Source organism: Amycolatopsis sp. lyj-346 (assembly GCF_046548975.1).
In the GTDB taxonomy this organism is placed as follows: domain Bacteria; phylum Actinomycetota; class Actinomycetes; order Mycobacteriales; family Pseudonocardiaceae; genus Amycolatopsis.
In genome coordinates this window covers 56,716-114,386 of sequence record NZ_JAJPWT010000012.1, presented here as the reverse complement: position 1 = coordinate 114,386, position 57,671 = coordinate 56,716, and the positions used below count along the sequence as shown (strand labels likewise).

Genomic DNA, 57,671 nt, shown 5'->3' with positions numbered 1-57,671 from the left:
GACACCTCACGGGCGGGCGCGCGCCGCTGGTGCTCGATGAGTGCGTGCGGCAGCCGGGACAAGATGCAGCGTTATCGATCCGCCGACCGGTAGCTCAGCCGCAGGATCGGGTCCCCGGCCGCGTCGCCCGCGGGATCGCCGACGACGACCGAGAAACCCGGCGCGTCGATGACCAGACCGTCGGCCGATGCACGCACCCCGACCGTGAACGGGACATCGCCCTGAGGGCCGTACCGGACCGCGAAGACCGACGAGCCCGGTGGCGACGATGGCAGCGGGCCCGCCAGGACGTGGTTCGTGTCCGTCACCCGGTGCCAGCCCGCGTCCGGGTTTCCGTAGCCGCGTGGGTCGTCGGCCAGGGAGAACGCCAGCTGCTCCTGGGTCAGCCCGATGGTCTCCGGGCTGTTGAAGCTCGTCCGGCCCGCCGGGGGGTTGACCACCCGCAGTGACGCCCCCGACGTGATCGCCAGGCTGCCCGCGTGGAGCGTGCCGTCCGTGGGCAGCACCGCGCCCGGCGTTCCCAGGTCGAACGGCGCTCCGCCCGGCGAGGCCACCGTGACGATCTTGCGTTGGCCGTCCGGTGATTCCTCGACGTACGGCAGCCCGGCGAGGAACTCGCACCCGGCCGCCGGGACCACCGCGAACAGCGTCATCCGCTGCTCCTCCGCCACGAACAGCTGCTGGACGCTGAGCATCACCTGCTCCCGGGTGACCACCGCTTTGGTGACCAGCCGAGCGGCGACGTCTCCGTCACGGGCGTCGCGGACGCGTAGCGGGCCGAGCGGGCGGGTGAGCAGCGTGCGCTCCAGGACCGGGCCGATGCCGTGCTGGCCCGCCAGCACCGGCTCGATCACCACGGCCCGGCCGGCGTCGATCAGGTACGGCGTGTGGTGGCCCGTCAGCGACACCGACGCGGCGCGGTGGCGCAGCGAATACGGCGTCGCGACCGGAAAGGCCGTCGTCCGGTGCCAGCGGCTGCCGTCCTGGTACAGCCAGACCGTCGTGAACGCGAAGTGCCCGCTCGGCGCGCCGGTCCGTGCCAACGGGTAGTAGGTGACGCGGCGGTCGGCCAGGTACCGGCCGAGGTCGGTGGCCAGGTGCGCGCCGAAGTAGCGGAGGCCGAGCAGGCCTTCGGCGCCGCAGTGCTGCTCGCTGTAGCGGGGGCCGCCGTAGTCGAAGCCGCGGGCCGACAGCCGGCAGTCGAGGTGGCGGGCGATCTCCGCACCGTCGTCGAGGAACAGCCGGTCGGCCGTGACCCGGTGGGCCTGGGCCAGGAAGGACAGCGAGATCGGCAGGTAGTTCTGGTCGTGGCCGGCGCCGTGCTCGGCCGGCAGCGCGAACCCGCGGTCGGTCACCCGGGACGGGCGGATCACGTCGGTGTAGAGCCGCATGGCCGCCGTCGTGACGTGTTTGCCTTCGCGGTCGCGGGAAACCCCGTCGAGGTGGCGGCCGAGCATCAGGCCCGCGACGACCGCGCCGAGGGCCTGGTTGCCCGTCTGCTGGGGGTTGAACATGCTCGCTTCGGTCAGCCACCGCCAGTACCCGAGCGCCAGCTCGGTCACCTCGGCGTACTGGTCGCCGGTGAGCAGGCCCTCGCCGAGCTCCAGCACGTCGACCGCGTGCAGCATCGCCCACACCGTGCTCGGCCAGTCGCCGAACGGGTGTTCGCCGTCTCCGGGCATGTACCGCGCGTACGGCAGGCCGCTGTCGCGGATGCGCAGGAACGGCTCGCCGGGGTTGTCGCGCCGGAACACCCGGTGCGTCAGGAAGAAGTCCAGGCCGCGGTGCACCGCGCCGGCGAGCGCCGGGTCGCCGGTGGCCCCGCGCCGCCAGGCGAGGCAGAGCAGGGAGAGCACGCCGAGGCCGAGGTCGCCGACGTCGTCGTCGGCCGCGGGGTCCTCGAAGTTGCCGTCGGGCTGCTGCGCGCGCAGCGCGTCGGCGGCCGCGGCGGCCAGGACGGCGTCGAGGTGGGCGGGATCGTCGGGCAGGTCGTGCGAGCTCGCGTGCTGGCTCGGCAGCAGGATCGGATCCATCCGCTTCGCAGCCTCCCTGCCGTCCTGGGCACCGGACCGGTCGACGTGGTCGAGGAAAGCGCTTTCCCGATTCGCTTGCCCGTGGTGGAGCGGAAAAACGATGATGCGGCTGGGACCCGCACTTGGTTAGGTAGTAAACAAACGAACCCGCACGTTGTCAACGGGCCGGATCGTGGTGGCGCGCATTCGACAGTTTCACTTCGGCGAAAGCAGGTGCAGATGGCGAAATCGGGCATCGGTGACCGGGCCGGCGAGGTCTTCGCCGCGCTGGCCGCCGCCGGTCAGGCTACCCGGCCGCAGCTCGCGGTGGCCTGCGGGCTGTCGAAGCCGACGGTCTCCCTCGTGGTGGCCGAACTGGAGGCCGCCGGTCTCGCCGAGCGCAGCGGCAGCTCGTCGGGGGCCACCGGACGCACCGCGGCGGTCTACCGGCTGGGCCCCCGGGCCGGCTACGTGCTGGCGGTGGACCGCGGCTCGACGCAGGTGGCGCTGCGGGCGACCACCCTCGGCGGGGAGCTGCTCGACGAAGACCAGACTTCGCGGCCCGCGTCCGCCGAGGGCATGGTGAAAGCCGTGCTGCGCCGCGGGAGCACGCGAGGTCCGCTTCGCGCCGTGGTGGTCGCAGTGTCCGATGTGGTCTCCCCGCCCGGTCGCGGCGAGCCGGCGACCATGGCGCGGATCTCCGGTGCCGTGGCCGCGCTCGGCCTGCCCGGCGGCGCGCCGGTGCACACGGAGAACAACGTCAACTGCGCGGCCGTCGCCGAGCTCGCCGAAGGGGCGGGCCGCGACCACGACAGCTTCGTGTTCCTGCAGGTCGGCGTGGCGATCGGCGCGGGTGTGGTGCTCGGGCGCCGGCTCGTGCGCGGGGCGAGCGGCGCGGCGGGGGAGGTCGCCCGCCTGGCCTACCCGTGGGCGGACGACCGGCCGCCGGTGCGCGACGCACTGGAAGCCCGGCTCGGTTCGCGGGCGCTGCTGCAGCGCGCCCGCGGACGCTGGGCGGGCCGCCCGGACCCGGCGCCGCGGACGGCCGCCGCGCTGTTCGCGCTGGCGGAGAAGGGGGACGCCGTCGCGCTCGAGATCGTCGCCGAACACGCCGAAACCGTGGGAAACCTGGCCGCGTCGATCTGCGCGGTCGTCGACCCCGGCCTGGTCGTGCTGGGGGGCGGGGTCGGGCGGAACAGGCTGCTCCTGCCGGGTGTCGTGGCCACCGTCGAGCGGCTGAGCTGGCCGTGCGACGTCGTGGTCAGCGAGCTGGGCGCCCGCGCGACCGTGCTCGGCGCCGCCCACCTGGCCAGGGAGAAGGGTATTCGCGCGGTGCTGGCCGAGGGGTGAGCGCCCCGCCGTTGACAGCGGTGGAGCGCCCTGCCTAGAGTGCCGAGAAAGCGCTTCCAGCTCCCTGGGACGGAACCACTGGAACCGCGTGCGTCGGAAGAAGTGCCACGGCAGCCGCCCGTTTCGGGAGCGCTGCCGGTCCACGCTGGAGTCCCGGGAGCAGCCGATGTCAGCCGAAGCCGCAACGCACCCCGTCGAAGCCGGGATCCCGGCGGCGGCGAAGACCGCGCCTGCCCGGCGTCGCCGGAAACGGCACAAGGACAACCTGGCGGCGTACCTCTTCCTGTCGCCGTGGTTCCTCGGGATCTTCGGGTTCGTCCTGCTGCCGATGGCGTACTCGCTGTACCTGTCGCTGACGAAGTTCGACCTGCTGAGCTCGCCGCAGTGGGTGGGGTTCGACAACTACCTGGCGATGTGGCAGGACGAGAAGTTCCTCCACTCGGTCAAGGTGACGCTCACCTACGTCGTCGCGTCGGTCCCGCTCAAGCTCGCCGCCGCGCTCGTCGTCGCCGCGGTGCTGAACCGGGGCCTGCGCGCGCTGGGCTTCTACCGCTCGGTGTTCTACCTGCCGTCGCTGCTCGGCGCGAGCGTCGCGGTGTCGGTGATGTGGCGGCAGATCTTTTCGCAGCAGGGCCTGCTCAACCAGGTCCTCGGCGTCTTCGGCGTCCGCGGCGCGAACTGGATCGGCGACCCGCGGTTCGCGCTGTGGACGCTGGTCCTGCTGTCGGGCTGGCAGTTCGGCACCCCGATGCTCATCTTCCTCGCCGGGCTCAAGCAGATCCCGAAGGAGCTTTACGAAGCGGCGGAGCTGGACGGCGCCGGCCGGATCCGGATGTTCTTCCGGATCACCGTGCCGATGCTGTCCCCGGTGATCTTCTTCAACCTGGTCCTGGAGACGATCAACGCGTTCCAGACGTTCACCCCGGCGTACGTCGTCAGCGGGGGACTGGGCGGGCCGATCGATTCGACCATGCTGTACACGCTTTACCTCTACCGCAAGGGGTTCTCGAGCCTGCAGATGGGCTACGCCTCGGCGATGGCGTGGGTCCTGTTCGTGGTGATCGGCCTCTTCACCGCGCTCTACTTCGCGTCTTCACGGCGCTGGGTCACCTACGCGGACTGAAAGGACCGAAATGGCCGTCAACATCAAGGCACCGGCGAAGACCCACTGGCGCGCGCACGGGGTGCTGCTCGCCGCGGTCGTCGTGATGATCTACCCGCTGGTGTGGCTGGTCGGGGCCTCGTTCAAGCCGGAGAACCAGATCTTCAGCTCGCTCGACCCCATCCCGTGGCACTTCACCATCGAGAACTACCTCGGCGGCTGGACGGCGACGGGGACGTCGTTCACCGTGTACCTCGCGAACTCCGCGACCATCGCGCTCTGCGTGGTGATCGGCAACATCGCGTCCTGCTCGCTCGCCGCCTACGCGTTCGCCCGGCTCGATTTCGCGTTCCGCAAGATCTGGTTCGGCCTGATGCTCGGAACGCTGATGCTGCCGTTCCAGGCCACGATGATCCCGCAGTACACGATCTTCTACAAGCTGAACTGGATCAACACGTTCCTGCCGCTGGTGGTCCCGCAGCTGCTCGCGTGCGACGCGTTCTTCATCTTCCTCATGGTGCAGTTCATCCGCGGCATTCCCCGGGAACTGGACGAAGCGGCGGCCATCGACGGCGCCGGGCACACCCGCGTTTTCTTCTCGGTGATCCTCCCGCTCCTGCGACCGGCCCTGCTCACCACCGGGGTCCTGACGTTCATCTGGACGTTCAACGACTTCCTCCGCCAGCTGGTCTACCTGTCCGACAAATCCCGGTACACCGTCCCGCTGGGCCTCAACTCCTTCATCGACCGGGCGAGCGGTTCCAGCTACGGCGGAATGCTCGCGATGTCGGTGGTCACCCTCGTGCCGACCGTCGCGGTGTTCCTGATCTGCCAGAAGCGGCTGGTCGACGGCGTGGCCAACACCGGCATCAAAGGCTGAGCAGTCCCCACCGCAGAACAGAAAGTGAGACCGCCATGGCACAGCACCTGTCCAGGAGGGGGTTCCTCGGGATCGCCGGGGCGGGAGCGGCTTCCGCCGCGCTCGCCGGCTGCGGTTTCGCGCCGCCCAGCAACAGCGGATCCGGCGGCGGGAACAACGCCCTGACCTTCCGCTGGTGGGGCGGCAACGCCCGCAACGACGCCTACCAGAAGGCGGTGAAGATCTTCACCGACAAGACCGGGATCGCCGTCACCACCCAGTACTCCGGCTACGACGGGTACTTCGACAAGCTGAACACCGAGTTCGCCGGCGGCAACCCGCCCGACCTCTTCCAGATGGACACCGCCTACGTCAGCACCTACGCCGGACGCAGCGTGCTCACCGACCTGGGCACGTACATCCCCGGCACGATCGGCCTGGACACCCTGTACGCGCCGGTGCGCACGGCGGGCGCGGTCAAGGGCAGGACCTACGGCGTCCCGTCCGGCTCGGGCAACGCCCCGGTGCTCTACGACAAGACGCTCTTCGACCAGCTCAAGATCACCGCCCCGACCAGCGACTGGACGTGGCAGGACTTCGGCACCATCGCCACCGAGGTCTCCAAGGCCTGGGGCCCGGACAAGTACGGCGCGCTGGACGCCTCGAAGGACGACTCGGGCGCGTTGCAGCCGTGGCTGCGCCAGCGCGGCAAGGACCTCTACACCCCCGACCAGACCCTCGGCTTCGGTCCCGAAGACCTGACCGAGTGGTTCACCTTCTGGGACGGCCTGCGCAAGGCCGGCGCGATCTGCCCGCCGACGCTGCTGAGCAACACCGACGCGGCCACCGGCAACCACCCGCTGATCACCGGGCAGATCGCGATGACCACCGGCTGGGGCCTCGCCCAGATGCAGCCGCTGACCCAGCACGAGCTGAAGCTGGTCGTCGTGCCGCGCGCGAACGGCAAGACGGGCCAGGCGCTGTCCGGCGGCGTGCTGCTGTGCATCCCGGTGAAGAGCAAGAACCCGGAGGGTGCGGCGAAGCTGATCAACTTCTTCCTCAACGACGACGACGCGATCAAGACGATGAAGCTGCAGCGCGGGCTGCCGCCGTCGGACAAGGCGAAGAACCTCCTCGCCCCGATGGCCAGCGCCCCGGAAAAGGCGGACATGGAGTTCGGCGAGTACGTGGCCGCGCAGGTCGCCAAGGACGCCCTGCCCACCGCGCCGACCGCGCCGCCGGGCTACGGCGACGTCAAGACCGCGCTCGACTCGGCGGCCAAGCAGATCGCGTTCGGCAAGATGTCGATCGCGGCCGGCGTGACCCAGTTCTTCAGCGACGCCAAGAACGCACTCGCCAACGCCAAGTAGGAGAACTGTGCGCATCACCGCCGTGCGGGGCACCGATCTGTTCATCGGCTCCGCGGCCGCGGCCCGCCAAGTCGTCAGAGTGACGCTGAGTGGCTTTTCGGGGGCTCCGGTGCGGGTCCGGGTCGAGGGCAAGCGGGTGTTCACGCCCGAACCCGTCACCGCCGACGTGCGCCCGGACGGCGTGACCGTCGAGGTCGGCGTCGTCTTCCAGGCGCCCGAGGGCTCGGAACACCGGGTCACCGTGGTCGCGGAGTCGGCCGGGGAGCGCGTCACGGCGGAGGCGGACCTCGTCGTCGCGGAGACCGGCTGGACGATGTGGATGGTGTCGCACTTCCACTACGACCCGGTGTGGTGGAACACCCAGGCGGGCTTCACCGACACCTGGCTCGACCTGCCGCTGGCGCAGGAAAAGCGGATGCAGTTCCAGCGGTCGGCGTTCGACCTCGTCCGCGCGCACCTCGAGGCCGCCCGCGACGACGAGGACTACCGGTTCGTCCTGGCCGAGGTCGACTACCTCAAACCGCACTGGGACGCCTTCCCCGGCGACCGCCACGACCTGCGGCGGTTCCTCCGCGACGGCCGGATCGAGCTGGTGGGCGGCAACTACAACGAGGCCAACACGAACCTCACCCACCCGGAGTCGACGATCCGCAACGCCGTCTACGGCGTCGGCTACCAGCGGGACGTCGTCGGCGGCGACCCGCGTTCGGCGTGGATGCTCGACGTGTTCGGGCACGACCCGGCCTACCCGGGGCTGATGGCCGACGCGGGTCTGGAGTCGAGCGCCTGGGCACGCGGGCCGTGGCACCACATCGGGGCGAAGCGGCACACCGGCGACATCGGCCGGATGCAGTTCCCCTCGGAGTTCGAATGGATCTCGCCGAGCGGGCGGGGACTGCTGACCGCCTACATGGCCGACCACTACGTCGCGGGGTGGGGCATCGAGCGCCAGGACACCCTCGAAGAAGCGATGGAAGAGGCCTACCGGCAGTTCAGCACGCTGCGGCAGGTGGCCGCCACGCGCAACGTGCTGCTGCCGGTCGGGCACGACCACAACATCCCGTCGCGGTTCTGCACCGAGATCCACCGGACCTGGAACGCCCGGTACGCCTGGCCGCGGTTCGTCGTCGGCCTGCCCCGCGACTTCTTCGCCGCGGTCCGCGCGGACGCGGCGGCGCGGGGCACGGCGATCAGCGTGCAGACCCGGGACATGAACCCGGTCTACACCGGCAAGGACGTCTCCTACATCGACACCAAGCAGGCCCAGCGCGCGGCGGAGGTGGCGGTGCTCGACGGGGAGCGGGCGGCCACCCTCGCCGCCCTGCTCGGGGCCCGGTATCCCCACGAAGCCCTCGACAAGGCCTGGCGGCAGCTGGTCTACGGCGCCCACCACGACGCGATCACCGGCACCGAATCCGACCAGGTCTACCTCGATCTGCTCACCGGCTGGCGCGAAGCGGCCGAACGCGGCGGCGAAGTCCTCGACGGCGCCGTCGCGGAGCTGGCCCACCACGCCGACACGACCGGGGACGGCGTGGCCGTCTTCGTGCTCAACACGCTGTCCTGGGCCCGCGATGCGGTGACGTCGGTGACCGTGCACCGGGACCCCGGGGTCGCGGGCGCGCGGGTGGTGGACCCGGAAGGCCGCCCGGTCCCCGCCGTCACCGACGCGGTCGTGCGGCACCCCGGCGGCTCGCTCGCCGAGATCACGCTGACCTTCCTCGCGACGGCGGTACCCGCACTCGGGTACCGGGTCTACCGGGTTCTCGACGCGGCCACCGTGCCGCCCGGGTGGATGCCCCGGACGGGCCCGCCGTCGATCGAAAACGACGTCTTCGCCGTCGAAGCCGACCCCGCGCGCGGGGGTGCGCTCAAGCGCGTCCACGACCGGCGCGGTGGCCGGGAACTGCTGCGGGACGGCGGTCTCGCCGCCGGGCTGGTGGTGCAGGACGAGCACGCCGAGCACCCGGTGTGGGGCGAGGGACCGTGGCACCTGCTGCCGAAGGGCCCGGGCCACGGTCCCGGCGCGGCGGACGTGATCGTCGAGACCAGCCCGCTGGGGGAGCGGCTCGTCGCGACGACGTCGCTGGACGAGCTGCGGATCACCCAGCGCACGACGTTGTGGCGGGGAGTGTCCCGGGTGGACGTCCGCACCGAGGTCGACGGGTCACTCGGGCAGGACCGGCTGCTGCGGGCCCGGTTCGACTTCGCCGTCCCGGGCGCCCTCCCGGTGGCCGAGGTGGGCTTCGGCGCGATCGGCCGGTCGTTCGGCTTCCCGGACGTGGACGCGGCCGAGCACCTGTGGACGCTGGACACGCCGGCCCACACCTGGGCCGGGCTGTCGGCGACCGCCCGCGTCGCGCTCACCCACGACGACGGCACCCGGACCGCGCACGCCATCGGCGTCGCCGAAGTGGTCGAGCCGCGCACCCCCGGGCCCGAGGTCCGGGCGCTGGTGGCGGCGCTGGCCGCGAAGGGCGTCACGGCGACCTGCACCCGCCCCGGCGGCCCGCGGTACGGCTCCCTGGACGCCGATTCGAACCTGCCCGACGTCCGGCTCGTCATCGGCGCGGACAACCCTTACGCCGCCGAAGTCCTCGCGGCCGCCGAGCCCGGCCACCGGGACGCCCTGAGCCGCCACGGCCGGGTGTTCGTCCCGGCGAACCGGACCCGGCGCGAAGCCTGGGTGCCCGACGCCGATCTCCGGGGACCGCGGGACCTGCCGGTGGTGATCGTCGACGACGTCGAGGCCGCCGTCGCCGAGCTGCGCGCCGGTGCCACCCTCGACGTGCGGGTCCCCGGCGGGCTCGACGGCACTGCCGAGCCCGCCGACGGCTACTCGGTCGCGGTCGTCAACCACGGCACGCCCGGGTTCGTCGTCGATCCGGGCGGGACGCTGCACCTGTCGCTGATGCGCTCGTGCAGCGGCTGGCCGAGCGGGGTGTGGATCGACGGCGAACGCCGGACCGCACCGGACGGCTCGAGTTTCGCCTGGCAGCACTGGACCCACACGTTCGATTTCGCGATCGTGGCCGGGGAAGGGGACTGGCGTGCCGCCGGCTTCCCGCGTGCCGCGCAGGAAGCCGCGCACCCGCTGCGGGCCCGGCCGGTGCCCGCCACCGCGGGCGCGCTGCCGTCCACGCTGAGCCTGATCGCGGTCGAACCGGCCGAAGTCGTGCTGACGGCGGCGAAACCCGCGGGCAACCCGCTCGCTTCCGGCTCGCCGGTCACCCCCTCGGACGCGATCACGCTGCGGGTGTACGAGTCGACCGGGGCCGCGGCCACGGCGTCCGTCACGCTGCACGGCGGGATCCGTTCGGCCTGGCGCACCGATCTGCTCGAAGAACGCGGCGAGCCGCTCGCGGTCGACGACGGACGCGCGCGCGTCGAACTGGGTGCCGCGGACGTGGCGACGCTGCGGCTGGAACCCGCCGCCCGCGACGGGGGAACCGGCCGGGAGGTCGTCCGCGCCGCGGAACCCGTGCAGCCGGTCCACACGCGGTACTGGCTGCACAACGAAGGACCGGCGCCGGTCGGCAACCTGCCGGTGAGCGTGCACGTGACGCCGACCCGGCTTCGGCTGAGCGACGGACGAGTCCCGTTCGACGTCACGGTCGGCTGCAGCGGCCGCCGTGCACGCGGGCGTGTCGAACTGGCGCTGCCACCGGGCTGGCAGGCCGAGGACGGCCCGGACCTGGCGTACGACCTGGCGCCGGGGGAGCACGCGAGGATGCCGGTCGCCGTGCGCGGGCCCGCGACGCCCGGCCGCTACCTGCTCGCCGCCCGGATTTCCGACGACCGCGGGCAGCTCCTCGAAGACACGGCCGAAATCCTCGTCGGGGCACCCCCGCCGCGCGACGACCTCGTCGAGGTCGCCCTCGCCACCGAAGCGATCGTCGTGAAACCGGGGGGCCACGCCGAACTGGCCGTGTCACTCGGCAACCTGGCCCAGAGCGAGATCCGGGGCGGGATCGCCGCGATCAGCCCGTTCGGCACCTGGGGCAACGGGATTTCGGGGGTTCCGGGTGGCGAAGCCCCCGGCCTGGAGCGAAGCTCCGGTTGTCACAGCGGGATTTCGGGGGTTCCGGGTGGCGGAGCCCCCGGCCTGGAGCGAGGCTCCGGTTGTCACAGCGCGGTGACGATCGGCCCGCGGCTCCAGCCGTTCCGGCTCGCCGCCGGCGAGCGGGCGACGGTGCCGATCACGGTCCGGGCCGGGCACGGCGCCCGGCCGGGCGCGCACTGGTGGGTCCTCGTCCGCGTGACGGCCCACGGACGGCTCGTGTACAGCCCCGCCGTCGAAGTCCGGATCGAGTGAATTCGTCGAATTCGCACCACTCCCGCAAAAGAACAGGTTACTGCCCGGCGAATTACTCTGGACGCTCCTTGACCCGGATCCGCCGGGAGCTGATCATTCCCGCAGCGATCCCCGCGCGCTTTCCGGCTGTAGCCACGCGGGCCTTCCCAGGAGAACCAGTTGAGCCTCGCGCCTTTGGACCGGCGGACCTTCCTGCGCTGGTCCGCGCTCGTCCCCGCCGTCGCCGCCGTGCCCACCGTGCTGGGCGTGCCCGCGTGGGCGGAGGCGACCGCGTTCGTCGACGCCTACCGCACGAACATCCCGGCGAACCGCACCCCGGAGACCAACGCGGTGATCCGGGTGCTGACCGGGATGCAGCGCCTCTGGCGCACCGGGTCCACATGGGACAGTGGGACCGTGCTCGACGCGGCCGTGCTGCGTGCGAACGTCCGGCACTGCGTCGCCGTCACCCGCGCCCGGACCGACGCCGAAGCCAAGCGCGCGTTCGTCCACGACCGCCAGCACCAGTCCTACGCCGCCATCGGCGGCCTCGGCCCCCTCGCCGACCTCTACCGCAGTGGGGCCAAGGCCGTCACGAGCATCACCTCCGCACCCGACGGCACGCCACCGGCGAAGATCGACGACGCCGTCCCCGCGGACGCACCGGCGGGTTCGGCGCTCGGCGCCGGCGCGCACGACTCGGAGCTCGGCCTGGTGGCCACGCTCGTCGACACCGTCCGCGGCACCTTCGCTTCCGGCAACCCGAGCAAGTACGCCTACCAGTACCCGCGGCCGTGGCGGCTGTCCGCCGACAGCCGGGTGGTCCCGACCGGCGAGACCGACGCGCTCGGCTACCCGGTCTACCGGTCCGACGTGGTCGTCGCACCGCAGCTGCTGCGGCAGCGCAGCACGACCCCGGCCGAAGACGGCGGCTTCCCCAGCGGCCACACCAACGCGTTCCACCTGGCCTGCCTCGCGCTGGCCTACGCCGTCCCCGAGCGGTTCCAGGAGCTGGTGGCACGGGCCTACGACCTGTCCGACACGCGGATCGTCGCCGGGATGCACTCGCCGGTGGACGTGATCGGCGGCCGCATCATGGCCACCGCGCTGACCGCCGCGACACTCGCCGACCCGGAGAACGCCACCCTCAAGGCGGGCGCGCGCGAGCAGGCGCTGAAGTACTTCACCGCGAAGACCGGCACGACGGCCGACACGCTGTTCGCGCGGGCGCACACCGGCGCCGACGAATACGGCGACCGCCGGGCCAACGCCGCGATGGTCGCGCGCCGGGCGACCTACGGCCTGCCGGACCGGGCCACGCGCGCCGCGATGCAGGTGCCGAAGGGTGCCGAGGTGCTCCTGGAGACGCGCCTGCCGTACCTCGACGCGGCGCAGCGGCGGGAAGTCCTGCGCACGACGGCGTTCCCGGCCGGGCACCCGCTGCTCGACGGCCCGGAGCTGTGGGGGCGGCTGAACCTCTTCGCCGCGGCCGACGGCTACGGCGCGTTCGACGCCGGCGTCCGCGTCACGATGGACGCCACGCGCGGCGGGTTCGACGCGAACGACAGCTGGCGCAACGACATCGGCGGCGACGGCGGGCTCGTCAAGGCGGGCACCGGGACCCTGACGCTCGCCGGGGCCAACAGCTACCGCGGCGGCACCCGCGTCGAAGCGGGCACGCTGGTCGCGGCGACACCGGGCGCGCTGGGCACCGGTGCCGTCGCCCTCGCCGGCGGCACCCTGCGCGCGTCCGGGCTCCGGGTGGGCGGCTACCACCAGACCGGCGGCACGCTGTCCGTCACCGCCGGACGGGCGCTGCTCGTGCGCGGCGAGGCCACGCTGGAGCGCGGCAGCGTCCTGGAACTGCGGCTGACCGGCCCGTGCCCGGCGCACGAGGTCGACGTGCTGTGCGCGCGGCGGCTGCGCGGCCGGTTCGCCGCCATCCGGGCCGACCGCCCGGGGTACCGGGTCGTTCCGCGTTACACGCCCACCGGTTTGTCCGTCCGAATCCTCCGGGAGTTCTCGTGAAGAAACGCCTGGCCGCGCTGGCGCTCGCCGCCGCGGTGTCCACAGTGGTCAGCCCGGCGGCCGCGCACGCCGCCGACGGCGGCAGTTTCTCGGTACTGGCCTACAACGTCGCCGGCCTGCCCGAGAGCATCTCGAGCGCGCCGACGCCGCGGGACCCGGCGACGACGGCGATCGGGCAGCGGCTCGGCCCCTACGACGTCGTGCACGTCGAGGAGGACTTCAACTACCACGCGAAGCTCTACGCCGCCGACAACCACCCGTACCGCACGCCCACCAGCGGCGGCGCGGGGATCGGCAGCGGGCTGAACACGCTGTCTTCGCTGCCGTACGACACCGACGACTTCGAGCGCGTCCGCTGGACGTCCTGCCAGCTCGACTCCGGCGACTGCCTGACCCCGAAGGGCTTCACCTTCATGCGGGTGCGGCTGGCCGAAGGCGTGTACGTCGACTTCTACAACGCGCACACCAACGCCGGGACGAACGACGGCGACCAGGCCTCGCGCGCGTCGAACCTGGCGCAGCTGACCGCGTTCATCCGGTCGCACTCGGCGGGCAACGCGGTGGTCGTCATGGGCGACACCAACACGCGCTACACCCGCGCGGCCGACACGATCTCCCAGTTCGGGGCGGACAACGGCCTGACCGACGCGTGGGTGAAGCTCGTGCGCGGCGGGGTCGCGCCGGCTCCGGGCAGCCCGGCGCTGGTGTGCAACCCGCAGGCGGTCACCAACGACTGCGAGGTCGTCGACAAGGTCCTCTACCGCAGCAGCAAGCTCGTGTCGCTCGACGCGACGTTCTACAACAACGAGCACGCGAAGTTCCTCGACGACCAGGGCCGGATGCTCTCCGACCACCACCCGATCACCGTGCGCTTCGCCTGGAAGCGCAACCCCGCGCTGCAGCTGTCCGAGCAGTACGGCGGCCCGCACGGCGCCTACTTCACCGACGTCCCCGCCGTGCCCGCGGGCGCCCGGGTGCGGACGCTCTCGCTGCGCAGCGGGTCCCGCGTCGACCAGGTCGGGGTGACCCTGGAGAACGGCACCACCCTGACGCACGGCAGCACGGGCGGGACGGCGGCGTCGCTGACGCTCGGCAGCGGCGAGTACGTCACGACCGCGACCCTGTGCCAGGGCAAGTACGACAACACGACCCGGATCTTCTCGGCCCGGTTCACCACCAACCTCGGCCGCACGCTGGCCGGTGGCAAGACCACGGCGGACTGCGTGACCCGCACGGCACCGGACGGCTGGCAGCTCGCCGGCTTCCACGGGCGCACCGGCGACGAGGTCGACAAGGTGGGCTTCGTCTACACGCAGCGGTAGTCGCCCGCGACGCCACGAGGCGCCCCGCGGTCCGGTTCCGTCACGTTGGTCAGCAGCTCTTCGGCGGCGGCCATGGTGGGCCGGGCCGCGGGGGCGGGGTGCAGCAGCCGCAGCACGGCTTCGGTGAGCGGATGGCGCGGCGGCCCGTGCTCGCCGGACCGTCCTTCCAGGGCGGCGTAGAGGGTGGCGCCGAGCGAGAACACCTCCGCCGGGAAGTCGGGGAAGCCGCCGTCGAGCACCTCGGGGGCGAGGTAGGCGCGGCCGGCGGCCGCGCCGGCCACGATCCCGGCGCGTCCTTCGGCCGAGATGACGACGTGGTCCGGATCGACGGCGGGGTGCAGGACGCCGTCGTCGTGCGCGGCGGCCAGCGCCGCGGCCAGCTGGGCACCGAACCGGGCGACGAGCCCGGGAGCGAGCGTGCCGTGCTCGTCGAGCAGCTCGCTCAGCGTCCGCGCCCCCGGGTACTCGAGCACGAGGTAGGTGGTGCTGTCCTCGTCGACGACGTCACAGATGGCGGCCCGCGGCGCGGGAATGGCCGGCGCCGGCTCGTCGAACAGCGGCTTGACGGCGACGATCCGGTCGAGCCGTTCGTCCTGGGCGTGCCAGACCACCGTGCCCGGCCCGGCCGGGCCGAGCAGGCGGTACCGGTCGCCGATCAGTGTCCCTTCGCGCGCCACGTCGCCGTCCCTCCGTCGTCCACCGTCCTGTGAGGAGATACGGCCACGACGCGGATCCGGTTCGCTCGATCGCCTTATTCCCTCCGCAGCCGGGTGGGAGCCCCAGCGCCCCAATGTGGCCTTGGGTGCGTTCAACGCACCCAAGGTGGCCTTCGGTGCGTTCAACGCACCGAAGGCCACATTGGGGCCCTTTCGTGCCGGGCCGTGCCGGGTCGGTGCCCCTACTTGAGGGGCCGGACGCTGCCGAGGGTCGGCACCACCTTGGCGATCGTCCCGTCCGCGGCGAACCGCAGCCGGTCGATGGTCACCTCCCGGTGGGTTCCGTCGCCGCCCGGGATGGCGAAGCGGTGGTAGGCGATGTACCAGTCGTCCGTGCCCGGCACCTGCACGATGCTGTGGTGGCCGGTGCCCAGGATGCCGAGCGACGGGTCCTTCTCCAGGATCACGCCCCGGTTCACCAGCCCGTCGAGCAGCGGGCTCGTCGCCGTCGCGTAGCCGACGCGGTAGTTTTCGCTGCCCGTGTCGTCGATGGACCACGTCAGGTGGTACGTGCCGGCGCGCTTGGTCATGAACAGCCCCTCGCGGAACCCGTCGAGCCCGGTGAGCTGCTTGATCTTCGCCGGGTCGAACGACGTCAGATCGGCGTTGAGCGGCACGACGTAGGCGTTGCCGTTGCCCCAGTACAGGTAGGTCTGCCCGTCGTCGTCGGTGAACACCGCCGGGTCGATCGCCTGGCCGCCGCCCGGGTTCGCCGCGAGCAGCGGCTTGCCCAGCGCGTCGGTGAACGGGCCGGTGGGGGAGTTCGCCACCGCGACCCCGATCTTGGCGTCCGCGCAGAAGTAGAAGTAGTACTTCCCGTTCTTCTCGGTGATGGCCGGCGCCCACGCCCTGCTGTCCGCCCAGGACACGTCCGGGCCGAGGTCGAGGATCTTCGGGTGCCGGGTCCAGGTGAGGAGGTCCTTGCTCGACCACGCGTCGAACGTCGTGCCCGACCAGCCGGGATAGCCGTCCGTCGTCGCGTAGAGGTAGTACGTGTCGCCGAAGCGGACGATGTTCGGGTCCGCGTTCAAGCCGGGCAAGACCGGGCTGTTCATCACGACCGCGCTGACCGTCCACGTCCGCCTGCGCCAGCCGGCGCCGACGACCGAATAGCCGACCGGGCCGGTGAAGTCCTGCCGCGAACCGTTGTGGGGGAACACCTGCGTGCCGTCGGCCACCTGCAGCACCGGCGCGAGCCGCCGCACGTCCGTGCCGGGCTTCACCGGCAGGACGATGGTGCCCTTCGCGCTGTCGATGATCGCCGGCACCTTGAGCGCATCGAGGGTGACCGAGCCGACGGCCGTCTCGTTGCCCGGCACGCCGAGCACCTCCCCGGCCGTCAGGCCGCGGTTCCACACGGTGAACCGCCGCATCTTGCCCTGGAAGTACTTGTCGGCACCGTAGGCCGACCGCCCGAGGTAGTTCGACGTCGTGATGCCCGCGCCGAGGTCGCCGGGTTTCGCCGTGACACCGTCCACACGGGCCACTTCGACGCCGTTGTCGTAGAGGCGTGCCGTCCCGTTCGCCAGCGTGTACGTCAGCGTGTGCCAGGTGCCGCGGGTCAGCGCCCGCCTGCTGTCGGCGTTCTGCTCGGTCGACCAGTTGCCGGCGGCGATCGCGGCCCGGTAGGTGTCCCCGGTCGCGAACAGGTAGCCGTCGCCGACGTTGTCGGTGCTGTTGCCCAGGTTCCACAGAAAGTACGACGGCTGCTGGCCGGGATCGACCCACACCTGCGCCGACACCGTGATCCCGCTCAGGCCGCTCATGAGGTTGTTCGGCAGGGCGACGTAACCGTCCTTGCCCCCGAAGGAAAGCCCGTCCGCCGAGCGCGTGACGCCGCCGTGCACCGAGGCGTCCCGCCCGTTCCCGGAGACGTCGGTGACGGTGTCGCCCCGGCCCGCCGCCGTGAGGTCGTAGTCGGCGACGACGCCCTTCTTGCCGGCCGTCACCGGCGGCGGGCCCTGCCGAAGCCGGGCGAGCTCGGCCTTCGTCACCGGCAGCACCGTGCCGTGGCGCGGGCTCTTCGGGAGCTGGTACTCGGCCGGGATCGTCCAGTTCGGATTCGCCAGCGAGCCGGTGACGAACGGGACGTAACCGCGTCGGGGCGTCTCGTCCATGAAGGCGTAGAACTTGGTGCCGTCGTTGGACTTGAACGCCGTCGGTCCCTCGACCCAGTCGGTGCCGAGCCCGGCGCGGATGCAGTCGTCGACGAGTTCCCAGTTGCGCGGCTTCGTCGACGGCAGGTCCACCGCGCGCAGGTTCTTCGACCGCTCGAGCACGATGTCCCGCGTGCAGGACCCGACGACCTTGCCGTCGGTGGTGAGCCGGTAGTAGTGGTCGCCGTCCTTGATGACGGTGGAGTCGATGACGCCGTCGCCGGGGTCGTTCCAGACCTGGGGCTTGCTGAACGTCCGGAAGTCGCGGGTGGTCGCGTACATCATCCGCGGGTACGTCGAGCCGGTGTGGCCGACGTCTTCGGGGGCGTAGGGGCTGGTGGCCCAGTAGACGACGTACGCGCCGATGGCCGGGTCGTAGGTCGCTTCGGGCGCCCAGGTCATGCCGGCCGTGTCGTCGGAGACCCGGACGTGCCGCTGGTTCGACCAGGTCACCAGGTCGGTCGACTCCCAGATCTCCAGGTACTGGCTGCCGTGGCGCTGGGCCTGGTCCCAGCCGCGGCCGTCGTTGATCTGCAGGTCGGTGGCGACGATGTAGAACCGGTCGCCCTCCGGGCTGCGGACGATGAACGGGTCGCGCACGCCGGTTTCGCCGTGGTTCGAGCGCAGGACGGGACGGCCGCCGTTGAGCTCGTCCCAGTGCAGCGGGTCGTTCCCGCGGCTGGCCGCGAAGTGGATCTGCTCGGTGTCCTGGGTCGCCTCCCCGGTGAAGTAGGCGAACAGGTAGCCCTCGAGCGCTTCCTTCTTCGGCAGCGGCAGGACGGTGAGGGTGAACGAGCGTTCCGCGGTCGCGGAACCCTTCGCCGCGCGGACCGTGAGGCGGGCCTTGGCGGGCCGCGATCCGGCCGCGGGCCGGGTCACCTCGCCGGTGGCGGTGACGACGCGCGGGTCCTGGCTGCGCCAGGTCAGCGTGACGTCGCGGGCCCCCTTGACCGGCAGGGTGAGGTTGCCGCGGACCGCGTCCTGGTCCGGGAGGACGAGCTCCGCGAGCGCGTGGTCGACCTTCTGCCGGTCGGTGATGTCTTGCAGCACCGTGACGGCGAAGGAGCGGCTCGCGCTCTGGCCGGCGTAGGAGAGGGCCGCCGTCAAGGTCACCTTCGCGTTGCCTGCGCCCGGCGCGGGCCGCGTCACCACGCCCGCCGCCGACACGACGGCCGGGTTGCTCGACGACCAGGCGATCGCCGAGCCGCCGGCGCCCGTCCTGGGCAGGGTGAGGTTCTCGGTGACGGCGGAGGTGTCGCCGAGGTCGAGGGCGGCCGCGTCGGCCGTCGCGCGCCCGGCGGCGGTGCGCTCGCCGAGGGCGCGGGCTTCGGCGGCGGTCACCGCGCGGTCGTAGACGCGGAAGTCGCGGACGCTGCCCTTGAGGTACTTGTCGCCGTCGTAGACCGACCGGCCCAGGTGGTTCGCGGTGGTGGTACCGCCGCCGATCGAGCCGGGCGTGATCGTGACGCCGGTCCTGCGGGCGGCTTCGATCCCGTCTTCGTACAGGACCGCGGTGCCGCCGCCGAGGGTGTAGGTGATCGTGCGCCAGCTGCCGCGCGCGAGGGTGCGCCCCGCGCTCGCGGTCTGCTCGGTGGACCAGTTGCCGTCGGCGATCGAGGCGCGGAACTCGTCGCCCGTGGTGAACAGGTAGCCGTTCCCGGCCCCGCCCGCGGTGTTGCCGAGGCCCCACAGGAAGTACGGCGTGCCCTGGTCGGCCGCGACGTTCACCTGAACCGAAACCGTGATGTCCGTGAGCTCCCGCATGAGGTCGGCGGGCAGGCGGACGTGCCCGTTCGTGCCGCCCAGCCGCAGGCCTTCGTCGCCCTGCCACGTCGTGTCGCCGCTGACGGTGGCGTCGCGGCCGTGCCCCGACGCGTCGGGCACGGTCGTGCCGGAGCCGCCGGTGAGGTCGTAGCGGACGACCAGCCCGTCGTCGAGGGTCGCCGCGTGGCCGGAGGTGGCGAGGGCGGTCGTGGACGCCGCGGCGACGGCGAGGGTGGCGAGGATCGCGGTCAGCGGTCGTGGCCGCCGGGCGAACTTCGGCGACGGCGTCGTCGCCGAAAGTCGAACGGGCATACCGGCTCTCCAGGAGGTGGGCGCCGACGGGCGCGGGAAGAGGTCGACGCGAGGGGAGTTTCCGAGGCCGCAACCGGCTGCCGGGCGCGAAGTGAGCGCCAACATAGCCCCCGATCCGCGCGCGGTCAATTGGCGGTTTTGCCTGGTGGTGTCCGACCTCCCGACGATCGGACCCTTGACACCGTGTGGCGCGGGTCACCTACACTACGACGGCTTGTTAGCGCTAACAATTTTTCTGTGCCCGGCACTCGACGATGAGGTGGGTGGACCATGATCAGCCGACGTGGACTGATGGCGGGCGTGGCGGGAGCCACGGTCGCCGGCGTGCTCGGCAGCAGAGCCGCGGCAGGCGCCCAGGCTGCCACCGGTGGTTACGTCATGGCGTACTTCACCGAATCGCCGTCCATGACGGGCGCCGACTACGGGCTGCACCTGGCGGTCAGCGCGGACGGCCTCGACTGGATGCCGCTGAACCAGAACAACCCGGTGGTGACGCCGACGGCCGGCACCGGCGGGCTGCGCGACCCCTTCGTGCTGCGCAAGCAGGACGGCCGGTTCGTCGTGCTGGCGACCGATCTCAAGGGCACCGACTGGTCCCTGCAGAACCAGTACGTCCACGTCTGGGATTCGGCCGACCTGCGCGGGTTCACCGGCTACCGCCGGATCAAGCTGCATTCGATGGCCACGCACAGCTGGGCACCGGAGGCGTTCTGGGACCCCTCGCGCAACCAGTACGCGATCATCTACTCGGCGGCGTACGGCGGCCACGACGTCATCATGGTCAACTACACCACCGATTTCGTGACGGTCGGTGCGCCGCAGGTGTTCCACGACCCCGGCCACGCGACGATCGACGGGACGATGGCCACCATCGGCGGCGTCAACTACCTGTACGTCAAGAACAACACCAACAGCACCCTGGTCGGCCAGCGCTCCGGTTCGTTGGCCCCCGGCAGCTTCACCACCTACAAGACCGGGATCTCGCCGGGGCGGGGTGTCGAGGCGCCGCAGATCGTCGAGGCGCCGTCGGGGAACCGCTGGTACCTGTGGGGCGACACCTGGAGCCCCAACGGCCGGTTCTTCTGCTGGCAGAGCACCGACGTGGCCGCCGGGAACTGGACGCTGCTGAACGACCGCGCCTACACCCAGCCGTTGAACTCCAAGCACCCCGGGATCACGCCGATCACCGCCGCCGAGAGGTCCGCGCTGGTGACCCGGTGGGGTGCCCCGGCCTGGCGGCGGCTGAAGTCCTACAACTTCCCGGACCGCTACGTCCGGCACGCGAACTCCGTGGGCCGCATCGACCCCTACCCGTTCGACCCGTACCAGGACCAGCTGTGGAAACTGGTGCCCGGCCTGGCCGACAGCGCCGGCGTGTCGTTCGAGTCGGTCGGCTACCCCGGCCGCTACCTGCGGCACTACAACTACGAGCTGCGCCTCGAGGCCGACGACGGCTCGGCGACGTTCAAGGCGGACGCGACCTTCCACCAGACGGCGGGGCTCGCCGACGCGAGCTGGTCGTCCTTCCGCTCGCACAACTTCCCGGACCGCTACCTCCGGCACTCCTCCTCCGTGCTGCGGATCGACTCCCTGGGCAGCACATCCTCCACTGTGGACAAGCAGGACGCGACTTTCCGCGTCGGCTACTGACACCGCTTGCGAAGGAGCCGTCATGCTACGACGACGTGGCGCGGTTTTGTCCTTGCTCGTGCTCGTCACCCTGGTGCTCGGCGCGCCCGGTGCGCACGCCGCGCCGGTGACGGTGACCAACGGGAGCCAGTTCACCGATCCGGCCGGCGCCCTGGTGCACGCGCACGGCGGCGGCATGCTCAAGGTGGGGGCGTACTACTACTGGTTCGGTGAGAACCGCAACGCCGACGACACCTTCCGCGCGGTTTCGGTCTACCGCTCGACCGATCTGAAGACGTGGGAGTTCCGCAACGACGTGCTGACGCAGTCGTCGGCGGCCGAGCTGGGCCGGGCGAAGATCGAACGGCCGAAGGTGATCTACAACAGCTCGACCGGGCAGTACGTGATGTGGATGCACAAGGAGAACGGCGACGACTACGCCGAAGCCCGCGCGGCCGTGGCCACCTCGGCCACGGTCGACGGCGGCTACACCTACCGCGGCAGCTTCCGCCCGCTCGGTGCCCACATGTCGCGTGACATCACGCTGTTCAAGGACGACGACGGAACCGCGTACATGGCTTCCGCGGCCCGGGAGAACGCCGACCTCAACGTCTACCGGCTCACCGCCGACTACACCGGCGTCGCCGCGCTGGTGCGGACCCTGTGGCCCGGCTCGTACCGCGAAGCGCCGGCGATGTTCAAGCGGAACGGCATCTACTTCCTGCTCACCTCGGGCGCCACGGGCTGGCAGCCGAACCAGCAGAAGTACGCGACGGCCACCAGCGTCACGGGCACGTGGAGCGGGTTGGCCAACGTCGGGGACGCCACCGGCTACGGCAGCCAGACCGCGTACGTGCTTCCCGTGCAGGGCTCGCAGGCGACCTCCTACCTCTACCTGGGTGACCGCTGGGCGGGTGCCTGGAACCGGCCGGTCAACGAGTCGCGGTACGTGTGGCTGCCGCTGAGTTTCCCCAGTGCCACCACGATGTCGATGAGCTGGTACCCGAAGGTGGGCATCGACGCGGCGACCGGCGTGGTCGCGGGGACCGGCAGCGGCAGCGCGTACGAATCGCTGGTCGCCCGCCACAGCGGCAAGTGCGCCGACATCCCGAGTTCCGCGAAGGACGACGGCACGGCGGTGAAGCAGTACTCGTGCAACAGCGGCTGGAACCAGCAGTGGAGCGTCCTGGACCTCGGCAACGGGTACGCCAACCTGATCGCCCGGCACAGCGGGAAGTGCCTCGACGTCTCGGATGCCGCCACCGCGGACGGCGCCGCGGCGGTCCAGTGGGCGTGCAACGGCGGCACGAACCAGCAGTGGCAGCTCCAGGCCGCCGACGGCGGGTACGTCCGGCTTGTGGCCCGCCACAGCGGAAAGTGCCTCGACGTCGTTTCCGCGTCGACGGCCGACGGCGCCGCGGTCAAGCAGTACCCCTGTACCGGCGTGACGAACCAGCAGTGGCTCCGGCGGGCGGCCTGAACGGCTCCTTCGGCCCTTGACGGGGTGGGATCGGGTCGCTAGCTTTTTGCGAAACTCCTTCACGTTTGGGGCCGCCATCATGCGCATGCTCGTGGCTTTGCTCACCGCCGTGGCGATGACTTCCGGCGTCGTCGCGTCCGCCGTGGCCGAGGACGTCCCGGCGCACCGGCTGACGGTGCGGGGCTCGGCTTTCGTCGACGAGTACGGCCGCGAAGTGGTCTTGCGCGGCTTCAACGTCTCGGGCGAGGTGAAGCTCGCAGAAAACGGTTTCCTGCCGTTCGCCAACGCGGCCGACGCCCGCCGCTCGGCCCGGTCGATGCGGGCACTGACCGGCGCGAACGCCGTGCGGATCCCGATCGCCTGGGCGGGGACGCAGCCGGTGCGCGGGCCGGTGAACACGCAGTACCTGGCCGCGCTGACCGAGCAGATGAAGGTGTTCCTGGACGAGGGGTTCACCGTCCTGCCCGACTTCCACCAGGACCTGTTCTCCCGCTACCTGTTCAACCGCGGCAGCTGGTACACCGGCGACGGCGCCCCGAAGTGGGTGGTCGACCTCGGCGGCTACCCCGCGGAGAGCTGCGGCATCTGCGCCCACTGGGGCCAGAACATCACCCAGAACGGCGCGGTCCAGGACGCGACGAAGGACTTCTGGCACAACGCCCGCGGCGTCCAGGACGAGTTCGTCGGCCAGGCCGTCCAGACGATGTCCTACCTGCGGACGAACCTGAGTGCGGCCCAGTTCGCCGGCATCGCCGGCATGGACCCGTACAACGAGCCCTTCGCCGGGCGGTACGACCAGGGCCAGGACAGCAAGGCGTGGGAACAGAACGTGCTCTGGCCGTTCTTCAAGCGGTTCCGCGAAGCGATGGATTCCGCCGGCTGGCAGGACAAGCCCGCGTTCGTCGAGCCGAACATGTTCTGGAACGCCAACATCTCCTTCCAGCTGCACCCCGGCGGCTTCCAGGACACCGGCGTGATGGGGCCGCGGTACGTGTTCAACACGCACTTCTACGACCAGCTCGCCCAGTCCGGCGTGTTCATGCCGGGCAAGGCCGGCGACGGCCAGTACAGCGCGAGCTTCGGCGCGGTCCGCGACCGCGCGACGGCACTGGGCACGACGGCGATCGTCACCGAGTTCGGCCACCCGCTGACCGGGTACACCTCGGACAAGGCCCCGACGGTGGACAAGGCTATGTACCAGGCGCTGGACTCGCGGCTGTCCGGCGCGAACTGGTGGCGCAAGCCGGCGGAGTCGGGCCCGGTGCTGTCGGGAACGCAGTGGCAGTGGGACATCTACAGCGGCCGGCACCACGAACTGATGAACGACAACCCGGACAAGGTCAAGACGGAAGGCGACGCCTGGAACGGCGAGGACTTCTCCTCGGCCCGCACGGCGGACGACGGGACGGTCCAGCTCCGCCAGGACGCGCGGCTGCTCGACCGCCTCTACCCGGCGGCGGTCGCGGGGCACACCCTGGCGTTCACGTACGAGGACCGTTCGCGGGACGGCAGCCAGACGCTGACGTGGAACCAGATCCCGGCCACGATGCCGGCGACGGCGGCACTGGCCGGCGCGGGCCGCTACGGCGTCCTCGTGTGGCAGGGCACCGCCGCGGGTGCGCCGACCGAGCTGCACGTCCCGGCGGGGATGACGCCGACGGTGGTCACGGACCTGGCTTCGGTCACCCGCGTGGGCGACCGCCTGCGCCTGCCCGCGACGCCGGGCCTGCACTACGCGCTGATCGCGGAACCGGCGGCGGCGCCGACCGCGGCCCAGCTCGCGGCGGTCCGGGCGGAACTCGCGGCTTGGGCGCCCACGGCCGCGAAGTGAACGTGGCGCTTTGCGACGCCAAGCGCCACTTTCCCCAGGAAAGATGCGTCTGCGGGCGAGCGGCCGGGTAGCCCGTCAACGCAGGGTCGCGATCCCGGCCAGGAAGATGTCGACGCCCGCGAGGAACTGCTCGCGGTCGTCGTGCTCGGCCAGCCGGGTCGCGGCCTGGTGCACGAACGGGTACTCGTCCGGGTCGAGTGCTGCCCACCGGGCGGCGATCGCGCCCAGGAACGCCGCGCGGTCCGCCTCGGCGGCGAGGAGCCGGGCGTTGGCGGCGTTCTGCCCGGCGACGCCGAGGACGTAGTTCACCAGCGCACCCGCGGCGTCGAACACCGCGTGCCGGGGCACGTCGAGCGCGACGAGCAGCCCGCCGATGCGCTCGTAGATCTCCAGCAGCGCGGGCCGCCACGGCTCCCGCGACAGCTGGGCGCCGACCCAGGGGTGGGCGTCGATCGCGTCGAACAGGCCCAGTGAGACCGTGCGCAGCGCTTCCCGCGGCTCCGCCTCGACGACCGCGTCGCCCATGACGCCGGCGATGACGGCGTCGGTGGCCGCGGCGAGGAGGTCGCTCTTGTTCGCCACGTGGTGGTAGATCGCGCCGTAGCCGGTCGACAGGCGGGCGGTGAGCGCGCGGAACGTCAATGCGGCCTCGCCGCCGTCGTCCAGGATCGCGGCTGCCGCCCGGACGATCACTTCCTTCGACAACCCGTCCGTGCGCCGCGGGGCCCGTTTCGCCATGTGCCGATCATCGCACGGTTGGAACGTCGATCCAAACTCGTGCTAGCGTGCGGATTGGAACGGCAATCCAATCGGAGGTCACCATGGTCGTCACGATCATCGGCGCCGGGCTCGGCGGTCTCGTCCTGGCCCGCGTCCTGCACCTGCACGGCATCCCGGTCGCGGTCCACGAGGCGGAGGCTTCCCCGGCCGCCCGCCGCCAGGGCGGGATGCTCGACATCCACCCGTGGAACGGTCAGCCGGCGCTCGAAGCGGCCGGGTTGACCGAGGGCTTCCGCGAGCTCGTCCTGCCGGGGCGCGAGTCGTCGCGCGTCGTCGACCGGCACGGCACCGTGCTGCTCGACCGGCCCGACGACGGCACCGGCGAGCGTCCCGAAGTGCAGCGCGGCGAGCTGCGGCAGCTGCTGCTCGATGCGCTGCCGCCCGGCACCGTCCACTGGGGACACAAGGTCACCGGGGTGCGGGCCATCGGCGACGGCGAACACGAGGTGCGCCTGGCCGACGGCACGGTCTTCGGCACGAATCTGCTGGTCGGCGCGGACGGTGCGTGGTCGAAGGTCCGTCCGCTGCTGTCCGGCGCCACTCCGGAATACGTCGGGGTCTCGGTCGTCGAGACCTTCCTCTTCGACGCCGACACCCGCCATCCCGCCGCCGCGAAGGCGGTCGGCGCCGGGGCGCTCTACGCGCTCGCGCCGGGCAAGGGAATCGTGGCGCACCGGGAGAGCGGCGGGACCCTGCACGCGTACGCGCAGGTGTTCAAGCCGCAGGACTGGCTGGCCGGTGCCGACGACGCGACCGTGACCGCGCGAGTGGCCGGGGAGTTCGCCGGCTGGGCGCCCGAGCTGACCACCCTGATCACCGAAAGCGACACACCGCCGGTGCTGCGCCGCCTCGGCACGCTGCCGGCCGGGCACCGCTGGGACCGCGTGCCGGGGGTGACCCTGCTCGGCGACGCGGCCCACCTGATGCCCCCGAACGGCGAAGGCGCCAACCTGGCCATGCTGGACGGCGCCGAACTCGGGCAGGCGCTCGCCGCCCGTCCTGGCGACGTCGAGGCGGCGCTGGCCGAGTTCGAACAGGCCATGTTCTCGCGGGCCGCCGCGGAGGCGGAGGACGAGGACATCTACGCGATCATGTTCGGCGACGACGCACCGCACGGCATGGTCGCCCTGCTCACCGGTGCCGGGGAGTAGCTACCCGGCACCGGCTCCGATCCCGGCGCCGATGCCGTCGAGCAGGAAGCCGAGGCCGATGCGGAAGGTTTCGTCGGCGTCGAGGTGGGCGGCGTCGCGGACGACCGTCTCCAGTGCCGGGAACCGGCCGGTGGCGAACATCCGCACCAGGTAGGGCCCGAAGGTGGCCTGCCACTGCCGCTGGTCCATCCCGGTGGCGCGCTCGGCCCGCCGCTCGGCGATCTCGCGGCGGACCGCGCCGATCACGTACGCGTCGACGGCGGTGACCACCGGCATGATCATGTCCACGTCGACACCGTCCAGCGCGGCCATCACCGCCTCGCCCCTGGCCAGCGCGTTCGGACCGAGCTGGGGCCGTCCACCGATCAGGTCGGCGAACCATTCGTGCCGGTGCACGGCCTGCCGGGTGGCCTCGGCCAGGGAGGTCAGCACCGCGCGCCAGCCGTCGCCGGACGGGTGAACTTCGGCGTGGACGGCGTCGACCATCAGGTCGAGCAGCTCGTCCTTCGTGTCGATGTAGCCGTAGAGGCGCATCGGCCCGACGTCCAGCGCGGCGGCGATCTTGCGCAGCGACACGGCTTCCAGGCCGGCTTCATCGGCCAGTTCCACCGCGGTCCGGACGATCAGCTCCCGGCTCAGCGGGGCCGGCGCCGGTCGGTTCGCCGGCTCCGGCCGCTCCCACACCAACATGGGGTGACAGTACAACGGCTGTCGCGATACACTGTATCGAGACGTACAGTGTATCGAGGGGGAAAACCATGACCATCGCCATCGTGGGAGCGGGCCTGGGCGGCCTGGCGCTCGCCCGGGTGTTGCACGTGCACGGCATCGGGAGCGTCGTGTACGAACGCGACGCCTCGCGGGATGCCCGCCGGCAGGGCGGCATGCTCGACATCCATTCCGGGCAGCCGGCGCTGTGCGAGGCCGGCCTGCTCGACCGGTTCCTGTCGATCGCCCGCGGCGAGGGGCAGGACATGCGCCTCCTGGAACCGGACGGCACCCTGCTGCACCAGGAGGACACGCCCGAAGACGCCCCGCTGCTGCGGCCCGAGATCGACCGCACGGACCTGCGCAACCTGTTCCTCGACGCACTCCCGGAGGGAACCGTCCGCTGGGGGCATGCGTTCGGCCACGCGGATGACGGCGTCCTGCACTTCGCGGACGGCCGCAGCGCTCGGTACGACCTGCTGGTCGGCGCCGACGGCGCGAACTCCCGCGTCCGCGCCCTCCTCACCGACGCCCGGCCGGCGCACGTCGGCCAGAACATCGTCGAGCTCGCCATCCCCGACATCGACCGCACCCACCCCGGCCTGGCGGCCATGGTCGGCCGCGGCAACTACTGGGTCCTCGGCGACGGGAAGTCACTGGCCGCCCAGCGCAACGGCGACGGCTGCGTCCGCATCGGCATCAGCTTCTACAACACGGGCGAGGACTGGTTCACCGAGGCGGCCATCCCCTTCGAGGACCCGGCCGCGGCCCGCGCCCGGCTGATCACCCTCCTGGACGGCTGGGACCCCCGGTTCACGGCCTTGATCGCCGCCTGCGACGACACGGTCGTACCCCGCGCGATCACGACGCTCCCACCCGGTCTGACCTGGCCGTCGAACCCCACCGTGACCCTGCTCGGCGACGCGGCCCACTTGATGCCCCCGGTGGGCGAGGGAGCCAACATGGCCTTGCTGGACGGCGCCGCCCTCGCCCTGGCGCTGGCCGCACACCCGGACGATTCCGGCGCGGCGGTGGCGGAGTACGAGCGGGAGATGTACGACCGCACCGCCGCGGCGGCCCGGATGTCCGCGGACGTGCAGGAGCTGCTGATGTCCCCGGACGCGAGCCGCAGGATGCTCGAGTTCTTCCAACCGAGTTCGTGAGGAGCCACGCACGACCAAGGGCACCGCGGAACCGCAGGCGGCAGCCGGTCTACCCTGGAAGCCGATGACCGAGAACAAGGCACCCAGGGCGTACCAGATCCGCACCTTCGGCTGCCAGATGAACGTGCACGACTCCGAGCGGCTCGCCGGGCAGCTCGAGGACGCCGGCTACGTTCCGGCCACCGCCGGGGCCAAGCCGGACCTGATCGTGTTCAACACCTGCGCCGTCCGGGAGAACGCGGACAACAAGCTGTACGGCACCCTCGGGCACCTGCGCCCCGACAAGGTCGCGAACCCCGGCCTGCAGATCGCCGTCGGCGGGTGTCTCGCGCAGAAGGACCGCGGGGAGATCGTCAAGCGGGCGCCGTGGGTCGACGTCGTGTTCGGCACCCACAACATCGGGTCGCTGCCCACGCTGCTCGAGCGTGCCCGGCACAACGCCCGTGCCGAGGTCGAGATCCTCGAATCCCTCGAGACGTTCCCCTCGACGCTGCCCGCGCGCCGCGAATCGTCCTACGCGAGCTGGGTGTCGGTTTCGGTCGGCTGCAACAACACCTGCACCTTCTGCATCGTTCCCGCCCTGCGCGGCAAGGAACGCGACCGGCGGCCCGGCGAGATCCTCGCCGAGGTCGAGGCGCTCGTCGCCGAGGGCGTGCTCGAGGTCACCCTGCTCGGCCAGAACGTCAACTCCTACGGCGTCGAGTTCGGCGACCGGCTGGCGTTCGGCAAGCTGCTGCGTGCGTGCGGGACCGTCGACGGCCTCGAGCGCGTCCGGTTCACCTCGCCGCACCCGGCGGCGTTCACCTCCGACGTCATCGACGCCATGGCCGCGACGCCGAACGTCTGCCACCAGCTGCACATGCCGCTGCAGTCCGGGTCCGACCGGGTGCTGCGCGAGATGAAGCGGTCCTACCGCTCGGCGCGTTTCCTGAACATCCTCGACGAGGTCCGCGCGGCCATGCCGGACGCGGCGATCACCACCGACATCATCGTCGGCTTCCCCGGCGAGACCGAGGAAGACTTCCAGGCGACCCTGGACGTCGTGGCGCAGGCCCGCTTCTCCAGCGCGTTCACCTTCCAGTACTCGAAGCGCCCCGGCACGCCGGCCGCGACGATGGACGGCCAGCTGCCGAAGGAGGTCGTGCAGGAGCGCTACGAACGCCTGGTCGAGCTGCAGAACGCGATCTCCTGGGACGAAAACCAGAAGATCGTGGGCCGCCGCGTCGAGCTGCTCGTCGCCGCGGGCGAGGGCCGCAAGGACGCCGAGACGCACCGGATGAGCGGCCGCGCCCGCGACGGGCGCCTGGTGCACTTCACCCCGGCCGGCACCCACGTCGACCGCGCGGTCCGCCCGGGCGACGTCGTCGAGACGATCGTCACCTACGCCGCACCGCACCACCTGGTGGCCGACGGCGACCTGCTGTCCCACCGCCGGACACGCGCCGGCGACAACGCGGAGGCCGGGCTGCGGCCGAAGACGAGCGGTGTCACGCTGGGCCTGCCGGGCTTCGGTGCCCCGGCCGCCCAGCCCGAACCGGTGAGCGGGTGTGCGCTGTGACGGAGTCCCGTGGCAACGGCGAGCTGGCCGAGCTGGCGGCCGAGATCGACGAGGCGGGCGCGCGGGCGTCCCGCACGGTGGAGCTGGGCCGCCGCGGATTCACGATCGCGGTGTTCATGTTCGTGCTGCTGGTCTGCCAGATCCTCCCGTGGGTCGGCGACCACGCGGGCTGGCAGGTCCTGGCCGGCGAGGGCGGCGGCATCCCCCAGCTGTTCGCGGCGACGTCGACGGCCGTCGGCATCCTGGCCTCGGCACTGGCCTTGGTGACGCGACGCTGGTGGCTGTCCTGGGTCTGCGCGGCGGGCGGCTGGTTCGCCTCGGTGGACGGGCTGCTGGCGATCTGGTCCCAGCAGTCGTCCCACGCCCCGGGTTCCGCGGGCGGCGGCCCCGGGCTCGGCATGGTGATCGCCTGGATCGCCATGATCTGCCTGGCGGTCCAGTGGATGCGAACGGCGTTCTCACGAACGTGAGAACCGGCGGGGACCAGCTTCAGCCGACTCGCAGGGTCAAGGTGGTCGCCGAGTAGGCGGCGGCGTAGAGGGTCGTCTCGGGGTGGAAGAGCCGCAGCGAGACGGTGGCGCTCAGGCTGAAGCTGAGCCTGAAGGAGAACCCCCCGTTCGGCCGGCAGGTGGTGTCGGCGATGTTGACCCAAGCACCGGCCTGCAGCTGCTGCACGATGACGGTCTCGACGGTCTCTCCGGTTTGTTCGGCACGGGCCCCATCGAGGACCTTCAGGGTCCCCTTGAGATCGACCTTCTCGTTGACCTTGACGTGATCTTTGGCCAGCTTCCCTTCAACCTTCACCTTCCCCTTCCCGGCTTGCACGGCAGAGCCGAGCGAAGCGGCCCCGGCAGAACCGGCAACCGCAGGGGCAAGCCCGGCGAGGGCAACGCTGATCACGAGGGCGGAGAGAATCCTGCTGGCGCTGTGGGATGTCCTGGTCATGACCAGAGTGGAGCACCGGCAGGGAAGCGAAGCGCGCGGTAACCCCCGGTCGGGGCCCTGACCGAACCCCTTCGGGTGGCCTGCCGATCTTCCGGTTGCCGAACGGCCGCCCGCCCATGGGCTCGCCCGAGCAGGGCCCGTCCGAGCAGAGCCCGCCCGAGCAGAGCACCCGGCCGCTCATGGCTGCCCGAGCAGGACCCGCCGCTCATGGCGGTCTGCGCAGGACCCGCCCGCTCATGGCGCGCCTGCGAATGGCCGCCCGCGCGCGACCCGCCCTCCCTGGGGGCTGCCCCCGCTTCCAGCGTATCGGCGGCGGCCGACAGAACCGGGCGAAAACGCAGCCGAGCGGCCGGCTTGTCCACATCACGACGGCAAGGTGGATAACCGCAAAGGCCCTCTTCACCAGCAGAAAGCCGGCGAGGAGGGCCTCCACGCAAAGTGACCTCGACGGTCTGGGCTATCTCAGCGGCTCAGCAACTGCACCGGCCTGGAACGAGTAACCCAGAACCCGCACCCGCCCGGGGACCGCACCGAACCCGAACCGCGCAGCACCGAACCGAACCCGAACCGAACCCGAACCTCACCGATCCGCAATCGCCGCCTCGGCGGCCTGCAGCCACTCACGCCACTGAGCCGCCTGCTCGTCCGCCTTCTTCGCCCGCCGCTCGTCCCCGGCGGCCCGCGCCTTCGCGGCCTGGGACTCGAACTGCTCCACCCGCTCGCGGAACTGGGCCGCGCGGGCCTGGGCCTCCGGGTCCGTGCGTCGCCAGCGGGAATCCTCGGCCGTCTTGACCGCGTCCTGGACCGCCTTCAGGCGGCCGTCCAGTTCGCGGATGCGCTCGCGGGGGACCTTGCCGATCTCGTCCCACTGCTCCTGGATGCGCCGCAGTGCGCTCTTGGCCGCCTCCAGGTTGGCCGCCGCGTCGATCTTCTCGGCCTCGATCAGCAGCTCTTCCTTGCGGGCCGCGTTCTGCGTGAACTCGGCGTCACGCTCGGAGAACACCGTCGACCGGCGGGCGAAGAACTTGTCCTGGGCCGCGCGGAACCGCTGCCACAGCGCCTCGTCGCTGTCCTTCGGCGCGCGGCCGGCCGCCTTCCACTCGGTCATCAGGTCCTTGTAGCGGCCCGCCGTCTCGCCCCAGTCCTCGGACTCGCTGATGGCCTCGGCCTCGGCGATGAGCTCTTCCTTGCGCTGCTTGGCCGACGCGCGCTGCTTGTCCAGCTCGGCGAAGTGCGACCCGCGGCGGCGGTTGAACCCCTCGCGGGCCTTCGAAAACCGCTTCCACAGCTCGTCGTCGGTCTTGCGGTCGACGCCCTTGACGGTCTTCCACTCGTCGAGGATCGCGCGCAGCCGGTCGCCCGCCGCCTTCCACTGGGTGGAGTCGGCCGCGATCTTCTCGGCCTCCTCGGCCAGTGCCTGCTTGCGGGCGATGGCCGCGGCCCTGGCCTCCTCGCGCTCCGCCTTCGCGCTGGCCAGTGCCTTCTCGGCGTGCGCGATGACGTACTCCAGCCGCGCGGCGAGCGCCGCCAGGTCGCCGACCAGGGCGGCCTCGGCCAGCCCGTCCCGGATCTGGGTGGCGCTCGACAGCGCGTGCTTCGGGTCGCCGGCCCCGGAGATCAGCCGGGTCTCCAGCAGCTCGACCTCGGTGCGCACGTCGTCGAAGCGGCGCGCGTAGTGCACCAGCCCCTCGTCCGGGCTGCCGGCCTGCCAGACGCCGACGGCGCGCTCGCCCTCGGCGGTGACGACGTAGACGGTGCCCTCGTCGTCGATCCGGCCCCAGGTCGACGGGGTGGGTTCGGCGGGCGGCACGGGCGGGGCGGCGTGCCCGGCGTGCAGCGCGTGCGGCACCGGGTGCGGGGCCGGGGTACCGGTGGAAGTGTTCTCCTGGGCCATCGCAGGCTCCTTATCGCCTGTACGCCCGCTTGCGCGGGCGCCCCGCCGTTCGAGCGGGGCCGGGTAATGCGGTCGTCACGGGCCGTGCTCGGATGCTACGGCCTCACGCGGCATTCAAGCAGCTCAGCGCGCACCGTGGTACTGGATGGGCCACCCGAAGCTGGTGATCCTACTTCCGGTGGACGCTCCGTGTCGGCCCGCAGGTATCGTCAGCCGCCGTGAACAGCCCCGTCGTCCCGCTCGCGGTGGTCGGGCCGACGGCCACCGGCAAGACCGCGCTGGCCGTGGACCTGGCCCGCGAACTCGGCGGCGAGGTCGTCAACGCCGACGCGATGCAGCTCTACCGGGGCATGGACATCGGCACCGCCAAGGCCACCGAGGCCGAGCGCCGCGGCGTCCCGCACCACCTCCTCGACGTCCTGGACGTCACGGAGACGGCGTCCGTCGCGGCCTACCAGCGGCACGCGCGGGCCGGGATCGAGCGGCTGCTGGCCGCCGGCAAGGTCCCGGTGCTGGCCGGCGGGTCCGGTCTCTACGTCCAGGCCGTGCTCGACGACCTGCGGTTCCCCGGCACCGACCCGGCCGTCCGGGCCCGGCTCGACGCGGAAGCCGAGCAGCTCGGCACCCCCGCGTTGTATACCCGGTTGGGGGAGCGCGACCCGGTGGCCGCCGCCAAGATCCTGCCGACCAACACCCGGCGGATCGTGCGCGCCCTCGAAGTCATCGAGATCACCGGCGAGCCGTTCTCCGCGAACCTGCCGAAGCCGGGGCCCGCGCGCTACGGCACCGTCGTGATCGGCGTCGACCGCGCGGCCGAAGAACTCGACGAGCGGGTCAACGAGCGCGTCCGGCGGATGTTCGAGGCGGGGCTGGTCGACGAGGTGCGCGAACTGGAAAAGCGGGGCCTGCGCGAGGGGAAGACGGCGGCGCGGGCGCTCGGCTACCAGCAGGTGCTCGCCGAGCTGGACGGCGGTGGCGACTTCGACGCGGCCGCCGCGGCAACGGCGCAGGCCACCCGGCGCTTCGTCCGCAAGCAACGCTCCTGGTTCCGGCGCGACCAGCGGATCCACTGGTTCGACGGCGCCGATCCCGGGCTGGCCGCGCGCGTCCTGGATACCCTGGGCCGGTAATCTTGCCCCCATGGGCGGAATCGAGTTCCTCAAGGGGCACGGCACGCAGAACGACTTCGTGCTGCTCCCCGATCAGGCGGGCCGCCTCGAGCTGACCGAGGCCAGGGTCGCCGCGCTGTGCGACCGCCGCCGCGGCCTCGGGGCCGACGGCGTGCTGCGCGTCGTGCGCGCCGAAGCACTCGGCGAGCCGTCCGCGGGCGAGTGGTTCATGGACTACCGCAACGCCGACGGGTCGATCGCGGAGATGTGCGGCAACGGCGTGCGCGTGTTCGCCCGCCACCTGGTCGATTCCGGCCTGGCCGCCGAGGGTGAGTTCGTCATCGGCACCCGCGCGGGCGACCGCCCGGTGGTGGTGCACCCGGACCGCTCCGTGACCGTCCACATGGGACCGGCGACGATCACCGGGACGTCGGTCACGGTGGTGGCGGGCCGCCCGTTCTCCGGCGTGGCGGTCAACGTCGGCAACCCGCACCTGGTGTCGCTGCTCGACGACGACGTGGCCGGGCTCGACCTGCGCGACCAGCCCGACTTCGACCGCGACGTGTTCCCGGACGGCGTGAACCTCGAGTTCATCAACTACCTCGGCGAAGGTGCCCTGCGGATGCGCGTGCACGAGCGCGGGGTCGGCGAGACGCGCGCGTGCGGCACCGGCACCGTGGCCGCGGTGGCGGCGGCGTTCCACCTGGCGGGCACGGACACCGGAAGCTCCACTGTGGACATCCCGGGTGGCCGGGTCGAGGTGACGGTGTCCCGCGGGGCATCGACGCTGTCGGGCCCCGCGGAGATCGTGGCGCGCGGCGAGATCGACGAAGCCTGGTGGGCCGCCGCCGGTTCCTGACCGGGCCGCCCCAAGCGCCCCAATGTGGCCTTCGGTGCGTTCAACGCACCCAAGGTGGCCTTCGGTGCGTTGAACGCACCCAAGGCCACATTGGGGCGCTAGGCCGGGGCGCCGATCTTCGCCTCGATCGCGAACTCTCCTTCGCGCGTCTCCACCGAAGTGACCGCGCCCGCGACGCGGATGTCCGCCTGGACGTCCGCGAAGCGCGTCAGCAGTTCGGCCGGGCCCGTCACGGTGAGCGTCTCCACCGCCGACCGCATCGACACCTTCGCGTCCGTCTTCGCCCGGCGCACCGCCGCGATCACCTGGCTCGCCAGCGCCAGCAGCTCCGGATCACCGTCGACGGCGGCCGGAGACGGCCACGGCGCGCGGTGCACCGACCCCTCCTGCCACCACGACCAGACCTCCTCGGTCGCGAACGGCAGGAACGGCGCGAACAGCCGCAGCACCGCCGACAACGCCGTCACCAGCGCGACCTGCGCCGAAGCGGCGGCAGCGGCGCCGAGGTCGCCGTACGCGCGGCCCTTCACCAGCTCGACGTAGTCGTCGCAGAACGTCCAGAAGAACGTCTCCGTCACCTGCAGCGCCCGGGCGTAGTCGAGGGCCTCCAACGCCGCGGTCGCCGAGGAGACGACGGCCGCGAGCGACGCCAGCAGCGCCCGGTCGAGCGGCTCGGAAGCGACCGCGTCCGGCGAAGGCACGCCCAGTCCCAGCACGAACCGGCTCGCGTTGAGCAGCTTCGTCGCCAGCCGCCGGCCGACCTTCATCTGGCCTTCGTCCACCGCCGTGTCGACGCCCGGGCGCGCGCTGGCCGCCCAGTAGCGGACCGCGTCCGAGCCGAAGCGCTCCAGGAGGTCCACCGGGGTCGTCACGTTGCCCTTGGACTTCGACATCTTCTTGCGGTCCGGGTCGAGCACCCAGCCCGCGATCGAGGCCGCCCGCCACGGCAGCACGCCGTGCTCCAGTTCCGCGCGCACCGCCGTCGAAAACAGCCAGGTGCGGATGATCTCGTGCGCCTGCGGCCGCAGGGCAAAAGGGAACACGCGCGCGAACAGGTCGTCGTCGACGCTCCACCGGCCGACGATCTGCGGCGTCAGCGACGACGTCGCCCAGGTGTCCATGACGTCGGGGTCGGCGGCGAACCCGCCCGGCACGCCGCGCTGCTCCTCGGTGAACCCCGGCGGGACGTCGCTGCTCGGATCCACCGGCAGGGTGTCCGGCAGCAGGCGGGCGTCGTAGTCCGGCTCGCCGCGGTCGTCGAGCCGGTACCACAGCGGGATCGGCACGCCGAAGAACCGCTGACGGCTGATCAGCCAGTCCCCGGCCAGGTTCTCCACCCACGACGAGTACCGGACGCGCATGTGCTTCGGCACCCAGTTCAGCTCTTCGCCGCGGGCGAGCATCTTCTCCCGGAAGGCGGCGTCGTTCCCGCCGTTGCGCAGGTACCACTGCCGGCTGGCGACGATCTCCAGCGGCTTGTCGCCCTTCTCGTAGAACTTCACCGAGTGCGTGATCGGCCGCGGTTCCCCGCGCAGGGCCCCGGCTTCGCGCAGCAGCCGCACCATGATCTCGCGTCCGGTGTGGACGGTCTTGCCCACCAGCGGCGCGTACGCCCCGGCCGGCACCCCGGACGGCGCCTCGGGCAGGAACCGGCCGTCGCGGCCCAGCACCACCCGCGTCGCCAGCCGCAGCTCCCGCCACCACGTGACGTCGGTGGTGTCGCCGAACGTGCACACCATCGCGATCCCGCGGCCCTTCCCGGGATCCGCGAGGTGGTGCGCCACGACGGGCACGTCGACGCCGAACACGGGCGTCCGCACGGACTTCCCGAAGAGCGGCTTGAAGCGGTCGTCGTCGGGGTGCGCCACCAGCGCGACGCACGCGGGCAGCAGCTCCGGCCGGGTCGTCGCGATGACGACGTCGGCGCCGTCCGGGCCGGTGAACGCGAGGTCGTGGAAGGCGCCGGGGCGTTCGCGGTCCTCCAGCTCGGCCTGGGCGACGGCGGTGCGGAACGACACGTCCCACAACGTCGGCGCTTCGGCCTGGTAAGCCTCGCCGCGCTCGAGGTTGCGCAGGAACGCGCGCTGCGAGATCAGCCGCGACTCGCGCCCGATCGTCTGGTAGGTCATGGTCCAGTCGACCGAGAGCCCGAGCTGCCGCCACAGCTGCTCGAAGACCTTCTCGTCGGTCTCGGTCAGCGACTCGCACAGTTCGACGAAGTTGCGTCGCGAGATCGCCACGACGTCCTTGCCCGGCTTCTCCGGCGGCCGGAATTCCGGGTCGTAGGGCAGCGACGGCTCGCAGCGGACGCCGAAGTGGTTCTGCACCCGGCGTTCGGTCGGCAGGCCGTTGTCGTCCCAGCCCATCGGGTAGAAGACCTCGAGCCCGCGCATCCGCTTGAACCGCGCGAGGACGTCGGTGTGGGTGTAGGAGAAGACGTGCCCGATGTGCAGTGACCCGCTGACCGTCGGCGGGGGAGTGTCGATCGAGTAGATCTCGTCCCGGGTCTTCGTCCGGTCGAAGCGGTAGGCACCCGTGGCTTCCCATCCGGGTACCCACTTGGCCTCCAGACCGTCGACACCGACCTTGTCCGGGACTCTCGGGCGCTCGTATGGGGTACTCATGAAGCAACTCTAGGCGGCGCTGGAACCGCTTTTCGCTTCGGTCGGCAGGTCGCGCAGGTGCCGCAAGGGCGAGCACACGACCCACAGGACCGCCGCGGCCTCGCCGGCGACGGCGACCCACATCGCGCCGCGCAGCCCGAGTCCTTCACCGAGCGCGCCACCGAGCAGACCGCCGAGCGGGATGGTGCCCCAGACGACGAACCGCACGCTCGCGTTCATCCGGCCGAGCAGCCGGTCCGGGCAGATCGCCTGCCGGTAGGAAACCTGCGCGATGTTGTAGACGATGATCCCGAACCCGCTGACGACGAGCCCGAACCCGGAGAGCCCGAGCCGCCAGTCCGGCGCGGCGAGCGGGATCAGCAGGTAGCCGGGCGCGGTGACCAGCGGGACCAGCCAGATCGCGCGGGACTGGCCGACCCGCCGGCTGACCGCGCCCGAGCAGATCGCGCCGAGGATGCCGCCGGCGCCGCCGACCGCCATGAGCGCGCCCACCGCGGCGGGCGGCAGCCCGACGGTCCGCGTCAGGAACAGCACGTTCACGGCGATGAACGCGCCGTTGAAGAAGTTCGCCGTCGCCGTCGTGCCCACGATCGCCCGCAGCGGCTTGTCGGAGAAGACGAACCGCAGTCCCTCGGCGATCTGCGGGAGCAGCCGGGCGTGGCCGTTGCGCTCCGGCGCCGGCTCCCGCGTGCGGATGCGCAGCAGGCACAGCGCCGACATGAGGAAGCCGAGGCTGGTGACCAGCACGGCGCTGGCCGCGTTCACCAGCTGGACCAGCACACCGGCCGCGCCCGGCCCCGCGATCTGCGCGGTCGACTGGACGGCCTGCAGCTTGGCGTTGCCCTCGAGGAGGTGCTCCCGGCCGACGAGCGAGGGCAGGTACGACTGGTAGGCGATGTCGAAGAACACCGTCGCGATGCCGACGAACAGCACCACGACCAGCAGCTGGGCGAGGGTCAGCACCCCCGCCCACCAGCTGACCGGCACGCTCAGCAGCAGGGCGAACCGGGTGAAGTCGGCGGTGAGCATGACCCGGCGGCGGCGCATCCGGTCGACCCAGACCCCGGCGGGCAGCCCGATCAGCAGGAAGGCGAGCGTCTCGGCCGCGGTCAGCAACCCCATTTCGAACGGTGTCGCGGCCAGCGTCACGGCCGCGAGCAGCGGGACGGCGGTGTTGCCGACGAACACGCCGAACTGGCTGGCCGTGTCGCCGGCCCAGAGCCGCCTGAAGTCGGCGTGGCGGAAGAGTGACCCCCGGTGCATGGGTCCCGAGTCTGGCGCGAGTGATTGGAAAGTGTCAATCACTGCGGCCTCTAGGCTGTGTGCCGTGCCTTCCGAGAAACGACGTCGCGCGACCGAAGCCGAGGCCGCCGCGCTGGCCTCCGGAATACGGCTGCGCATCATCCGGTTGACCTTCTCGGAGGCGCTGACGAACAAGGAGCTGGCGCAGCGGCTGGGCCGGGATCCCGCGACCACCCTGCACCACGTGCGCAAACTCGTCGACACCGGCTTCCTCGCCGCGCAGCCGCCGCGCCGCGGGGCCCGGGGCGCCCGGGAAATTCCGTATCTTTCGACAGGACTTTCGTGGACACTCGACTCATGCGGTGACAAGGGCGTGGAACAGGCGGTTCTCGAGGCGTATCTGGCCGAGATCGCCGAAACCGGTTTCGAGGGCGTGTACCAGTCGCGCCTGGTCGTCCAGGTGGCCCCCGAGGAGCGGGCGGAGCTGGAAACGCGGCTCAACGCCCTGCTCGAGGAGTTCCGTGCGCGCCCCCGCCGTCCCGGCGCCGAGCGCACCGCGGTCTACCTCGCCACCTATCCCAGCACGTAAAAGTTCGGTTCCCGCGGCGAATCGTGGGAACATGGAGGCACGATGACAGAACTGACACACACCGAAGACCACGACGACGACCTGTACGACGGCGATCCGTCGACAGGCGAAATGGAGCTCGAGGACCGGGCGTCGCTGCGCCGGGTCAGGGGACTGTCCACGGAGCTGGACGACGTCACCGAGGTCGAGTACCGGCAACTGCGGCTCGAGCGCGTCGTGCTGGTCGGCGTGTGGACCGAGGGCACGGCCCTGCAGTCCGAGGCGTCGCTGGCCGAGCTGGCGCGCCTGGCCGAGACGGCGGGCTCGGAGGTCCTCGAAGGCCTCATCCAGCGGCGGACCAAGCCGGACCCGGCCACGTACATCGGTTCGGGCAAGGTGCGGGAGCTGCGGGACATCGTCGGCTCCACCGGCGCCGACACCGTGATCTGCGACGGCGAGCTTTCGCCGGGCCAGCTGCGGCAGCTCGAGGAGAAGGTCAAGGTCAAGGTCATCGACCGGACCGCCCTGATCCTCGACATCTTCGCCCAGCACGCCCGGTCGAAGGAGGGCAAGGCGCAGGTCGAGCTGGCCCAGCTGCAGTACCTGATCCCGCGGCTGCGGGGGTGGGGTGCGTCGCTGTCCCGGCAGGCCGGTGGCCGCGCCGGTGGCGCGAACGGCGGCGTGGGCCTGCGCGGTCCCGGTGAGACCAAGCTCGAGACCGACCGGCGGCGGATCAACAAGCGCGTGGCGAAGCTGCGCCGGGAGATCGCGGCCATGGACACCATCCGCGAGACCAAGCGCGGGCGGCGGCTGGCCAACGAGGTGCCCAGCGTGGCGATCGTCGGCTACACCAACGCCGGCAAGTCGAGCCTGCTCAACGCGCTGACCGGCGCCGGGGTGCTGGTGGAGGACGCGCTGTTCGCCACCCTCGACCCGACCACGCGGCGCGCGCAGACGCCGGACGGCCGCGGCTACACGCTGACCGACACCGTCGGGTTCGTGCGGCACCTGCCGCACCAGCTGGTGGACGCGTTCCGCTCGACGCTGGAGGAGGCCGCCGACGCGGACCTGCTCGTGCACGTGGTGGACGGGTCCGACCCGGCACCCGAAGAGCAGGTCAGCGCGGTGCGCGAGGTGCTCGGCGAGATCACGCGCAAGCGCAAGGAGCCGCTCCCGCCGGAGCTGCTGGTGATCAACAAGACCGACGCGTCCGACGAGGTCAGCCTGGCCCGGCTGCGGCACGCGCTGGCGGGGTCGGTCCAGGTCTCGGCCCGGACCGGGGCGGGCATCCCGGAGCTCGTCGAGGTGATCGCCGACCGCCTGCCGCGGCCGGAGGTCACGGTCGAGGTCCTCGTGCCCTACTCGCGCGGCGAGCTGGTCGCGCGGGCCCACGCGGACGGCGAGGTTCTCGAAGAGGAGCACGCCGAGGACGGCACGCGCCTGCTGGTGCGGGTCCGCCCGGACTTCGCGGCGGCTTTGCGCGAGTACGAGACCAACTCGACCCGGGCCTGACACGTCTCCGTAGTGTGCGACTCGAAGGAGTCGCACACTACGGAGGTGGCTGGGTGCGCTGGGTTGTCGCGTTGGTCTTTTTGGCCGTGTTCGGCGGGTCGGTGCCCGCTTCGGCGGCCGAAACGCCGCAGCCGGTGTGCACGATGAAGGACTCCCGGATCGGCGAGCTGTCCGGCCTGGTCTCCGACGGCAAGCAGCTGTACGCGATCAACGACGGCGGCAGCAAGGTCCAGGTGTTCGTGCTGGGCCGGGACTGCAAGGTCCAGAAGGTCCTCGCGGACAAGACCGACCCGTTCGACGTCGAGGACCTGGCCCGGACGGCCGACGGGCGGCTGTGGCTGTCCGACACCGGCGACAACCAGAAGGGCCGGCTGACGGTCGCCCTCCTGGAGGTGAACCCGCAGGGCAAGGTGACGCTGCACCGGCTCACGTACCCGGACGGCCAGCACGACACCGAGGCGCTGATCATGGACAAGGCGGGCACGCCCTACCTGATCACCAAGGACGTCCTCGGCGAGGCCCGTGTGTACCGGCCGTCGGGGCCGCTGACGAGCCCGGGACCGACCACCCTCGAGAAGGTCGGCACGGTGAAGATCGCGACGACGGACACCCAGGGCGGCCCGGTCGGTTCGATCGGCTCGGTCCTGGTGACGGGCGGCGCGGCAATGGCGGACGGCAGCGCGGTCGCCTTGCGGACGTACACGGACGCGTATGTGTACCCGGCTCCGGACGGCGACGTGCTGGCGGCGCTGCAACGCAACCCGGTGCGGATCCCGCTGCCGGGGGAGAAGCAGGGCGAGGCGATCGCGTTCGATCCGGACGGGACGTTGCTCTCGGGCAGCGAAGGCGTGGGCCAGCCGATCCGCGCGGTGAAGGGCGCGGCGGCCATGGCCGCTTCGGCCGCGCCCTCGCCGGACGGAACACCGGCCTCGAGCGCCGGCGGCGGTGCATCGCCGGACGGCGGGGGAGTACCGGTCCTGCCGGCGGCGGGTATCGCGGTGGCCGTGGCGGGCCTGGGCTGGTTCGGCTTCACCAGGCTGCGCCGCCGCCGAGGCTGAGCGGCGCCGGCCCCACCGGACCGTGAGGCTTGGCGCGCCGACCGACCTGAACCACGGCGATGGGTCCCTCCGCACGGTGCGGGGCGCGGCGGCAACGGCCGCGCGGTCCAGCGCACCGGCGGAGGGAACGAACGCCATCCGGTGCGGCAGGAGCGGGGCCGGGCTTCCCGTCCTGCCTGCCGCCGGAATCACGATCGCGGTGGCCTTCGGCTCCCCACGGCCGAAGATCATCCGATCCGGTGAATCTCCGGGCCGTGCGAAAGCCCGGAAGCGACCTCTCAAAGGCGCCTTAGCACCGCAACCACCTTGCCGAGCACCGTGGCGTCGTCGCCGGGGATCGGCTCGTACGCCTCGTTGTGCGGCATCAGCCAGATGTGGCCGCCCTTGCGCTTGAACGTCTTGACCGTGGCCTCGCCGTCGATCATCGCCGCGACGATCTCGCCGTTGTCCGCCTCGGGCTGCTGGCGGACGACGACCCAGTCGCCGTCGGTGATGGCCGCGTCGATCATCGAGTCGCCGGTGACCTTCAGCAGGAACAGCTCGCCCTCGCCGACGATCTCCCGCGGCAGCGGGAAGACGTCCTCGATGGACTGCTCGGCCAGCACCGGGCCACCGGCGGCGATCCGGCCGACCAGCGGCACGTACGCCGCCTTCGGCATGACCGGCTGCTGGTCCATCTCGATGCCCATGGGGTTGTCGTCGGTCGCCGAAAGCACGCCGACCGCGCGCGGCCGGTTCGCGTCTCGGCGCAGGTAGCCCTTGCGCTGCAGTGCCCGCAGCTGGTGCGAGACCGACGACGTCGAGGTCAGGCCCACCGCTTCCCCGATCTCGCGCACGCTCGGCGGGTAGCCGAACCGGCTCACCCACGAGCGGATCACGTCGAGGACCTGCTGCTGGCGGACGGTGAGGGTCTCGTCCACGTCGTACACCTCGGGCATGGCGTGCACCTTGCCCGAGCCACCGGGGGACCCACTGGTCCTGCCCGCCTTGTTCTCCTTCGCCACTGCGTCGCCTCCCAGACGTTCGCTGCAAGTATCTGCGCGCCGGCCGCCGCCCGCCGGGTGCGGGCAGGCTCGCCGGCGGCATCTGCCCGGCAGATGCCCTGGTCACCGACGTTAGCCCCCGGGCACGACGATTTCAAACATCTGTTCGATCGACACGCCGTGTCCGCTCGATTTTGTCGGTGGCAGGTGGTAGACCTTCGCACGGGCGTTCGATAGAACGCTTGTTCGACCTTGATCCACGGGCCGCTCCCGGTCCGGGAACGGGCGGACACCAGGGTTTCGAGGAGGTTCGGATGTCCATTCTGGCCGAACGCGGACACGCCCGCCCGGCGGCCCCTGTCCCGGCGCCGCTCCGTCCCGTGCGCCTCCTGCGGGGGCGCCGCGGCGAAGTGCACCGCCCGCCGACCCGTGCCCGGGTCGTCGCGGGCCGCCGCCCGGCCGGCGCGCCCTGCGCGGCGCCGCGGCCGGTGCCGGTGCGCTGGCCGTGGCTGGCGGGGCTCGCGATCGGGTGCTGCCTCGTGGTCACCGGTTTGGGTCTTTTTTCCGGCGGTTCCGCGTCCGCTCCGGTGCCGGAGCGGACGGCGACGGTGTCGGTCGGCCAGGGTGACACGCTCACTTCGCTGGCGGCCCGATTCGCGCCGGGGAGCGAACCTGGCGCGGTTGTCGCCCGGATCAGGGAGCTCAACCGCTTGGACGAGGCCGTTCTGGTGCCCGGGCTGCCGCTCACGGTCCCGGTCGCCGACCCCGCCGTGGCCGCCGCGCCCTGAGCGCTCCGGGCTGTCCGGGCGGGGCTTTCCCGCCTTCTCGCGCAGTGCTGTGCCGGCTTGCGCACGCCTCCGCCGAGTTCTACGCTCGCCCGCTATATGTAGTAGTTACACCGCTGTAGTTGGTCCACAGGTTGGGGTAGACTGGGCAGCAGTTGTCCACAGCTGGTCGGCTTTTACCCACCGGATGTCCACAAAACGATCACCAGGTGCGCCGGATGCGTGGTGGCCGCGGGGACGTCGACCGCGGGCGGCCGGCGCGGAGGGGAAGGTGATCGGCGGATGAGGTGCCCGTTCTGCCGGCATGCGGACTCTCGGGTCGTCGACTCCCGAGAGGTGGATGAAGGCCAGGCGATCCGCAGGCGGCGCTCGTGCGCGTCGTGCGGACGGCGGTTCACGACGTCGGAGACGATGGTGCTCGCCGTCGTCAAGCGGTCCGGGGTCACCGAACAGTTCAGCCGGGACAAGGTGGTGAGCGGCGTCCGCCGCGCCTGCCAGGGCAGGCCGGTCGACGACGACGCGCTGCAGCAGCTCGCGCAGCGCGTGGAGGAGTCGATCCGCTCCGCCGGTCTGGCGGAGATCCCGAGTCACGAGGTCGGCCTGGCCATCCTGGGCCCGCTGCGTGAGCTCGACGGGGTCGCCTACCTCCGGTTCGCCAGTGTCTACCGCTCCTTCTCATCGGTCGAGGACTTCGAGAAGGAGATCGCCGACCTCCGTGAGGCCATGGCGGGTTCTGCTGCCCACGAGGAGAGCGATCAGCGCGCAGACGGCGACTGAGCCGTCCCGCTGCGGGAGAGGGTTCAACCGATGACGGAAACCGTGGGAACGGGGGCCCGCGCGGCCGCCGGCAAGAGGGGCAAGGCCGCCGGTGGGCTGAGCGTGCAGCGCGTCTTCACGACCGAGGGGCAGCACCCGTACGACCAGGTGACCTGGGAGCAGCGGGACGTCGTCATGACCAACTGGCGTGACGGCTCGGTCAACTTCGAGCAGCGCGGCGTCGAGTTCCCCGACTTCTGGTCGGTCAACGCCACCAACATCGTCACCAGCAAGTACTTCCGCGGCGCGGTCGGCAGCCCGCAGCGTGAGCGCAGCCTGAAGCAGCTCATCGACCGGGTCGTGAAGACCTACGTCAAGGCCGCGGCCGACCACGGCTACTTCGCCACGCCGCAGGACCTCGAGATCTTCGAGCACGAGCTCACCTGGATGCTGCTGCACCAGGTCTTCAGCTTCAACTCCCCGGTCTGGTTCAACGTCGGCACGCCGTCGAAGCAGCAGGTCAGTGCCTGTTTCATCCTCGCGGTGGACGATACGATGGAGTCGATCCTCAACTGGTACCGCGAAGAGGGCCTGATCTTCAAGGGCGGCTCCGGCGCCGGGCTGAACCTCTCCCGCATCCGTTCGTCGAAGGAGCTGCTCACCTCCGGCGGCACCGCCTCCGGCCCGGTCTCGTTCATGCGGGGCGCCGACGCCTCCGCGGGCACCATCAAGTCCGGCGGCGCCACCCGGCGCGCGGCGAAGATGGTCGTGCTCGACGTCGACCACCCCGACATCGAGGAGTTCATCCAGACGAAGGCGCGCGAAGAGGAGAAGATCAAGGTCCTCCGCGACGCCGGGTTCGACATGGACCTCTCCGGCGCGGACATCTCCTCGGTGCAGTACCAGAACGCGAACAACTCGGTCCGCGTGTCCGACGAGTTCATGCAGGCGGTCGAGAACGGCACCGGCTTCGGCCTGCGGGCCCGGCTCACCGGCGAGGTCATCGACCGCACCGACGCGAAGAAGCTCTTCCGCACGATGGCCCAGGCCGCGTGGGAGTGCGCCGACCCCGGCATCCAGTACGACGGCACGATCAACGACTGGCACACCTGCCCGGAGTCGGGCCGGATCACCGCGTCGAACCCGTGTTTCCCGGCGGACCAGCGCGTCGTCACCGACGCCGGCCTGGTTCGTATCGGAGACCTCGTGTCGCGCGCCGCGCAGGGTGAGACCTTCGCCGTCTACACCAACGACGTGACGCACAAGGACACCCCGGCGTCGCGGATCGTCGCCACGCGGCCCACGCGCTACATGGTCACCGGGACCAACGAGATCGTCGAACTCCGGTTCAGCGACGGCTCCCGGCTCCGCTGCACGCCCAACCACCGCGTCTGGACCGAAAATCAGGGCTGGGTCCACGCCGACAAGCTCGGCGAAGCCGACAAGGTGGTGCGCTCGATCGAGCACGCGGCGCGGCCGTACGCGTCAGCGGCCCTTCCGCCGCTGGCGATCCAAGCCGCGACGCGGGCGCGCGGCAAGGAACTGCGTGCCGTGCCGGAGAAGTGGACCACCGAACTCGCGCACTACGTCGGCTGGCTCGTCGGCGACGGCTGCCTGACCGACGCGGGTGCCGTCACCGTGTACGGATCCGAATGGGAGCGCGAGAACGTCCTTCCCCGGCACCGTGAGCTGATCGCCGCGATCACCGGGTTTGCGAGCAAGGCCAGCCTGCAGGCCAACGGTACCGCCCAGCTCCGGGCGATGCGGGGACGGTTCGCCCTGCTCATGCGCGGCCTTGGCGTCTCCAGGGGACGCTCCGCCGCGAAGGTTGTTCCGGACGCGATCTATCAGGCGCCCGAGGACATCGTGACCGCGTTCCTGCGCGGCCTGTTCGATGCGGATGGCTGCGTAGTAGACCAGGCGGTCAAGGGCACCCGGTACATCGGGCTGGGCAGCCGGTCCGAGGAACTGCTCATCGGCGTGCAGGAACTGCTGGCCAGCTTGGGCATCCGCGGCCGGATCTACAACTCGGAGAAGAAGGCCGAATCCTTCCGGTACACCACAAAGGACGGCGAGGAACGGACCTACGGCAGCGGGGGTCCCGCGTTCGACCTCCGCATCACCGGACGCCACATCGCCTCCTTCGCCGAGCTGGTCGGGTTCGACCACGCCGCCAAGTCGGCCAAGCTCGCCGACGTGCTGGCGAACCACGGGTTCTACGACGTGGACGAGACCGTGCGCCTGGTTTCGCGGGTCCCCCAAGGGTTCGAGACGACGTTCAACCTGACCGAGCCGCGGAACCACTCGTACATCGTCGGCGGCACGGTCGTCGCGAACTGCAGCGAGTACATGCACCTCGACAACTCCAGCTGCAACCTCGCGTCGCTGAACCTGCTGAAGTTCGTCACGCGGGAGGGCACGTTCGACGCGCCGCTGTTCGCGCGCGCCGTCGAGTTCGTCATCACCGCGATGGACGTCTCCATCTGCTTCGCCGACTTCCCGACCGAGCCGATCGCCGAAACCACGCGGAAGTTCCGCCAGCTCGGCATCGGTTACGCCAACCTCGGCGCGCTGCTGATGGCGCTCGGGCACGCGTACGACTCCGAGGGCGGCCGTGCGCTCGCGGCGGCGATCACGTCGCTGATGACGGGGGTGTCGTACCGGCGCTCGGCGGAGATGGCCCAGGTCGTCGGCGCGTACGAGGGCTACGTGCGCAACGCCGAGGCCCACCAGCGCGTGATGCGCAAGCACGCGGCGGCGAACGAGCTCGTCCGCACCTACCACTCCAACGACGCCGCGGTCCGCGCGCTGGCGACCCAGGAGTGGCAGCGGGGCATCGACATCGGCGCCAAGCACGGCTGGCGCAACGCGCAGGCGTCGGTGCTCGCCCCCACCGGCACCATCGGCTTCATGATGGACTGCGACACCACCGGGATCGAGCCGGACTTCTCGCTGGTGAAGTTCAAGAAGCTCGTCGGCGGTGGCTCGATGCAGATCGTCAACCAGACGGTGCCGCGGGCGCTGGAAGCGCTCGGCTACCCGGCCGAGCAGGTCGAGGCGATCGTCGAGTTCGTGGCGCAGAACGGCCACGTCGTCGACGCGCCGGGGCTGCGTCCCGAGCACTACGAGGTGTTCGACTGCGCGGTCGGCGAGCGCTCGATCGCGCCGATGGGGCACGTCCGGATGATGGCCGCGGTGCAGCCGTTCCTCTCCGGCGCGATCTCCAAGACGGTCAACATGCCCGAGTCGGCGACGGTCGAAGAGGTCGAGGAGATCTACTTCCAGGGCTGGAAGCTCGGCCTGAAGGCCCTCGCGATCTACCGCGACAACTGCAAGGTCGGCCAGCCGCTTTCGACGGCCAAGAAGGAGACGGCGGCCGCCGAGCCCGAGAAGGTCGTGGAGTACCGGCCGGTGCGCAAGCGCCTGCCGAAGAAGCGCCCGAGCCAGACGGTGTCGTTCACCGTCGGCGGCGCGGAGGGTTACCTGACGGCGGGCTCGTACCCGGACGACGGCCTCGGCGAGATCTTCGTCAAGCTCGGCAAGCAGGGTTCGACGCTGGCCGGCGTGATGGACGCGTTCTCGATGTCGATCTCGGTCGGTCTCCAGCACGGCATCCCGCTCGAGTTCTACGTCTCGAAGTTCTCCAACCTGCGCTTCGAGCCGGCGGGCATGACGGACGACCCGGACATCCGCATCGCGACGAGCGTGATGGACTACCTGTTCCGCCGCCTGGCCCTGGATTACCTGCCGTACGAGAAGCGCTCGCAGCTGGGCATCCTCTCGGCGGACGAGCGCTCGGCCGAGGTCGAGGCGACGTACGGCAACCCCGGCGTCGACCTGGAGGCCCTGCAGTCCACAGTGGACTCCTCCCCGGAGCCGCACGCGGACGAGCCGGAGCACCCCCACCGCGAAGCCCGGACGACGACGGAGCTGATGGAGCTCCACCTCGGCAAGGCGGCGGACGCCCCGCTCTGCATGACGTGCGGAACGAAGATGCGCCCGGCGGGCTCGTGCTACGCCTGCGAAGGCTGCGGCGCCACGTCCGGCTGCAGCTGACGATTTCCCCGGCTGAACCGGGCGGGCGACCGCCCGGTTCAGCCGGTTTCACCGAATCTCCACGAAAGCCACGCACCGGATCCACACCCGCGCGGCATCATCGGAGCGATGACTTACGCACACTGGCTCCAGGACTTCGAAACCGAGGCCGAACGCCGCAGGCAGCGCGCAGATCCGCCGTGGGACCGGGGCGCGAAACTCCACCCTGACGTAGCGAAGAGCATCCAGCGCTTCCAGGTCGGCGAAGCCGGCGACGGCGCCAACCTCATCGCGAAATCCGCCGGGGACGGCACCTACCTCGCCGCCGTGAAGCTCTTCGTCGCCGAGGAGCAGAACCATGCCCGGCTGCTCGCCGGGCTCCTTGGCGCCGCCGGGGTGCCCACCATCGGAAGACACTGGTCGGACACCGTGTTCGTCAGGCTGCGGCGGGCGCTCGGGCTGCGGCTGGAACTCATGGTGCTGCTCATCGCCGAAGTCGTCGCGCTGCGCTACTACCGCGCCCTCCGGGACGGCGACCGTGACCCGCTGGTCTCCCAGGTCGCGGCCCGGATCCTCGCCGACGAGGAGCGGCACGTGCCGTTCCACTGCCACCGGCTCCGCGTCGGGTTCGCCGGGCTGCCCGGGGTCGTGCGCGCGGTGGTGTTCGGAGGGTGGCGGATGCTGCTGCTCGGCGTGGCGATCACCGTCGCCGCCGACCACGGTCCGGCCCTGCGGCGGCTGGGGGTCGGGCGGCGGGTGTTCGTCGCGGACGTTCTAGCCGCCTTCGACGTCGCCCTCGCGAGGCTCCAGTAGCCCGGCCAGCCGTCGAAGCGTCGTCGTGATCCGCTCCGCCGGTACACCTCGCGCCGTCTGGTGCAGGAACAGTTCCGGGGCCAGCGGCGCCAGCAGCACGTCGGCCAGGACGTCGGGGTCCGGCGCGTTCGCTGCCTCCGCCAGGACCCGGACGTGCGTGCGCCAGAACCCGTACGCGCCCGTCGTGAAGCGGGAATGGCCGACCTCGGTGCCCAGCACCAGGGGCGCGTGCCGCTCCAGCAGCTCCACCATCGCCGCGTAGAACGCCGCCAGCCGCTCGGCCGGCGGGGCGCCCGGGCCCAGCGGTGGGTTGCCGCGCAGCAGCTGCTCCTGCAGGCGGCGTTCGTGCTCGTCCAGCAACGCCATGGCGATCGCCGCGCGGTCCGGGTAACGGCGGTAGAGCGTTCCGCGGCCGACGCCGGCCGTGCGCGCGATGTCCTCCATCGTCACCTCCGCCGCGCCGCGGGCGGTGAACAGCTCCTCCGCCGCCGCCAGGATCTTGGCGCGGTTGCGGGCCGCGTCGGCGCGTTCGGGCATGGCCGCCAGCCTAGGGAATATCCGGACACGACGTCCAGTTGAGTCAGGCGGACACCGTGTCCACTTGAGGAGGAATCGTGCCCCACCTGCTGCACCTCGACTCCAGCGCCCGCCGCTCGTCGTTCTCCCGCGAGCTGTCCGCCCGGTACGCCGCCGCCTGGGCGGGCACCCGGACCTACCGCGACCTCGCCGCCGACCCGGTCCCGGTGATCGGCGAAGCGTGGACCGAAATCTGCGACGCCCTGCTCACGGCGGGGATCACCGACCCCGCGCACTACGCCGATGTCGTCGAGACGCCGGCGCGGAAACGGGCCTGGGCGGTCGTCGAGCCGCTCCTCGCCGAGCTGCTCGAAGCCGACGTCGTGCTGATCGGTGCGCCGATGTACAACTTCTCGATCCCGGCCGCCCTGAAGGCCTGGATCGACCAGGTGACGTTCCCGAAGATGTCCCTGCGCGGCAAAAAGTTCGTCATCGCCGGCGCCAGGGGCGGTACGTACGCCGAAGGGACACCGCGGGCGCCGTTCGACCACCACGAGCGCTACCTGCGGGACTTCATCGCCGGGCACTACGACGTCCACGACGTCCGGTTCGTGCACGCCGAGCTGACCAACGCACTGGTCGACCCGCACCTGGCCGCGCGCGACGGCGAGCGGGTGGCTTCGCGCGAAGCAGCGCTCAAGGCGCTCTGATGGGCTGGGTGACGCTCGTGTTCGCCGGGCTCGTCGAAATCGCCTGGTCGCAGAGCATCAAGCCGACGGAGAACTTCACGCGGCCGTGGCCGACGCTGCTGTGCTTCGTGCTCGGCGCCGCCGCGGTGTACCTGCTGTCGCGCGCGATGGACACCGTCCCGGTGGGCACCGCCTACGCGGTGTTCACCGGGATCGGTGCCATCGGCGCGATCGTGCTCGGCGTCGTCGTGACCAAGGACCCGCTGAGCGCCGGCCGGGTGGCGGCGCTGGCCCTGATCGTCGGCGGCGTCGTGCTCGCGCGGGTCACTTCGTGAGCTGCTCCCACAGGAACTCGAAGACCAGCGCCCACTTGAACGCCAGCTGCTCGTTGTCCGCCGCGGCACCGTGGCCGCCCTCGATGTTCTCGTGATACCGGACGTCGTGCCCCTGCTCACGCATCCGCGCCACCATCTTGCGGGCGTGGGCGGGGTGCACGCGGTCGTCGCGCGTCGACGTCACGAACAGCGACGGCGGATACGAGCGTCCACTGTGGACGTTCTGGTAGGGCGAGTACTTCGCGATGAAGTCCCATTCCGCGGCGTCGTCCGGGTCGCCGTACTCGGCCATCCAGGACGCGCCGGCCAGCAGCAGGTGGTAGCGGCGCATGTCCAGCAGGGGCACCTGGCTGACGATCGCGCCGAACCGCTCCGGGTAGCGCGTCAGCATGACGCCCATCAGCAGGCCGCCGTTGCTCCCACCCTGGATGCCGAGCCGCTCCGGCGTGGTGATGCCGCGTTCCACCAGGTCCGCGGCCACCGCGGCGAAGTCCTCGTACACGCGGTGGCGCTGCGCCTTGATGGCCTGGGTGTGCCAGCCGGGCCCGTACTCGCCGCCGCCGCGGATGTTCGCGACCACGTACGTGCCGCCGCGGGCGAGCCAGCCGCGGCCGATCGTGCCGCTGTAGGACGGCGTCAGCGAGATCTCGAAGCCGCCGTAGCCGGTCAGCAGCGCCGGGCCGCCCTCCGCCCCGGACGGCCGGACCACGAAGTACGGGATCTTCGTGCCGTCCTCCGACGTCGCGAAGTACTGCGCGACGCTCATGCCCGAAGCGTCGAAGAACGCCGGAGCCTGTTTCAGCACTTCGACCTCTTCCCCGACGTGCCCATAGCTCAGCGTCGACGGCTGGAGGAAGCCGCTCGAGTCGATCAGGTATTCGTCGCTGACGTCGGGATCGGTGTCGAAGATGTCCGCGCTGCCGAACTCCGGCCCACCCGCCAGCGGGGCCTCCTGCCAGCCGTCCGGGCCCGGGGTCAGCGTGCGCAGCTCGGTGCGGACGTCACGCAGCGTGCCGAGCAGCAGGTGGTGGCGCGTCCAGGCCCAGTAGCTCAGCGAGGTGTGCTCGTCGGGGGTGAACAGCGTCGTGAAGTCCCGGTCGCCGGCCATGAAGGCGTCGAAGAGGATGGCGATCAGCGAGCCCGCCGGGCGTTCCACGCCGCCGACGGTCCACGCCGTCCGCGGCCGCACCAGCAGCCATTCGCGGTGCACGGACGCGCTCGCGTCGTCCGGGATGTCGATCTTGACCAGCCCGCCGGGTGTCTTCAGGTGCAGTTCCGAGCGGTAAAAATCGATCGCGCGGCTGACGAAGTCCCGCTCGAAGCCTTCGGTCGGGTCGTGGGACGCGCTGATCGAGACGTCGTCGGGCTTGCCCTCGAAGACCAGCGTGGCCGCCTCGAGCGGCGTGCCGCGCCGCCACTCCTTGGCCAGCCGCGGGTACCCGGAGCTGGTCAGCGAACCCGGGCCGAAGTCCGTTCCGACGTAGACGCGGTCTTCGTCGATCCAGCCGATCCGCGTCTTCGCCTCCGGGACGGTGAAGCCGTCCGCCACGAACTCGTGCGCGTCGAGGTCGAACTCGCGGACGACGGTGGCGTCGGCGCCGCCGCGGGACAGCTCGACCAGGCCGCGCCGGTACTCCGGCCGCAGCACGGTGGCGCCCTGCCAGACCCAGTTTTCGCCCTCGGCCTCGGCCAGCGCGTCGACGTCGAGCAGCAGCTCCCACTCGGGCTCGGGCTGCCGGTAGGACTCCAGCGTCGTCCTCCGCCACAGGCCGCGCGGGTGGCTCGCGTCCTGCCAGAAGTTGTAGAGGAACTCGCCGCGGCGGCGCACGTACGGGATCCGGTCGTCGGCGTCGAGCACCTCGCGCAGCTCGTCACGCAATTCGGCGAAGCGCGCGCCGGTGGTCAGCTCGGCCAGCGTCTCGTCGTTGCGGGCGCGCACCCAGCCGAGCGCGTCGTCGCCGGTCACGTCTTCCAGCCACAGGTAAGGGTCCTCGACACTCATGGGTTCAGTCTCGCCTGGTCGACGACCCGACGGCCACCCGGTGGCGTTTTCGTTTCGTGATCCCTGCCTCCCGGGGGGTCCGTATGCTGGTGCCACACAGCAGGGGGAGAACGTGAACGACACCGAGCCGTCATGGCCGGGGACGGACCGGCCGCCGGAGCCCGCGTGGGTCCCGGAGCCGAACCCGTGGGCGCCCAACTGGGCCGCGGCCCCGCCCGTGCCGATCGCGCCGCCGCGCAACCGGCTCTGGGGAGCCGTCACCGGCGTCCTGATCGTCGTGGTGTCCATTTCCCTGATCGCCGCCACCATCCCGCGGCGGGTGGACGGCCGCGCGTTCGCCGCGCAGGGCGTCGATCCCGGCCGGGCGTACGGCGACCCCGGGAAGCCCCCGAAGGCCGTGCCGGAACTGGCGCGCAACCCCCTGCTCGGCGAGGGCATCAGCCCGGGGCCGGCCACGTGCACCCTGCCCGAACTCGGCCGGGCGGCCGAACAGCTCAAGGCCTACTACACCGCGCTCGTCGCCTGCCTGGAGCAGTCGTGGCGCCCGGCGCTGGAGAAGGCCAACGAGCCGACGCTGACCGCCACCGTGTCGGTGACGCTGCCGGAGCACAGCTCGTGCGGCGAGGCGCCGACGGAGAACGAAGCCGTCGCCTACTACTGCGGCGGCGACACGACGATCTACGCCCCGACCGAGTGGATGCTGTCCGACGCCGGGCTCAACAAGGCCCGGCACATCGCGACGATCGCCCACGAGTACGGCCACCACGTGCAGCGCGCGAGCGGCATCCTCTCCGCGGCGGCGAACAAGATGACCTCGCCGGACGAGAACAGCGCGGCCGACAAGGAGGTCGTGCGCCGGATCGAGCTGCAGGCGAACTGCTTCGGCGCGCTGTTCCTGACGGCCGTCGCGGGCTCGGGCTCGATCAGCCGGTCGCTGGCGAACGCCGCGGTCGCCGACTACGGCCGGGCCAACGACAGCGACACCCACGGCTCGCGCGAGCACCAGCTGTCGTGGGCGAAGGCGGGCTACGACGGCAAGGCCACGAAGGCGTGCGACACGTGGAGCGCGCCGGTCGACGCGGTCAGCTGAGGGCCCAGGCGGGGTCGCGGCCGAGGAGGGCGAGGAACCGGTCGAGCTCGCTCGCGTCCGCCGGAACCGCGACGCGGTGGGCGAACGAGCCGGTCTTCTCGCGGCCCTCGTCCGGGATCCGCTCGGCCAGCTTCGTGGCGATGTACACGGCTTCGGCGTCCGGCTCGTAGGGCAGGCCGAGCGTGCGGGCCAGGTCCCAGCCGTGCGCGACCGTGTCGACCAGGTGCATGTGCGCGGCGATCGAGCCGGGGAACGTGCCGAAGTGGTTGATGGTGAGCTGCCGTTCCAGCACGGCGTCGCCGGTGAAGGCGTCGAGGAAGTCGTCGACGGACGCCTGGTAGGCGGCGTAGGGGTCGTCGCCGAGGACGCCGGCGTCCCAGCCGGGTGCCGAGCCTTCGCGGGCCGCCGTCGCGAAGGCGTGGTTCTCGCCGACCTGGTGGCGGAGCAGATCGGCGAGCGTCCAGCCGGCGCACGGGGTGGGGCGGGCGAGGTCGATCGGTGTCACGCCGGCGACGAGCTTGTCGAGGACGAGCAGGGTGCGGCGGTCGAGTTCGCGAAGATCCATGCCCAGCACGTTAAGCGGGGCAGCGGACCACGAACAGTGCCAAATCGAGCGCAACCTTCGTGGGCCAATCTAGACTGGTCCCGGTGGAGATCCACATCGACCTGACCGGGACGCGCGGCCACCGCGACGCGATCTACCGGCAGCTCCGCGCGGCGATCCTGGCCGGCCGGATCCGGCCCGGCGAGGCGTTGCCGCCCACCCGCGAGCTCGCGCAGCGGCTGGCGGTCTCCCGCACGACGGTCAGCGCGGCCTACGACCGGCTCACCGCCGAGGGCTTCCTCGCCGGGCGCGTCGGCGCGGGCACGTTCGTCACGGCTTCGCCGGCTTCCCCCGAGCCGGTGCCGGACGTTCCGGGGGTGCGGCCGCTGCCCGAGTGGGACGCCGTCCCGCGCCCGCCCGCGCCCTTCGCCCCGGCACCGGAGTTCGACTTCCGGCCGGGCGTCCCCGACCTCTCGCTGTTCCCGTTCGACACCTGGCGGCGGCTGGTCACGCAGCGGCTGCGCGCCGGCCAGGCCGACCTGATGACCTACGGCGACCCCCAGGGCCACGCCGAGCTGCGCACCGAAATCGCCCGGCACGCCGGCGTTTCGCGGGACGTCCGCGCGAGCGCGGCGCAGGTCGTCGTCACCGCCGGCGCGCAGCAGACCACCGACCTCGTCGCGCGGGTGCTGCTGCGGGACGGCGACCTCGCCGCCGTCGAAGACCCCGGGTACCCGCCGCCGCGGCTGGTGCTCGGCGCCCGCGGGGTCCGGGTCGCGCCGGTGCCGGTGGACGCGTCCGGGATCGTCGTCGACGCCATCCCGGCGGGGACGCGGCTGGTGTACGTGACGCCGTCGCACCAGTACCCGCTCGGCCTGGCGATGTCGCTCGACCGCCGTCTGGAGCTGCTCGGCTGGGCCGAGCGGAACGACGCGGTGCTCGTCGAGGACGACTACGACACCGAGTTCCGCTACACCGGACGGCCCCTGGAACCCTTGCACAGCTTGGATTCCCGGGGTCGCGTCGTGTACGTCGGCTCGTTTTCGAAGGTGCTTTCGCCCGCGCTGCGGCTGGGTTTCCTCATCGCGCCGCCGTCGCTGGTACCCGCACTGGTCAAGGCCCGCTACCTCACCGACTGGCACGCGCCGAACGTCGAGCAGGCGGCGCTGGCGGCGTTCATGGCCGAAGGCGGCTTCGCCCGGCACGTCCGGCGGATGCGGAAGGTCTACCGCGCCCGGCACGAGATCCTCTCCGCGGTGCTCGCCCGGGACTTCGCGGATTTCCTGACTCCGCTGCCGTCGACGGCGGGCCTGCACCTCAGTGCGGTCGCGTCGGCGGACTGCGGCCCGCTGGTCCGCGCCGCCCGCCGCCGCGGCGTACGGCTGTACTCGCTGGGGGACTTCGGGGTGGGGGAGCGGCGGCACGGGCTCGTCTTCGGTTACGGTGCGGTCACGGCCGAGCGGATCGAGCCCGGGTTGGCCCGGCTTCGGGCACTGGCGGACGAAGGAGTGGCATGACCGACGACGTGATGGTGTCGATCGACGCCGGACTGCGGCAGCACATCGGCGGCGACCGCGCCGGCGCGTACGCGACCTTCACGGCGCTGTGGGAATCGATCGGCGAGGACGGCGACCCGCTGCACCGCGTCGCGCTCGCCCACCACATGGCCGACGTCTGCGACGACCCGGCCGAGGAGCTCGAGTGGGACCTGCGGGCGCTGGCCGCGGCCGATTCGCTGACCGACTCGCGAGCCCAGGAGTACCACTCGTCACTGGCCGTGCGCGGGTTCTACCCGTCACTGCACCTCAACCTGGGCGAGGACTACCGCAAACTGGGCGACCTGCCCGCGGCCCGCGAGCAGCTGGCGCTGGCCCGCGCGCGCCTGGACGCCCTCGGCGAAGACGACTACGCGGCCGGAATCCGGCTGGCACTCGACGGCCTGGCCGAGCGGCTGGGCTGAACGGGACCGATACCACGAAGACGCCCCGTTTGCCGGACTTTCGCGGGGCGCCGAGGGGCCCTAACCTGTGGTGATCCAGCTCACCGACGGGAAGGATCGCCATGCGGATTGCGGATCTGCTGCGCAAGAAGGGGTCGGCAGTCGCGACGGTCACCCCCGACACGACGGTGACCACGCTGCTGGCCGGCCTGGCCGAACACAACGTCGGGGCGATGGTGGTCGTCGCGCCGGACGGTTCCATCGCGGGCATCGTCTCCGAACGCGACGTCGTCCGGCGCTTGACCGACCACGGCCCGGCCCTGCTCGACGGCCCGGTGTCGGAGATCATGACGAAACTGGTGGCGAGCTGCACCCCGGACGACTCGGTGGACCAGCTGTCGGTCCTGATGACCGAACGCCGCATCCGCCACGTGCCGGTGCTGGCCGACGGCCGCCTGGCCGGCATCGTGTCCATCGGGGACGTCGTGAAGAACCGGATGGAACAGCTGGAGCAGAGCCAGGAACAACTGCAGGCCTACATCTCGCAGGGCTGACGTCGAAGCGCCCCAAGGTGGCCTTGGTTGCGTTCAACGCACCGAAGGCCGCCTTGGGTGCGTTCAACGCACCGAAGGCCACCTTGGGGCGCTTGACGGCTACTCCCGCCAGCCCGACAGTTCCACGCCCTTCGCGACATCGACGCGGTAGGACAGCGTCACGTTCTTGGTCTCCCCGGGCGCCAGCGTCAGCTTCCACGTGAACTCGCCCAGCGCCGACGTCTCCACCGGCTCCGGTGACCTCTTCACGTCCCGCACCGTGATCGTGTCGTCGCGGGAGACCGGCGCCTGGTCGAGCACCGTCACGACGGCGGGACGCGGCCCGTGGTTGCCCACCGAAATGCGGTACTCCGCCTCCCGCCGCTTCTGCCCGGACAGCGTGGCCTTCGATGCCGTGCGGCGGACCAGCTCCCGCTCGACCCGGATGCGGTCGTCGACGCCCAAGGCCAGTTCCAGCTCTTCGCCGGGAGCCCACGGCTGGAGCACCGTCGTCCCGACGAACTCCGCGTCGTGGAACACCGAAGCACGTCCGGGCCGCAGGGCCTGCTCCGAAGTGTTCTCCACCGTGGCGCGCAAGTACGCCTCCTCGGCCAGCACCGGCGCCGTCACGTACCCCAAGTCGGCCGTGAGCGAAAGCTGCGCCAACGTGGTCCGATGGCCGGAAGCCCCCGACGGCACCGCGACCGGCCGCGAAGGCCGGTAGGTGACCGCCGTCGTGCCCTGCTCGACCGAGGCGAGCGCGTTGTCCATCGCCGAAGCCGACGACGCCTTGTACTCCCGCCGTATGCCTTCCGGGATCCCGCCGGCCGCTGCGCCGTACGCGGCGGCGGGCGCGGCCGGAACGGGCCGGACGCGGTCCAGGTACCACGGCTGCAGTTCCGGTACCACCACCGACACCGCCGGCCGGGCCGTTGACAGCGCCAGTTCGCACTCCGGCCAGTCCTCGCCCGTGTGCTGGCTGACCAGCCCGTACGACAGCACGGTGACGGCGGTGTCGCGCACCCGGATGTCGTAGCCCGGTTCCCAGCTCGCGCCGGGGACCACATAGGACAGTTCCAGCTCGGCTTCCGCGGCCGGGTCCGAAATCTCCAGCTCCACGATCACCGAGGTGCTGTCCCGGCCGGCCCGGGTGTCGTGGGCTTCGATCCGCCGGTCGAGTGCCGCGAGGTCCTCGCGCAGCCGGGCGATCCGCTCGCTCAGCACCCGGCGTGCCTTCAACGCCGACGCCAGCCGC

At 71.5% G+C, this 57,671-nt stretch carries 44 protein-coding genes (2 of these 44 only partly in view); 30 read left to right on the top strand and 14 right to left on the bottom strand.

Annotated features, from left to right (window positions below; all coding sequences use genetic code 11):
- A protein-coding gene (locus ACLJQE_RS30485) for a CGNR zinc finger domain-containing protein (RefSeq protein ID WP_410642954.1) crosses the window boundary here: on the top strand, window positions 1-93 show its 3' portion. The gene continues 471 nt to the left of window position 1, outside the view; 93 of the gene's 564 nt are visible here — the last part of the coding sequence; the start codon falls outside the window, past its left edge; the stop codon is at window positions 91-93.
- On the opposite strand, the gene ACLJQE_RS30480 is transcribed toward ACLJQE_RS30485, so the two are convergent.
- The gene (locus ACLJQE_RS30480) at window positions 72-2,033 is read right to left on the bottom strand and encodes a hypothetical protein (protein ID WP_410642952.1); all 1,962 of its coding nucleotides are present in this window, start codon (window positions 2,031-2,033) and stop codon (window positions 72-74) included. The genes ACLJQE_RS30485 and ACLJQE_RS30480 overlap by 22 nt on opposite strands.
- A gap of 219 nt (window positions 2,034-2,252) precedes the next feature.
- On the opposite strand from ACLJQE_RS30480, the gene ACLJQE_RS30475 reads away from it, so the two are divergent.
- The 7 genes from ACLJQE_RS30475 (at window position 2,253) to ACLJQE_RS30445 (ending at window position 14,337) form a co-directional block, all read left to right on the top strand.
- Window positions 2,253-3,362: an ROK family protein gene (locus tag ACLJQE_RS30475; RefSeq protein ID WP_410642950.1), complete on the top strand. Its 1,110-nt coding sequence runs from the start codon at window positions 2,253-2,255 to the stop codon at window positions 3,360-3,362.
- Between the two features lie 166 nt (window positions 3,363-3,528).
- Window positions 3,529-4,485 carry a carbohydrate ABC transporter permease gene (locus ACLJQE_RS30470; protein WP_410642949.1) on the top strand — a complete coding sequence of 319 codons (957 nt, stop codon included), beginning with the start codon at window positions 3,529-3,531 and terminating at the stop codon, window positions 4,483-4,485.
- A gap of 10 nt (window positions 4,486-4,495) precedes the next feature.
- Window positions 4,496-5,344 carry a carbohydrate ABC transporter permease gene (locus ACLJQE_RS30465; protein ID WP_410642948.1) on the top strand — a complete coding sequence of 283 codons (849 nt, stop codon included), beginning with the start codon at window positions 4,496-4,498 and terminating at the stop codon, window positions 5,342-5,344.
- Window positions 5,345-5,379: 35 nt separating this feature from the next.
- Window positions 5,380-6,693 (top strand): extracellular solute-binding protein, encoded by a 1,314-nt coding sequence (locus tag ACLJQE_RS30460; protein WP_410642947.1) that lies wholly within the window; start codon window positions 5,380-5,382, stop codon window positions 6,691-6,693.
- Window positions 6,694-6,700: 7 nt separating this feature from the next.
- Window positions 6,701-11,008: a glycoside hydrolase family 38 C-terminal domain-containing protein gene (locus ACLJQE_RS30455; RefSeq protein ID WP_410642946.1), complete on the top strand. Its 4,308-nt coding sequence runs from the start codon at window positions 6,701-6,703 to the stop codon at window positions 11,006-11,008.
- Between the two features lie 159 nt (window positions 11,009-11,167).
- The gene (locus tag ACLJQE_RS30450; protein WP_410642945.1) at window positions 11,168-13,015 is read left to right on the top strand and encodes a phosphatase PAP2 family protein; all 1,848 of its coding nucleotides are present in this window, start codon (window positions 11,168-11,170) and stop codon (window positions 13,013-13,015) included.
- Window positions 13,012-14,337, top strand: coding sequence for a jacalin-like lectin (locus ACLJQE_RS30445; protein WP_410642944.1), 1,326 nt, complete (start codon window positions 13,012-13,014; stop codon window positions 14,335-14,337). The genes ACLJQE_RS30450 and ACLJQE_RS30445 overlap by 4 nt, the downstream gene beginning before the upstream one ends.
- Here ACLJQE_RS30445 and ACLJQE_RS30440 read toward each other — a convergent pair.
- Entirely contained in the window at window positions 14,322-15,014 is a 693-nt protein-coding gene (locus tag ACLJQE_RS30440) for a protein kinase domain-containing protein (protein WP_410642943.1), read from the bottom strand. The genes ACLJQE_RS30445 and ACLJQE_RS30440 overlap by 16 nt on opposite strands.
- Before the next feature lie 221 nt (window positions 15,015-15,235).
- Entirely contained in the window at window positions 15,236-19,285 is a 4,050-nt protein-coding gene (locus ACLJQE_RS30435) for a family 43 glycosylhydrolase (RefSeq protein ID WP_410642942.1), read from the bottom strand.
- 270 nt (window positions 19,286-19,555) lie between these two features.
- Between ACLJQE_RS30435 and ACLJQE_RS30430 the strand changes: the two genes are divergently transcribed.
- From ACLJQE_RS30430 to ACLJQE_RS30420, 3 genes are all read left to right on the top strand, one after another.
- Complete coding sequence (locus tag ACLJQE_RS30430) at window positions 19,556-20,935, top strand: glycoside hydrolase family 43 protein (protein WP_410642941.1); 1,380 nt, start codon at window positions 19,556-19,558, stop codon at window positions 20,933-20,935.
- A gap of 22 nt (window positions 20,936-20,957) precedes the next feature.
- On the top strand, window positions 20,958-22,394 hold the full coding sequence (locus ACLJQE_RS30425) for an RICIN domain-containing protein (RefSeq protein WP_410642940.1): 1,437 nt from the start codon (window positions 20,958-20,960) through the stop codon (window positions 22,392-22,394).
- Between the two features lie 79 nt (window positions 22,395-22,473).
- On the top strand, window positions 22,474-24,225 hold the full coding sequence (locus ACLJQE_RS30420) for a cellulase family glycosylhydrolase (protein ID WP_410642939.1): 1,752 nt from the start codon (window positions 22,474-22,476) through the stop codon (window positions 24,223-24,225).
- Window positions 24,226-24,300: 75 nt separating this feature from the next.
- On the opposite strand, the gene ACLJQE_RS30415 is transcribed toward ACLJQE_RS30420, so the two are convergent.
- Window positions 24,301-24,963: a TetR/AcrR family transcriptional regulator gene (locus tag ACLJQE_RS30415; protein ID WP_410642937.1), complete on the bottom strand. Its 663-nt coding sequence runs from the start codon at window positions 24,961-24,963 to the stop codon at window positions 24,301-24,303.
- 83 nt (window positions 24,964-25,046) lie between these two features.
- Between ACLJQE_RS30415 and ACLJQE_RS30410 the strand changes: the two genes are divergently transcribed.
- Entirely contained in the window at window positions 25,047-26,156 is a 1,110-nt protein-coding gene (locus tag ACLJQE_RS30410; protein WP_410642936.1) for an FAD-dependent oxidoreductase, read from the top strand.
- Here ACLJQE_RS30410 and ACLJQE_RS30405 read toward each other — a convergent pair whose 3' ends face one another.
- Window positions 26,157-26,846, bottom strand: coding sequence for a TetR/AcrR family transcriptional regulator (locus ACLJQE_RS30405; RefSeq protein WP_410642934.1), 690 nt, complete (start codon window positions 26,844-26,846; stop codon window positions 26,157-26,159). It lies immediately after the preceding gene.
- A gap of 68 nt (window positions 26,847-26,914) precedes the next feature.
- Here ACLJQE_RS30405 and ACLJQE_RS30400 point away from each other — a divergent pair, with 68 nt between their 5' ends.
- From ACLJQE_RS30400 to ACLJQE_RS30390, 3 genes are all read left to right on the top strand, one after another.
- The gene (locus ACLJQE_RS30400) at window positions 26,915-28,027 is read left to right on the top strand and encodes an FAD-dependent oxidoreductase (protein WP_410642933.1); all 1,113 of its coding nucleotides are present in this window, start codon (window positions 26,915-26,917) and stop codon (window positions 28,025-28,027) included.
- Between the two features lie 64 nt (window positions 28,028-28,091).
- Window positions 28,092-29,585, top strand: coding sequence for a tRNA (N6-isopentenyl adenosine(37)-C2)-methylthiotransferase MiaB (gene miaB, locus ACLJQE_RS30395; protein WP_410642932.1), 1,494 nt, complete (start codon window positions 28,092-28,094; stop codon window positions 29,583-29,585).
- Window positions 29,582-30,055, top strand: a complete 474-nt coding sequence (locus ACLJQE_RS30390; RefSeq protein ID WP_410642930.1) for a hypothetical protein — start codon at window positions 29,582-29,584, stop codon at window positions 30,053-30,055. The genes miaB and ACLJQE_RS30390 overlap by 4 nt, the downstream gene beginning before the upstream one ends.
- Before the next feature lie 19 nt (window positions 30,056-30,074).
- Here the strand turns inward: ACLJQE_RS30390 and ACLJQE_RS30385 are convergent, their stop codons facing one another.
- A complete protein-coding gene (locus tag ACLJQE_RS30385) occupies window positions 30,075-30,530 on the bottom strand; it encodes a hypothetical protein (RefSeq protein ID WP_410642928.1) in 456 nt (151 codons plus the stop codon).
- A 580-nt stretch (window positions 30,531-31,110) separates the two neighbouring features.
- Window positions 31,111-32,424 carry a DUF349 domain-containing protein gene (locus tag ACLJQE_RS30380; RefSeq protein ID WP_410642927.1) on the bottom strand — a complete coding sequence of 438 codons (1,314 nt, stop codon included), beginning with the start codon at window positions 32,422-32,424 and terminating at the stop codon, window positions 31,111-31,113.
- Window positions 32,425-32,642: 218 nt separating this feature from the next.
- On the opposite strand from ACLJQE_RS30380, the gene miaA reads away from it, so the two are divergent.
- Both miaA and dapF read left to right on the top strand, forming a co-directional pair.
- A complete protein-coding gene (gene miaA, locus ACLJQE_RS30375) occupies window positions 32,643-33,554 on the top strand; it encodes a tRNA (adenosine(37)-N6)-dimethylallyltransferase MiaA (protein WP_410642926.1) in 912 nt (303 codons plus the stop codon).
- 10 nt (window positions 33,555-33,564) lie between these two features.
- Window positions 33,565-34,392: a diaminopimelate epimerase gene (gene dapF / locus ACLJQE_RS30370; RefSeq protein ID WP_410642925.1), complete on the top strand. Its 828-nt coding sequence runs from the start codon at window positions 33,565-33,567 to the stop codon at window positions 34,390-34,392.
- Between the two features lie 98 nt (window positions 34,393-34,490).
- Here dapF and valS read toward each other — a convergent pair whose 3' ends face one another.
- Both valS and ACLJQE_RS30360 read right to left on the bottom strand, forming a co-directional pair.
- Window positions 34,491-37,016 carry a valine--tRNA ligase gene (valS, locus tag ACLJQE_RS30365; RefSeq protein ID WP_410642924.1) on the bottom strand — a complete coding sequence of 842 codons (2,526 nt, stop codon included), beginning with the start codon at window positions 37,014-37,016 and terminating at the stop codon, window positions 34,491-34,493.
- Window positions 37,017-37,025: 9 nt separating this feature from the next.
- The gene (locus tag ACLJQE_RS30360; RefSeq protein ID WP_410642923.1) at window positions 37,026-38,279 is read right to left on the bottom strand and encodes an MFS transporter; all 1,254 of its coding nucleotides are present in this window, start codon (window positions 38,277-38,279) and stop codon (window positions 37,026-37,028) included.
- A gap of 64 nt (window positions 38,280-38,343) precedes the next feature.
- On the opposite strand from ACLJQE_RS30360, the gene ACLJQE_RS30355 reads away from it, so the two are divergent.
- From ACLJQE_RS30355 to ACLJQE_RS30345, 3 genes are read left to right on the top strand one after another with little or no spacing between them, the layout of a single operon-like run.
- On the top strand, window positions 38,344-38,847 hold the full coding sequence (locus ACLJQE_RS30355) for an ArsR/SmtB family transcription factor (protein ID WP_410642921.1): 504 nt from the start codon (window positions 38,344-38,346) through the stop codon (window positions 38,845-38,847).
- Window positions 38,848-38,889: 42 nt separating this feature from the next.
- The gene (hflX, locus tag ACLJQE_RS30350) at window positions 38,890-40,338 is read left to right on the top strand and encodes a GTPase HflX (protein ID WP_410642919.1); all 1,449 of its coding nucleotides are present in this window, start codon (window positions 38,890-38,892) and stop codon (window positions 40,336-40,338) included.
- A gap of 53 nt (window positions 40,339-40,391) precedes the next feature.
- Entirely contained in the window at window positions 40,392-41,396 is a 1,005-nt protein-coding gene (locus ACLJQE_RS30345; protein WP_410642917.1) for a hypothetical protein, read from the top strand.
- A 278-nt stretch (window positions 41,397-41,674) separates the two neighbouring features.
- Here the strand turns inward: ACLJQE_RS30345 and lexA are convergent, their stop codons facing one another.
- Window positions 41,675-42,334, bottom strand: coding sequence for a transcriptional repressor LexA (gene lexA / locus ACLJQE_RS30340; protein ID WP_410642915.1), 660 nt, complete (start codon window positions 42,332-42,334; stop codon window positions 41,675-41,677).
- 359 nt (window positions 42,335-42,693) lie between these two features.
- Between lexA and ACLJQE_RS30335 the strand changes: the two genes are divergently transcribed.
- The 4 genes from ACLJQE_RS30335 (at window position 42,694) to ACLJQE_RS30320 (ending at window position 48,768) form a co-directional block, all read left to right on the top strand.
- Complete coding sequence (locus ACLJQE_RS30335) at window positions 42,694-43,167, top strand: LysM peptidoglycan-binding domain-containing protein (RefSeq protein ID WP_410642913.1); 474 nt, start codon at window positions 42,694-42,696, stop codon at window positions 43,165-43,167.
- A gap of 279 nt (window positions 43,168-43,446) precedes the next feature.
- Window positions 43,447-43,941, top strand: coding sequence for a transcriptional regulator NrdR (gene nrdR / locus ACLJQE_RS30330; protein WP_410642911.1), 495 nt, complete (start codon window positions 43,447-43,449; stop codon window positions 43,939-43,941).
- 30 nt (window positions 43,942-43,971) lie between these two features.
- Window positions 43,972-47,976, top strand: coding sequence for a vitamin B12-dependent ribonucleotide reductase (locus tag ACLJQE_RS30325; RefSeq protein WP_410642909.1), 4,005 nt, complete (start codon window positions 43,972-43,974; stop codon window positions 47,974-47,976).
- Window positions 47,977-48,084: 108 nt separating this feature from the next.
- Window positions 48,085-48,768 (top strand): ferritin-like domain-containing protein, encoded by a 684-nt coding sequence (locus ACLJQE_RS30320; RefSeq protein ID WP_410642907.1) that lies wholly within the window; start codon window positions 48,085-48,087, stop codon window positions 48,766-48,768.
- On the opposite strand, the gene ACLJQE_RS30315 is transcribed toward ACLJQE_RS30320, so the two are convergent.
- Window positions 48,730-49,305, bottom strand: coding sequence for a TetR/AcrR family transcriptional regulator (locus ACLJQE_RS30315; RefSeq protein WP_410642906.1), 576 nt, complete (start codon window positions 49,303-49,305; stop codon window positions 48,730-48,732). The two genes, ACLJQE_RS30320 and ACLJQE_RS30315, sit on opposite strands and share 39 nt — an antisense overlap.
- A 77-nt stretch (window positions 49,306-49,382) precedes the next feature.
- Between ACLJQE_RS30315 and ACLJQE_RS30310 the strand changes: the two genes are divergently transcribed.
- Entirely contained in the window at window positions 49,383-49,994 is a 612-nt protein-coding gene (locus ACLJQE_RS30310; RefSeq protein WP_410642905.1) for an FMN-dependent NADH-azoreductase, read from the top strand.
- A complete protein-coding gene (locus tag ACLJQE_RS30305) occupies window positions 49,994-50,308 on the top strand; it encodes a DMT family transporter (protein WP_410642904.1) in 315 nt (104 codons plus the stop codon). The genes ACLJQE_RS30310 and ACLJQE_RS30305 overlap by 1 nt, the downstream gene beginning before the upstream one ends.
- On the opposite strand, the gene ACLJQE_RS30300 is transcribed toward ACLJQE_RS30305, so the two are convergent.
- Window positions 50,298-52,310 (bottom strand): prolyl oligopeptidase family serine peptidase, encoded by a 2,013-nt coding sequence (locus ACLJQE_RS30300; RefSeq protein WP_410642903.1) that lies wholly within the window; start codon window positions 52,308-52,310, stop codon window positions 50,298-50,300. The genes ACLJQE_RS30305 and ACLJQE_RS30300 overlap by 11 nt on opposite strands.
- A 112-nt stretch (window positions 52,311-52,422) precedes the next feature.
- Here ACLJQE_RS30300 and ACLJQE_RS30295 point away from each other — a divergent pair, with 112 nt between their 5' ends.
- Window positions 52,423-53,400, top strand: a complete 978-nt coding sequence (locus ACLJQE_RS30295) for a neutral zinc metallopeptidase (protein ID WP_410642902.1) — start codon at window positions 52,423-52,425, stop codon at window positions 53,398-53,400.
- Here ACLJQE_RS30295 and ACLJQE_RS30290 read toward each other — a convergent pair.
- Window positions 53,393-53,965 carry a TIGR03086 family metal-binding protein gene (locus tag ACLJQE_RS30290; protein WP_410642901.1) on the bottom strand — a complete coding sequence of 191 codons (573 nt, stop codon included), beginning with the start codon at window positions 53,963-53,965 and terminating at the stop codon, window positions 53,393-53,395. The two genes, ACLJQE_RS30295 and ACLJQE_RS30290, sit on opposite strands and share 8 nt — an antisense overlap.
- Window positions 53,966-54,048: 83 nt before the next feature.
- On the opposite strand from ACLJQE_RS30290, the gene ACLJQE_RS30285 reads away from it, so the two are divergent.
- The 3 genes from ACLJQE_RS30285 (at window position 54,049) to ACLJQE_RS30275 (ending at window position 56,437) form a co-directional block, all read left to right on the top strand.
- The gene (locus tag ACLJQE_RS30285; protein WP_410642900.1) at window positions 54,049-55,461 is read left to right on the top strand and encodes a PLP-dependent aminotransferase family protein; all 1,413 of its coding nucleotides are present in this window, start codon (window positions 54,049-54,051) and stop codon (window positions 55,459-55,461) included.
- Complete coding sequence (locus tag ACLJQE_RS30280) at window positions 55,458-55,904, top strand: hypothetical protein (protein ID WP_410642899.1); 447 nt, start codon at window positions 55,458-55,460, stop codon at window positions 55,902-55,904. The genes ACLJQE_RS30285 and ACLJQE_RS30280 overlap by 4 nt, the downstream gene beginning before the upstream one ends.
- A 101-nt stretch (window positions 55,905-56,005) precedes the next feature.
- Window positions 56,006-56,437 carry a CBS domain-containing protein gene (locus ACLJQE_RS30275; RefSeq protein ID WP_410642898.1) on the top strand — a complete coding sequence of 144 codons (432 nt, stop codon included), beginning with the start codon at window positions 56,006-56,008 and terminating at the stop codon, window positions 56,435-56,437.
- Window positions 56,438-56,536: 99 nt separating this feature from the next.
- Here ACLJQE_RS30275 and ACLJQE_RS30270 read toward each other — a convergent pair whose 3' ends face one another.
- On the bottom strand, window positions 56,537-57,671 hold the 3' portion of the coding sequence (locus ACLJQE_RS30270; RefSeq protein WP_410642897.1) for a DUF4139 domain-containing protein. The gene runs 422 nt beyond the window's last position; only the last 1,135 of its 1,557 coding nucleotides appear in the window; its start codon lies off the right edge, out of view; the stop codon is at window positions 56,537-56,539.

Bases quoted from the DNA above. Each gene is read 5' to 3' on its own strand.
- ACLJQE_RS30480 (WP_410642952.1), bottom strand. From the start codon at position 2,033: ATGGATCCGATCCTGCTGCCGAGCCAGCACGCGAGCTCGCACGACCTG.
- ACLJQE_RS30475 (WP_410642950.1), top strand. From the start codon at position 2,253: ATGGCGAAATCGGGCATCGGTGACCGGGCCGGCGAGGTCTTCGCCGCG.
- ACLJQE_RS30470 (WP_410642949.1), top strand. From the start codon at position 3,529: ATGTCAGCCGAAGCCGCAACGCACCCCGTCGAAGCCGGGATCCCGGCG.
- ACLJQE_RS30465 (WP_410642948.1), top strand. From the start codon at position 4,496: ATGGCCGTCAACATCAAGGCACCGGCGAAGACCCACTGGCGCGCGCAC.
- ACLJQE_RS30460 (WP_410642947.1), top strand. From the start codon at position 5,380: ATGGCACAGCACCTGTCCAGGAGGGGGTTCCTCGGGATCGCCGGGGCG.
- ACLJQE_RS30435 (WP_410642942.1), bottom strand. From the start codon at position 19,285: ATGCCCGTTCGACTTTCGGCGACGACGCCGTCGCCGAAGTTCGCCCGG.
- ACLJQE_RS30430 (WP_410642941.1), top strand. From the start codon at position 19,556: ATGATCAGCCGACGTGGACTGATGGCGGGCGTGGCGGGAGCCACGGTC.
- ACLJQE_RS30425 (WP_410642940.1), top strand. From the start codon at position 20,958: ATGCTACGACGACGTGGCGCGGTTTTGTCCTTGCTCGTGCTCGTCACC.
- ACLJQE_RS30420 (WP_410642939.1), top strand. From the start codon at position 22,474: ATGCGCATGCTCGTGGCTTTGCTCACCGCCGTGGCGATGACTTCCGGC.
- ACLJQE_RS30415 (WP_410642937.1), bottom strand. From the start codon at position 24,963: ATGGCGAAACGGGCCCCGCGGCGCACGGACGGGTTGTCGAAGGAAGTG.
- ACLJQE_RS30410 (WP_410642936.1), top strand. From the start codon at position 25,047: ATGGTCGTCACGATCATCGGCGCCGGGCTCGGCGGTCTCGTCCTGGCC.
- ACLJQE_RS30405 (WP_410642934.1), bottom strand. From the start codon at position 26,846: ATGTTGGTGTGGGAGCGGCCGGAGCCGGCGAACCGACCGGCGCCGGCC.
- ACLJQE_RS30400 (WP_410642933.1), top strand. From the start codon at position 26,915: ATGACCATCGCCATCGTGGGAGCGGGCCTGGGCGGCCTGGCGCTCGCC.
- miaB (WP_410642932.1), top strand. From the start codon at position 28,092: ATGACCGAGAACAAGGCACCCAGGGCGTACCAGATCCGCACCTTCGGC.
- ACLJQE_RS30385 (WP_410642928.1), bottom strand. From the start codon at position 30,530: ATGACCAGGACATCCCACAGCGCCAGCAGGATTCTCTCCGCCCTCGTG.
- ACLJQE_RS30380 (WP_410642927.1), bottom strand. From the start codon at position 32,424: ATGGCCCAGGAGAACACTTCCACCGGTACCCCGGCCCCGCACCCGGTG.
- dapF (WP_410642925.1), top strand. From the start codon at position 33,565: ATGGGCGGAATCGAGTTCCTCAAGGGGCACGGCACGCAGAACGACTTC.
- valS (WP_410642924.1), bottom strand. From the start codon at position 37,016: ATGAGTACCCCATACGAGCGCCCGAGAGTCCCGGACAAGGTCGGTGTC.
- ACLJQE_RS30360 (WP_410642923.1), bottom strand. From the start codon at position 38,279: ATGCACCGGGGGTCACTCTTCCGCCACGCCGACTTCAGGCGGCTCTGG.
- hflX (WP_410642919.1), top strand. From the start codon at position 38,890: ATGACAGAACTGACACACACCGAAGACCACGACGACGACCTGTACGAC.
- lexA (WP_410642915.1), bottom strand. From the start codon at position 42,334: ATGCCCGAGGTGTACGACGTGGACGAGACCCTCACCGTCCGCCAGCAG.
- ACLJQE_RS30335 (WP_410642913.1), top strand. From the start codon at position 42,694: ATGTCCATTCTGGCCGAACGCGGACACGCCCGCCCGGCGGCCCCTGTC.
- nrdR (WP_410642911.1), top strand. From the start codon at position 43,447: ATGAGGTGCCCGTTCTGCCGGCATGCGGACTCTCGGGTCGTCGACTCC.
- ACLJQE_RS30325 (WP_410642909.1), top strand. From the start codon at position 43,972: ATGACGGAAACCGTGGGAACGGGGGCCCGCGCGGCCGCCGGCAAGAGG.
- ACLJQE_RS30320 (WP_410642907.1), top strand. From the start codon at position 48,085: ATGACTTACGCACACTGGCTCCAGGACTTCGAAACCGAGGCCGAACGC.
- ACLJQE_RS30315 (WP_410642906.1), bottom strand. From the start codon at position 49,305: ATGCCCGAACGCGCCGACGCGGCCCGCAACCGCGCCAAGATCCTGGCG.
- ACLJQE_RS30305 (WP_410642904.1), top strand. From the start codon at position 49,994: ATGGGCTGGGTGACGCTCGTGTTCGCCGGGCTCGTCGAAATCGCCTGG.
- ACLJQE_RS30300 (WP_410642903.1), bottom strand. From the start codon at position 52,310: ATGAGTGTCGAGGACCCTTACCTGTGGCTGGAAGACGTGACCGGCGAC.
- ACLJQE_RS30290 (WP_410642901.1), bottom strand. From the start codon at position 53,965: ATGGATCTTCGCGAACTCGACCGCCGCACCCTGCTCGTCCTCGACAAG.
- ACLJQE_RS30280 (WP_410642899.1), top strand. From the start codon at position 55,458: ATGACCGACGACGTGATGGTGTCGATCGACGCCGGACTGCGGCAGCAC.
- ACLJQE_RS30275 (WP_410642898.1), top strand. From the start codon at position 56,006: ATGCGGATTGCGGATCTGCTGCGCAAGAAGGGGTCGGCAGTCGCGACG.